This is a genomic window from Serratia sp. X10, from assembly GCF_017811775.1.
Classification (GTDB): Bacteria; Pseudomonadota; Gammaproteobacteria; order Enterobacterales; family Enterobacteriaceae; genus Serratia; species Serratia ureilytica.
Genome location: NZ_JAEIOH010000003.1, coordinates 1 through 57671, shown reverse-complemented (window position 1 = coordinate 57671; position 57671 = coordinate 1). Strand labels below are relative to the sequence as shown.

The 57671-nt window shown below is 54.0% G+C and carries 51 protein-coding genes, 2 pseudogenes and 1 other annotated feature (1 of these 54 running past the window's edge); of the genes and pseudogenes, 34 read left to right on the top strand and 19 right to left on the bottom strand.

From position 1 onward, the window contains the following. The 23 genes and pseudogenes from J9788_RS10600 to gndA form a co-directional block, all read left to right on the top strand. Nucleotides 1-1866, top strand: the 3' portion of a protein-coding gene (locus tag J9788_RS10600) for a DUF4214 domain-containing protein (RefSeq protein ID WP_182264841.1). 1128 nt of this gene lie to the left of the window's left edge; the window shows 1866 of its 2994 coding nt (coding positions 1129-2994); its start codon lies beyond the left edge, outside the window; it ends in the stop codon at nucleotides 1864-1866. 380 nt (nucleotides 1867-2246) lie between these two features. Continuing rightward, nucleotides 2247-4013, top strand: a complete 1767-nt coding sequence (locus J9788_RS10595) for a type I secretion system permease/ATPase (protein WP_033650615.1) — start codon at nucleotides 2247-2249, stop codon at nucleotides 4011-4013. Between the two features lie 54 nt (nucleotides 4014-4067). Further along, nucleotides 4068-5399: an HlyD family type I secretion periplasmic adaptor subunit gene (locus J9788_RS10590; RefSeq protein WP_042784051.1), complete on the top strand. Its 1332-nt coding sequence runs from the start codon at nucleotides 4068-4070 to the stop codon at nucleotides 5397-5399. Between the two features lie 2 nt (nucleotides 5400-5401). Continuing rightward, a complete protein-coding gene (locus tag J9788_RS10585; RefSeq protein WP_182264840.1) occupies nucleotides 5402-6781 on the top strand; it encodes a TolC family outer membrane protein in 1380 nt (459 codons plus the stop codon). A gap of 571 nt (nucleotides 6782-7352) precedes the next feature. Then, the gene (locus J9788_RS10580) at nucleotides 7353-8606 is read left to right on the top strand and encodes a flippase (RefSeq protein WP_182264839.1); all 1254 of its coding nucleotides are present in this window, start codon (nucleotides 7353-7355) and stop codon (nucleotides 8604-8606) included. Beyond that, on the top strand, nucleotides 8603-9700 hold the full coding sequence (gene glf / locus J9788_RS10575) for a UDP-galactopyranose mutase (RefSeq protein ID WP_182264838.1): 1098 nt from the start codon (nucleotides 8603-8605) through the stop codon (nucleotides 9698-9700). Before J9788_RS10580 ends, glf begins: the two co-directional genes overlap by 4 nt. A gap of 9 nt (nucleotides 9701-9709) precedes the next feature. After that, a complete protein-coding gene (locus J9788_RS10570) occupies nucleotides 9710-10723 on the top strand; it encodes a hypothetical protein (protein ID WP_182264837.1) in 1014 nt (337 codons plus the stop codon). Between the two features lie 172 nt (nucleotides 10724-10895). Continuing rightward, nucleotides 10896-11726, top strand: a pseudogene (locus tag J9788_RS25090) (phosphomannomutase CpsG); the annotation flags it as partial. A gap of 153 nt (nucleotides 11727-11879) precedes the next feature. Next, nucleotides 11880-12893, top strand: a complete 1014-nt coding sequence (gene galE / locus J9788_RS10550; RefSeq protein WP_182264835.1) for a UDP-glucose 4-epimerase GalE — start codon at nucleotides 11880-11882, stop codon at nucleotides 12891-12893. Nucleotides 12894-13196: 303 nt separating this feature from the next. Continuing rightward, nucleotides 13197-14057, top strand: a complete 861-nt coding sequence (locus J9788_RS10545; protein WP_182264834.1) for a glycosyl transferase — start codon at nucleotides 13197-13199, stop codon at nucleotides 14055-14057. Between the two features lie 14 nt (nucleotides 14058-14071). Beyond that, on the top strand, nucleotides 14072-14941 hold the full coding sequence (rfbA, locus tag J9788_RS10540; protein WP_182264833.1) for a glucose-1-phosphate thymidylyltransferase RfbA: 870 nt from the start codon (nucleotides 14072-14074) through the stop codon (nucleotides 14939-14941). A gap of 1 nt (nucleotide 14942) precedes the next feature. Further along, the gene (rfbC, locus tag J9788_RS10535) at nucleotides 14943-15476 is read left to right on the top strand and encodes a dTDP-4-dehydrorhamnose 3,5-epimerase (protein ID WP_182264832.1); all 534 of its coding nucleotides are present in this window, start codon (nucleotides 14943-14945) and stop codon (nucleotides 15474-15476) included. A 108-nt stretch (nucleotides 15477-15584) separates the two neighbouring features. Next, a pseudogene (gene galE / locus J9788_RS10530) lies at nucleotides 15585-16559 on the top strand (UDP-glucose 4-epimerase GalE). A 1229-nt stretch (nucleotides 16560-17788) separates the two neighbouring features. Beyond that, the gene (rfbC, locus tag J9788_RS10525) at nucleotides 17789-18331 is read left to right on the top strand and encodes a dTDP-4-dehydrorhamnose 3,5-epimerase (RefSeq protein ID WP_182264831.1); all 543 of its coding nucleotides are present in this window, start codon (nucleotides 17789-17791) and stop codon (nucleotides 18329-18331) included. A 64-nt stretch (nucleotides 18332-18395) separates the two neighbouring features. Continuing rightward, entirely contained in the window at nucleotides 18396-19280 is an 885-nt protein-coding gene (gene rfbD / locus J9788_RS10520) for a dTDP-4-dehydrorhamnose reductase (protein ID WP_182264830.1), read from the top strand. A gap of 54 nt (nucleotides 19281-19334) precedes the next feature. Beyond that, nucleotides 19335-20156 carry an ABC transporter permease gene (locus tag J9788_RS10515; protein WP_182264829.1) on the top strand — a complete coding sequence of 274 codons (822 nt, stop codon included), beginning with the start codon at nucleotides 19335-19337 and terminating at the stop codon, nucleotides 20154-20156. Beyond that, nucleotides 20146-21501 (top strand): ABC transporter ATP-binding protein, encoded by a 1356-nt coding sequence (locus tag J9788_RS10510; RefSeq protein WP_182264828.1) that lies wholly within the window; start codon nucleotides 20146-20148, stop codon nucleotides 21499-21501. The genes J9788_RS10515 and J9788_RS10510 overlap by 11 nt, the downstream gene beginning before the upstream one ends. A 2-nt stretch (nucleotides 21502-21503) precedes the next feature. Next, the gene (locus J9788_RS10505; RefSeq protein WP_182264827.1) at nucleotides 21504-23405 is read left to right on the top strand and encodes a bifunctional 2-polyprenyl-6-hydroxyphenol methylase/3-demethylubiquinol 3-O-methyltransferase UbiG; all 1902 of its coding nucleotides are present in this window, start codon (nucleotides 21504-21506) and stop codon (nucleotides 23403-23405) included. A gap of 1 nt (nucleotide 23406) precedes the next feature. Beyond that, nucleotides 23407-25038 (top strand): glycosyltransferase, encoded by a 1632-nt coding sequence (locus J9788_RS10500; protein ID WP_182264826.1) that lies wholly within the window; start codon nucleotides 23407-23409, stop codon nucleotides 25036-25038. Nucleotides 25039-25045: 7 nt separating this feature from the next. Continuing rightward, a complete protein-coding gene (locus J9788_RS10495; RefSeq protein WP_182264825.1) occupies nucleotides 25046-26302 on the top strand; it encodes a glycosyltransferase in 1257 nt (418 codons plus the stop codon). Nucleotides 26303-26586: 284 nt separating this feature from the next. Continuing rightward, a complete protein-coding gene (locus J9788_RS10490; protein ID WP_182264824.1) occupies nucleotides 26587-27396 on the top strand; it encodes a glycosyltransferase family 2 protein in 810 nt (269 codons plus the stop codon). Between the two features lie 122 nt (nucleotides 27397-27518). Further along, nucleotides 27519-28634 carry an acyltransferase gene (locus J9788_RS10485; RefSeq protein WP_182264823.1) on the top strand — a complete coding sequence of 372 codons (1116 nt, stop codon included), beginning with the start codon at nucleotides 27519-27521 and terminating at the stop codon, nucleotides 28632-28634. Between the two features lie 187 nt (nucleotides 28635-28821). Beyond that, on the top strand, nucleotides 28822-30228 hold the full coding sequence (gene gndA / locus J9788_RS10480) for an NADP-dependent phosphogluconate dehydrogenase (protein WP_004938815.1): 1407 nt from the start codon (nucleotides 28822-28824) through the stop codon (nucleotides 30226-30228). A gap of 74 nt (nucleotides 30229-30302) precedes the next feature. Here gndA and hisIE read toward each other — a convergent pair whose 3' ends face one another. From hisIE to hisL, 9 genes are all read right to left on the bottom strand, one after another. Further along, a complete protein-coding gene (gene hisIE / locus J9788_RS10475; RefSeq protein WP_182264822.1) occupies nucleotides 30303-30923 on the bottom strand; it encodes a bifunctional phosphoribosyl-AMP cyclohydrolase/phosphoribosyl-ATP diphosphatase HisIE in 621 nt (206 codons plus the stop codon). After that, nucleotides 30917-31693: an imidazole glycerol phosphate synthase subunit HisF gene (gene hisF, locus J9788_RS10470; RefSeq protein ID WP_046897027.1), complete on the bottom strand. Its 777-nt coding sequence runs from the start codon at nucleotides 31691-31693 to the stop codon at nucleotides 30917-30919. Before hisF ends, hisIE begins: the two co-directional genes overlap by 7 nt. Continuing rightward, on the bottom strand, nucleotides 31675-32412 hold the full coding sequence (hisA, locus tag J9788_RS10465) for a 1-(5-phosphoribosyl)-5-[(5-phosphoribosylamino)methylideneamino]imidazole-4-carboxamide isomerase (RefSeq protein ID WP_033650627.1): 738 nt from the start codon (nucleotides 32410-32412) through the stop codon (nucleotides 31675-31677). Before hisA ends, hisF begins: the two co-directional genes overlap by 19 nt. Nucleotides 32413-32417: 5 nt before the next feature. After that, nucleotides 32418-33008 carry an imidazole glycerol phosphate synthase subunit HisH gene (gene hisH / locus J9788_RS10460; protein ID WP_021504315.1) on the bottom strand — a complete coding sequence of 197 codons (591 nt, stop codon included), beginning with the start codon at nucleotides 33006-33008 and terminating at the stop codon, nucleotides 32418-32420. After that, a complete protein-coding gene (gene hisB / locus J9788_RS10455; RefSeq protein ID WP_015377254.1) occupies nucleotides 33008-34075 on the bottom strand; it encodes a bifunctional histidinol-phosphatase/imidazoleglycerol-phosphate dehydratase HisB in 1068 nt (355 codons plus the stop codon). Before hisB ends, hisH begins: the two co-directional genes overlap by 1 nt. Further along, the gene (gene hisC, locus J9788_RS10450; RefSeq protein ID WP_182264821.1) at nucleotides 34072-35160 is read right to left on the bottom strand and encodes a histidinol-phosphate transaminase; all 1089 of its coding nucleotides are present in this window, start codon (nucleotides 35158-35160) and stop codon (nucleotides 34072-34074) included. Before hisC ends, hisB begins: the two co-directional genes overlap by 4 nt. Then, nucleotides 35157-36464 (bottom strand): histidinol dehydrogenase, encoded by a 1308-nt coding sequence (hisD, locus tag J9788_RS10445; RefSeq protein WP_182264820.1) that lies wholly within the window; start codon nucleotides 36462-36464, stop codon nucleotides 35157-35159. Before hisD ends, hisC begins: the two co-directional genes overlap by 4 nt. Nucleotides 36465-36468: 4 nt before the next feature. Continuing rightward, entirely contained in the window at nucleotides 36469-37368 is a 900-nt protein-coding gene (gene hisG / locus J9788_RS10440) for an ATP phosphoribosyltransferase (RefSeq protein ID WP_015377256.1), read from the bottom strand. Between the two features lie 71 nt (nucleotides 37369-37439). Next, nucleotides 37440-37566: a sequence feature (His leader region), on the bottom strand. Continuing rightward, nucleotides 37542-37589 (bottom strand): his operon leader peptide, encoded by a 48-nt coding sequence (gene hisL / locus J9788_RS10435; protein WP_100396937.1) that lies wholly within the window; start codon nucleotides 37587-37589, stop codon nucleotides 37542-37544. It overlaps the preceding feature by 25 nt. A gap of 229 nt (nucleotides 37590-37818) precedes the next feature. On the opposite strand from hisL, the gene J9788_RS10430 reads away from it, so the two are divergent. Continuing rightward, nucleotides 37819-38643, top strand: a complete 825-nt coding sequence (locus tag J9788_RS10430; protein ID WP_033642487.1) for an SDR family oxidoreductase — start codon at nucleotides 37819-37821, stop codon at nucleotides 38641-38643. Between the two features lie 6 nt (nucleotides 38644-38649). Here J9788_RS10430 and J9788_RS10425 read toward each other — a convergent pair whose 3' ends face one another. Further along, complete coding sequence (locus J9788_RS10425) at nucleotides 38650-39564, bottom strand: LysR family transcriptional regulator (RefSeq protein ID WP_046897029.1); 915 nt, start codon at nucleotides 39562-39564, stop codon at nucleotides 38650-38652. Nucleotides 39565-39814: 250 nt separating this feature from the next. Between J9788_RS10425 and speB the strand changes: the two genes are divergently transcribed. The 3 genes from speB (at nucleotide 39815) to J9788_RS10410 (ending at nucleotide 43124) form a co-directional block, all read left to right on the top strand. Beyond that, a complete protein-coding gene (speB, locus tag J9788_RS10420; protein ID WP_182264819.1) occupies nucleotides 39815-40747 on the top strand; it encodes an agmatinase in 933 nt (310 codons plus the stop codon). Between the two features lie 77 nt (nucleotides 40748-40824). After that, on the top strand, nucleotides 40825-42210 hold the full coding sequence (locus J9788_RS10415) for a sodium:solute symporter (protein ID WP_182264818.1): 1386 nt from the start codon (nucleotides 40825-40827) through the stop codon (nucleotides 42208-42210). 104 nt (nucleotides 42211-42314) lie between these two features. Then, nucleotides 42315-43124: a nitrilase-related carbon-nitrogen hydrolase gene (locus J9788_RS10410; protein WP_182264817.1), complete on the top strand. Its 810-nt coding sequence runs from the start codon at nucleotides 42315-42317 to the stop codon at nucleotides 43122-43124. 63 nt (nucleotides 43125-43187) lie between these two features. Here the strand turns inward: J9788_RS10410 and J9788_RS10405 are convergent, their stop codons facing one another. Both J9788_RS10405 and J9788_RS10400 read right to left on the bottom strand, forming a co-directional pair. Then, nucleotides 43188-44171 carry a magnesium and cobalt transport protein CorA gene (locus J9788_RS10405; protein WP_033642493.1) on the bottom strand — a complete coding sequence of 328 codons (984 nt, stop codon included), beginning with the start codon at nucleotides 44169-44171 and terminating at the stop codon, nucleotides 43188-43190. An 11-nt stretch (nucleotides 44172-44182) separates the two neighbouring features. Continuing rightward, a complete protein-coding gene (locus tag J9788_RS10400) occupies nucleotides 44183-44602 on the bottom strand; it encodes a GNAT family N-acetyltransferase (RefSeq protein ID WP_046897033.1) in 420 nt (139 codons plus the stop codon). 131 nt (nucleotides 44603-44733) lie between these two features. On the opposite strand from J9788_RS10400, the gene J9788_RS10395 reads away from it, so the two are divergent. Then, nucleotides 44734-45834: a PQQ-dependent sugar dehydrogenase gene (locus J9788_RS10395; protein ID WP_046897034.1), complete on the top strand. Its 1101-nt coding sequence runs from the start codon at nucleotides 44734-44736 to the stop codon at nucleotides 45832-45834. A gap of 13 nt (nucleotides 45835-45847) precedes the next feature. Here the strand turns inward: J9788_RS10395 and J9788_RS10390 are convergent, their stop codons facing one another. Continuing rightward, on the bottom strand, nucleotides 45848-46468 hold the full coding sequence (locus J9788_RS10390; RefSeq protein WP_046897035.1) for a glutathione S-transferase family protein: 621 nt from the start codon (nucleotides 46466-46468) through the stop codon (nucleotides 45848-45850). Between the two features lie 91 nt (nucleotides 46469-46559). Further along, nucleotides 46560-47216, bottom strand: coding sequence for an HAD family phosphatase (locus J9788_RS10385; RefSeq protein WP_033642497.1), 657 nt, complete (start codon nucleotides 47214-47216; stop codon nucleotides 46560-46562). A gap of 107 nt (nucleotides 47217-47323) precedes the next feature. Here J9788_RS10385 and J9788_RS10380 point away from each other — a divergent pair, with 107 nt between their 5' ends. Both J9788_RS10380 and J9788_RS10375 read left to right on the top strand, forming a co-directional pair. Beyond that, nucleotides 47324-47560 (top strand): hypothetical protein, encoded by a 237-nt coding sequence (locus tag J9788_RS10380; protein ID WP_182265135.1) that lies wholly within the window; start codon nucleotides 47324-47326, stop codon nucleotides 47558-47560. Next, nucleotides 47505-48527, top strand: a complete 1023-nt coding sequence (locus J9788_RS10375) for an isopenicillin N synthase family oxygenase (RefSeq protein WP_033644235.1) — start codon at nucleotides 47505-47507, stop codon at nucleotides 48525-48527. Before J9788_RS10380 ends, J9788_RS10375 begins: the two co-directional genes overlap by 56 nt. Before the next feature lie 59 nt (nucleotides 48528-48586). Here J9788_RS10375 and J9788_RS10370 read toward each other — a convergent pair whose 3' ends face one another. Continuing rightward, nucleotides 48587-49732 (bottom strand): PLP-dependent aspartate aminotransferase family protein, encoded by a 1146-nt coding sequence (locus tag J9788_RS10370; RefSeq protein WP_033642498.1) that lies wholly within the window; start codon nucleotides 49730-49732, stop codon nucleotides 48587-48589. A gap of 12 nt (nucleotides 49733-49744) precedes the next feature. Further along, the gene (locus J9788_RS10365) at nucleotides 49745-51112 is read right to left on the bottom strand and encodes a cystathionine beta-synthase (RefSeq protein ID WP_182264816.1); all 1368 of its coding nucleotides are present in this window, start codon (nucleotides 51110-51112) and stop codon (nucleotides 49745-49747) included. Nucleotides 51113-51579: 467 nt separating this feature from the next. Here J9788_RS10365 and J9788_RS10360 point away from each other — a divergent pair, with 467 nt between their 5' ends. Then, complete coding sequence (locus J9788_RS10360; protein ID WP_033633487.1) at nucleotides 51580-52785, top strand: serine hydrolase; 1206 nt, start codon at nucleotides 51580-51582, stop codon at nucleotides 52783-52785. A 101-nt stretch (nucleotides 52786-52886) separates the two neighbouring features. On the opposite strand, the gene J9788_RS10355 is transcribed toward J9788_RS10360, so the two are convergent. The 3 genes from J9788_RS10355 to J9788_RS10345 all read right to left on the bottom strand — a co-directional run bounded on the left by J9788_RS10355 (nucleotide 52887) and on the right by J9788_RS10345 (nucleotide 54781). Beyond that, on the bottom strand, nucleotides 52887-53378 hold the full coding sequence (locus J9788_RS10355) for a fimbrial protein (RefSeq protein ID WP_226772988.1): 492 nt from the start codon (nucleotides 53376-53378) through the stop codon (nucleotides 52887-52889). A gap of 19 nt (nucleotides 53379-53397) precedes the next feature. Next, nucleotides 53398-54216 (bottom strand): fimbrial protein, encoded by an 819-nt coding sequence (locus tag J9788_RS10350; RefSeq protein ID WP_370576342.1) that lies wholly within the window; start codon nucleotides 54214-54216, stop codon nucleotides 53398-53400. A 232-nt stretch (nucleotides 54217-54448) separates the two neighbouring features. After that, complete coding sequence (locus J9788_RS10345) at nucleotides 54449-54781, bottom strand: hypothetical protein (protein ID WP_025302211.1); 333 nt, start codon at nucleotides 54779-54781, stop codon at nucleotides 54449-54451. A gap of 664 nt (nucleotides 54782-55445) precedes the next feature. On the opposite strand from J9788_RS10345, the gene J9788_RS10340 reads away from it, so the two are divergent. From J9788_RS10340 to J9788_RS10330, 3 genes are all read left to right on the top strand, one after another. After that, nucleotides 55446-55967 (top strand): fimbrial protein, encoded by a 522-nt coding sequence (locus tag J9788_RS10340; RefSeq protein ID WP_025302212.1) that lies wholly within the window; start codon nucleotides 55446-55448, stop codon nucleotides 55965-55967. Between the two features lie 78 nt (nucleotides 55968-56045). After that, nucleotides 56046-56582 carry a fimbrial protein gene (locus tag J9788_RS10335; protein ID WP_033642500.1) on the top strand — a complete coding sequence of 179 codons (537 nt, stop codon included), beginning with the start codon at nucleotides 56046-56048 and terminating at the stop codon, nucleotides 56580-56582. Between the two features lie 47 nt (nucleotides 56583-56629). Further along, the coding region (locus tag J9788_RS10330; protein ID WP_193549743.1) for a fimbria/pilus outer membrane usher protein at nucleotides 56630-57671 on the top strand (1042 nt) is incomplete at its 3' end.

Genomic DNA, 57671 nt, shown 5'->3' with positions numbered 1-57671 from the left:
GCAACCGTAACTCAACAGCATGCTTTCGAATTCGATATCGGCACCAGCTTGTTGTATAAAACTAATGCCAATCTGTCTGTTACGGCGGGGGGCGGCAACGGCACCGGCACCGTCAATACCGGCGCCAGCCATGCGTTGAGCAATGCGGAGACCGCGGTGTTGACCAACGTGGTGTTGAACGCCAACGCCGCCAGCCTGGTCAACCTGAAGTTCGCCGATCACTTGGCCAACCTGACCATCAACGGCACCAGCGCGGCAACGGTGAACCTGTCTGACAATGGCGTCAACCCAGGGGTTGCTGTCACCGTCAACAACGGCAATGTGATTCTGAACGCCAGTTCGGGTGCAGATAACGTGGTTGTTACTTCGACGGCTAATATCGCGACCGGTACCGCACAGTTTAACCTCGGCGCTGGCAACGATAGCCTGCACTGGGCGGGTAACGGTGTTTCCGGTGGGGCGAACACTGTCGCGAACACGGTTAAGGCTGACGGCGGCGCAGGGACGGACTCCATCTCCGCCAACTTCATCACCAAAACCGTCGTGACTAACCAGAACGCCCTGGGCGTGCGCACCAGTACGGTGACCAGCAACGCCAATAACTTCTCGAACTTCGAGCAGATTGATCTGACCGGTTACATCGGTAAGTCTGTCGGCACGCTGATTACGACACCGCTGATTGGCTCACCGACTACCACTACCGTCACTACGCCAACCAACACCTTCGACTTCGGCCTGACCAACGGCACGTCCACGGTGGAAGGCACCACGGGGGGCACGGTCACCCAGAACGCGGCGGCGACCAACCTGGGTACGCAAGGCTTCGTGATCTCCGGCCTGGCTAATGTCAACGTCATCAACGCCGCCGGCGGCAATGCTGCGCAGCTGGAAGTGAAAGGGGACGCGACCTCAGCCAGTACGCTGAACTTCACCTTCGTGCAGAACGCCACCGATCACTTCAACATCAACTTCGATGCGGTGAGCTCTGCCAACGTGAATGCCGGCGCCATCAGCCTGAACAGCAGCAGCAGCGCCCTGTTGGGCACTGCGCTGACAACGGTGAACGTGGCTTCCGGCGGTACGGGTTCGTTCAACAACATTCTGTCTCTGGCCGGCACCAATGCGCAGGTTCAGACTGTTAATGTGACCGGCGACCATGCGCTGAACCTGACCGTGGGCGCGGGCTACAGCAACGTGCGTGACATCAATGCCTCTACCAATACCGGCGGTTTGAACCTGGATTCAAGCCATGCGGGTACCGGTGACGGTATTATCGTGCAACTGCTGAAAGCCTTGCCGTTGAGTGCGGCTACCACGGCGCTGCTGACTCCGCTGCTGAACACGCTGGGTCTGAACGGTTACCAATTGACGGTGGAAGGAACGTCGACGACCGACAGCTTCAACGTGCTGGGTAACACCACGCTGACTGGCGGTAACGGAGCGAATACTTACGATCTGAAATCCAGTAACTCGCAGGCGGGGGTCACCATCACCGACTTCAGCACCGCGAAAGACAAGATCGTTGATGCTGCTTCCGGGCTGACCCTGTCCAATACAGGTACTGCGGTGGCGGATTACGGTACTCGCGCTGCAGATACGTTGGATGCACTGTTAGGCTCGTTGGTTGGCGGTCTGACCACCGGCGTTGTCGGCCTGTTGGGCGGTATCCTGGGCCTGAGCAATCCAAACTCGCTGACGGCGAAAGTGGGTGTGGCCTCGGTGGTGTTCAGCGGTACAGGTAACAATGCTGACTCCTATGTGATTATTGATAACAACAATAACCACACGCTGGATGCCAACGACACGGTTATTTACCTGACCGGCCAGAACCACCAGCAATTGGTGGATACTCTGCACTACGCCTAAGGGTAAAGTTGCAATAACCAATAATTCCTCATGGGACTATTGGGAATTAAATAATGCGGGGGCGTAATCCCCCGCATGTTTAATTTTGTGAGCGGCGTCATCCTCTCTAAGTTATTCCATTTCGTTATCTTCCCCTCTTATCTTTGCTCTTCTGTATCTCATTGTTTTGTCATGGTTTGTTTTATCTTTGTGACCGGCTTTTTTTTTATGGCCCACCTTGCCGGTTTTCACTTTCTCTACCTATAGTTAACGAAAGTATCTGCAGTCTCGGGCATTTCTTTGGGGTGAGCCTTCTCGGGATAATTCTTTTTTTAGGAATTTCTTTAGGGAGGGGGTCAATGCGGATTGGACTGACAGTGCACATGATGTAAGGGCAGAACGTGAATCAATTTATCCCGCGCAACGAAATTGCGGATGTTATACGTACACGCAGCAAAGTCTTCTGGACCGTTGGTATATTTACTGCGTTTATTAACCTGTTAATGCTGGTTCCTTCCATTTACATGCTCCAGGTTTACGACCGGGTGCTGCCTTCGCGCAATGAAATCACGCTGTTAATGCTGACGCTGATCATGCTGGGTATGTTCGGCATGATGTCCTTGCTGGAATACGTACGCAGCATGGTGGTGATCCGCATCGGCAGCCAGCTGGACATGCGCCTCAATACGCGCATTTATACGGCGGCTTACGAGGCGAATTTAAAGAACGGCTCGTCAGATGCCGGCCAGATGCTGAGCGATCTGACCAACGTGCGCCAATTCCTGACCGGTAGTGCGCTGTTTGCCTTCTTCGATGCGCCCTGGTTCCCGATCTATCTGCTGGTGATTTTCCTGTTTAACCCTTGGTTGGGGTTGTTCGCCCTGGTGGGCTCCTTGCTGTTGATCGCCCTGGCGGTGATCAACGAAGTGGTGTCGAAGAAGCCGCTGGCGGATGCCAGCCGGCTTTCAATCATGTCAGGCAATCTGGCCAGCACGAATTTGCGCAATGCCGAAGTGATCGAAGCACTGGGGATGCTGCCTAACCTGAAGGGACGCTGGTTCGGTTTACACCAGCGCTTCCTGAATAGTCAGCGTATCGCCAGCGAGCGGGCATCGCGGGTGACATCGATCACCAAGTTTGTGCGTTTGTCGCTCCAGTCGCTGGTTTTGGGGCTGGGGGGCTGGCTGGCGATCGATGGGCACATCACGCCGGGCATGATGATCGCCGGTTCCATCTTGATGGGGCGTACGCTGGCGCCGATTGAGCAAGTGATTAACGTATGGAAAAGCTGGAGCTCCGCCAAGCTGGCTTATCAGCGTCTGGTGCGCCTGCTGGAACAGCATCCGCCTCGCGGTACCGGCATGTCGCTGCCGCGTCCGGAAGGGGTGGTTTCCGTTGAAGGGGTGACCGCTACGCCGCCGGGCTCGAAGGGGAGCGCGGTATTGCATAACGTCAGTTTCGCCGTTCAGCCGGGAGACGTGTTGGGGATTATTGGGCCAAGCGCCTCCGGCAAATCGACGCTGGCGCGTCTATTGGTCGGCATCTGGCCGGTCAGTGAAGGCATTGTGCGACTGGACAATGCCGACATCTACCAGTGGAACAAGGACGAGTTGGGGCCCTATATCGGTTATCTGCCGCAGGATATTGAGCTGTTCGCCGGCAGCATCGCGGAGAACATCGCCCGCTTCAACGAGCTGGACTCGGAGAAAGTGATTGAGGCCGCCAAGTTGGCCGGCGTGCATGAGCTGATTCTGCGCTTTCCCAATGGCTATGATTCGGTGATCGGCAGCGGTGGCGCCGGGTTGTCCGGCGGCCAGAAACAGCGTATCGGTTTGGCACGTGCGCTGTATGGCGATCCCTCTCTTATCGTGCTGGATGAACCCAACTCCAATCTGGACGATGCCGGTGAACGGGCGTTGAACCAGGCCATTACGTTCCTTAAACAGCGCAATAAAACGGTGATCCTGATTACTCACCGCACCAATCTGCTGGCGATGACCAACAAGCTGTTGCTGCTGGTTAACGGGAATGTCAATGCGTTTGGCCCAACGCAGCAGGTATTGCAGGCCCTGGCGAATGCGCAAAAAGCGCAGGTGCCTCCGCAGGCGGTGCGTGCGGTGAACTCCGAGCCGGATGAAGGCGATATCCCTAAAACTCAAACTAATTAAGCCGTGAACTCGCCTGGCGGCGCCGTTGCGTCGCCGGCAGTCAAAGGAGTTGGTATGTCTACGCATATTGGCGAGCCGCATGACTCGTACTCAGAACAGATCCCGTTGGATGAGCGTCGTTATACCCGCCTGGGGTGGTTGGCGCTGGGGGTGGGCGTGTTCGGCTTCTTGGCCTGGGCGGCGTTTGCGCCTCTGGATAAAGGGGTGGCGTCGCCGGGCTCGGTAACCGTTTCCGGCAATCGTAAAACGGTGCAGGCTCCGGCCAGTGGCATCATCAAAAATATCGCGGTGAAAGACGGCGATAAGGTGAAAGCCGGCGAGGTGCTGGTGCAACTGAGCCAGGTGCAGGCGCAAGCGCAGGTCGATTCGCTGCGCGATCAGTACTACACCACCTTGGCTACCGAAGGGCGCCTGCTTGCTGAACGGGACGGGCTGGGCAATGTCACGTTTTCCCCGATCTTCGCCAAGATCAAGGATCAGCCGCGCGTCGCGGAGATTATTGCGCTGCAAACGCAGCTGTTCGCTTCCCGCCGCCAAGGGCTGCAAAGTGAAATAGACGGCTATAAGCAGTCGATGGACGGGATCCGCTTCCAGTTGAAAGGCCTGCAGGATTCGCGTGCCAATAAACAGATCCAGCTTTCCAGTTTGCGTGAACAGATGAACAGCATGAAGCAGTTGGCCGCGGACGGATACCTGCCGCGCAACCGCTACCTGGAAATTCAACGCCAGTTCGCCGAGGTGAACAGCAGTATCGACGAAACCGTCGGGCGGATTGGCCAATTGCAAAAGCAACTGCAGGAATCTCAGCAACGCATCGATCAGCGCTTTGCTGATTATCAGCGCGAGGTCAGAACGCAGCTGGCGCAAACCCAAATGGACGCCAGCGAGTTCCGCAACAAGCTGCAAATGGCCGATTTCGATCTGGGCAACACCGCCATCACCTCACCGGTGGACGGCACCGTGGTCGGATTGAATATCTTCACTCAGGGGGGCGTCGTGGGAGCGGGTGACCACCTGATGGACGTTGTGCCCAGCCAGGCGACTTTGGTGGTGGATTCTCGCCTCAAAGTCGACCTGATCGATAAGGTGTACAACGGGTTGCCGGTGGATCTGATGTTTACCGCCTTCAACCAAAACAAAACCCCGAAAATTCCGGGAACGGTCACGTTGGTTTCCGCCGACCGTCTGGTCGACAAAACCAATGGCGAACCCTACTACCAGATGCAGGTCACGGTCTCGCCGGAGGGCATGAAAATGCTCAGTGGCGAGGACATCAAGCCGGGGATGCCGGTGGAGGTGTTCGTGAAAACGGGGTCGCGCTCGCTGCTGAGCTATCTGTTTAAACCTATTTTGGATCGCGCTCATACTTCATTAACCGAGGAATAATTTTGATTCATTCAAAACGACAGGCTGCCGGTCTGGTTATCGGCACCCTTTTGTTTGCGATGTCTGCGCCGGTTTATTCGATAGGGATTTTAGACGCATATTCGCTGGCATTAGAAAAGGACCCGACTTTTCGGGCGGCTATAAAAGAGAAAGAAGCGGGAGATGAAAACGAAAATATCGGCAGGGCGGGGCTGCTGCCGAAGGTATCGCTGAATTACCAGAATTCGCCGCGTAACTGGCAAACCCAGAAATATCCACAAAGCGACTTCTTTGGCAACATTACGGAAGCGACGCGGCGCCAGCAGTACCGCAGCTACTCCAGCTCGGTGACGCTGACGCAGCCGCTGTTCGATTATGAGGCCTATGCACGTTATAAAGGCGGCGTGGCGCAGACGATGATGTCGGATGAGCGCTATCGCGGCAAACTGCTCGATCTGGCGGTGAGGGTGATCAGCGCGTATGTCGAAGTGGCCTATGCCAAAGATCAAATCGCCTTGGCCGAGGCGCAGAAAGCAGCTTATAAAGAACAGTTGGCGTTGAACGATCGTCTGATGAGCGCGGGTGAGGGGACCCTGACCGACGTCTCCGAAACGCAGGCGCGCTACAGCCTGGCAGAGGCGCAGGTGATAGAAGCGCGTGACGCGCTGGACGCTGCGCAGCGTGAGCTGGAGGTGATCATCGGCGTGCCGTTGAATCAATTGGATGAGCTGCAGAGCTTACGGCCAGGGCAATTCAAGGTGGCGCCGCTGATCCCGTCGAAGTTTGAAGAGTGGCAAAAGATCGCTCTGGAAAATAACCCAGTGCTGGCCGCCTCGCGCCATGGCGTCGATGCGGCGAAATACGAAGTGGAGAGAAACCGCGCCGGCTTTATGCCGAACGTGCAACTTTACGCTTCGCATTCGGAAAACGACTCCAGTAGCGATAACACGGTTAACCAGAAATATCGTACCGACAGCATCGGCGTGCAGGTGAGCCTGCCGATTTACTCCGGCGGCGGCGTGGCGGCCTCCACCCGGCAGGCCGCGGCCCGCTACGGCCAGGCGATGGCCGAAATGGACACGCAAGTCGGCACGACGCTGAACGATCTGCGCAAGCAGTTCAATCTGTGCATCAGCAGTCGTGCCAAGCTGGCGGCCTACGAGCTGGCGGTGAAGTCGGCGACCACGCAGGTGACGGCGACCCGGCAAAGCGTGTTGGCGGGGCAGCGCGTCAACGTCGATGTGCTCAACGCCGAACAGCAGCTCTACAGCGCCCAGCGCGATCTGGCCTCTGCCAAGTACACCTACATCAAGTCCTGGATTACCCTGCTGAGCGACTCCGGCACGTTGGACGAGAAGGATGTGTTGCGTGTGGCGCAGTATTTTGCCCGCAGTCGAGGTTAATAAATCATCAAGCAGCTAAGTGAAAGCTGCGTATTATTCTGAAAGAGCAGCCTGGCGCTGCTCTTTCTAGCTTCAATACGTTATGTTACTTCTGTCGTCGACTGTCATAGAATGTCCAACTGTCTATTGTGAATAAACATACTGATGTCAGCGACAACGTCTGACCATCGTCCCACGCTCTTTTTTTGTGTGGCTCGATGTCAGGTTTAGGGGGATGTTATTGATTTTTCACTTATTAAGGTGTGGTTGCGTCAGTGCAGCCTAGTGAGTTGTAACAACTGGATGAGTCCATATCAGAGTTTGGCTTCTGTAAGCCAAGGGCGGTAGCGTGCCTCACCCGCGTTAAGCCGTTGTCGGATAACCCAAATATCAGATCATTCTGGCTGCGGTGTTGTGTAAGGTATCTGGTTTTTGGTTCTTATTGGCAACATGTTGGATTTTGACCACAGGTTGAGCGGAACGCATAAACTATGACTGACTAGTCTGTATTTTCATCGATTCATAATTAAATCGTTGAAACACTATATTTATAATTACAGGGGCACTTTTGTGTTGTTGTGAGGGAAATGGATTGGACAGGAAAATATTTAAGAATATAGTTTCATTGGTTGGCATACAAGGTGTCAATTATATAATACCATTAATAACCCTTCCTTATTTAGTTAGGGTTTTACAACCTGCAGGCTATGGTAGCCTGGGTTTTGCTTTAGCGATTACGCAGTATTTCGTCATTCTTACTGACTACGGGTTTAACCTCTCCGTCACGCAGAAAATTGCGGTTAATAAGGACGATAAACGCTATGTAAGTAAAATATTTTGGAACGTTATTAGTTGCAAGTTATTACTGGGTGTTTTTGGGGGCGTTATTTTATTTGGATTGATTTCACTTAATAGTGAAATGTACAATTTACGTTGGATACTTATTGCAAGCTACATTTCTGTTTTTGGTTCGGCTTTATTCCCTGTCTGGCTTTTTCAGGGGAAAGAGACGATGGGGTGGATTGCACTTTCCAATATAACAGCCCGCCTAACGACAATTCCATTAGTATTTTCTTTAGTGCAACATGCTGATGATACTTGGCTGGCTGGTGGAATCAATGGCATCACATCCGTTTTTGCCGGCGGTATAGCATTATTCCTTATTTGGAAGAACAAATGGATTACTTGGGTAAGACCTGAGTGGAGTGAGATCAAAAGAGAGTACAAAGAAGGTTGGCATGTTTTTATATCAACGGCCGCTATCAGCCTTTATACAACCAGTACTACCGTCATTCTTGGTTTTCTTGCCGGTCCCACGGCTGTGGGGTACTTCGTTGCTGCGGATAAGCTCAGGCAGGCAGCACAGGGGCTGATCTCACCGGTATCTCAGGCATTTTTCCCTCGAGTTAACTCTTCGATGGCGAAGGATAAGAGTTTAGGTTTCGCGGTGATACGAAAACTTCTTGTTATTCTTTCCGTTATCGGTTTGTCGGCGAGCCTGTTCCTCTTCATATTCAGCTCACAGCTGGTAACGATTGTTTATGGCGCAAACTATGAGCCGACAGTTACCGTATTGAGAATTATAGCCTTCATTCCAATTGTTATCTGCATGAGTAACGTATTCGGAATTCAGACTTTACTGGTTCTCGGCAAGAAAAAAATATTCAGTAGAATACTGATAATGTCAGGTCTGCTCAATGTTTCCATATTGTTCCCGTTGGCCTACTACTTCAAGCAGGATGGTGCCGCTATTTCCGTGTTAATAACGGAGTCTTTCGTCACGCTCTCAATGCTTTTCGCGATCATTAAATTCAAAATACCTCTTTTCAGAAAGGAAAAAAAATGAAATACGATTACCTCATCGTTGGGGCTGGCCTCTTTGGCGCAACATGTGCTTATGAATTAAATAAAAGAGGAAAAAAGGTTCTTGTTCTTGAACGTCGCAATCATATTGGCGGGAATATCTACACTGAGAATCATGATGGTGTGCATGTTCATAAATATGGTGCGCACATATTCCATACCAACGATAAGAGAGTTTGGGACTTCGTTAATTCATTTGTGGAGTTCAACCGGTTTACCAATTCACCGTTGGCGAGTTACCAAGGGAAATTGTTTAATCTGCCGTTCAATATGAATACGTTTTACCAGCTTTGGGGCGTCAAAACACCGGCAGAGGCGGCGAAAAAAATTGATGAGCAGCGGCAGGAGTTAGCCGGGAAAGAACCGGAAAACCTGGAAGAGCAGGCCATCAATCTGGTTGGTAGGGATATCTATGAAATTCTGATTAAAGGCTATACGGAAAAACAATGGGGGCGTAAAGCCACTGAGCTGCCCTCATTTATTATTAGACGTCTACCGGTAAGAATGACCTATGACAATAATTATTTTTCTGATCGTTATCAAGGGATCCCTGTTGGCGGATATACTCAAATAGCAGAAAAAATGCTTGACGGGATCGAGGTGCGAATGGGAGTAAACTTCCTGGAGGATCGAGAGCACTTTACTTCTCTGGCGGATAAGGTTATTTACACCGGACCTATTGATGAATACTTTGGGCACGAATTTGGAAAGCTCGAATATCGCTCCTTGCGTTTTGAAACTGAGACGCTACATGATACAGATAATTATCAGGGAAATGCGGTCGTCAACTATACCGAAAGCTCTGTGCCGTATACCAGAATTATTGAGCATAAACATTTTGATCCCGTTGAGACGCCACATACCGTAGTAACAAAGGAATATCCTGAAGAGTGGCAGGAAGGAAGTGAGCCTTACTATCCTGTAAACGATGAAAAGAATATGGCACTCTTTAAAAAATATAGAGAGTTGGCGAAGAATGAGGCGAATGTGTACTTCGGCGGTCGCCTTGCAGAGTACAAGTACTATGATATGCATCAGGTAATCCGTTCCGCGTTTAGCTTGGTTGATGATATTTAAGGCATTATTATGAATAAGAAAGTTTATATTTGTTGCCCTGGTGGTAGCATTACTGGTGGACCTGAATTGTTGCACCAATTTTGTGATGCTCTTGGCAGAAACGGTGTTGATGCCAGTATGGTATACTACCCACTGGACACTAGTTTTCAGCTACCTCAACAATATGCTCACTATAATGTTAGAGTGACACAGCACAAAGATGTCGTTTGTGACAATGCCATTGTTATTATCCCTGAAGTTGCCACCGCATTGGCGAAAAATTTTAGTGCTGCACAGATTTGTATTTGGTGGCTTTCGGTAGATAACTATTTTAGCCATAAAAAATATAACTGGTTTATACGACGCTATGTAGGGCATTTTAAGTCAATCTTAACTGGCCATCGCTTATCTATCAGTTCAATGAAAAACTACCAGCATCTGTCGCAGAGTGAGTATGCAAGGATGTTTCTTGAGTCCAGAGGGATTCATTGTGACATGTTGACTGATTATTTGAATGAAACGCATTTGAAAGATATAGATGAAAGTATTAAACGGGAAAATATCATTGCTTACAATCCAAAGAAAGGCGAAAAATACTCTAACAAACTGATTAGTCGATATCCAGATTATAAATTCATCCCAATTAAGAATATGACGGCAATTGAAGTCAGGAAGCTTTTGGAACGAAGTAAAGTTTATATCGACTTTGGTGATCATCCTGGGAAAGATCGATTTCCTCGAGAAGCTGTTATGGCAGGGTGCTGCGTGGTAACCGGACGTAGAGGCAGCGCAGCGAATAAAGTCGACGTGCCAGTTCCATCTTGTTATAAGCTTGATGAGTCGGCCGAAAGCTTTGAGCAAGATTTTCAGAAGATAATTGAAAATATATTTCAAGATTATGAAAAATGCTACGCGGATTTTGAAAGTTATAAAAACAAAATTTCTTCTGAGTTTGATGTTTTTAAACAACAGGTGAAGCTATTCTCTGTGAAATATTGTAATGCCGGAAGTGAACTCGATATTCATTCTCGCCCTATTAATTGAGTGGCTTGTTGGGTTTCTAACAATTAGGTAGGGGTATTGATGAGTTGATATTATCTCATGATGTCCTGCACATATTAACCCTGGTGTATTTTACTATCTGAAATTACAAGTTTCTAATAGCATGCCGATAAAGGATTTTTCAAGTCTAAGTTAATTCAGATTATCATGGAAGGGGGCGCTATTGGCGTTTATCAAGGTGCATTATCAGCCTCAGCCGGACGGCACTATTTCCAACCCATCACTGCCTGAGTGTCGCGCGGATACCGCGGATGCGGTGCGTGAGCATGGCGCTGATATGGGCATTGCGTTCGACGGTGATTTCGATCGCTGCCTCTTGTTCGATGAAAAAGGCGATTTCATCGAGGGCTATTACATCGTCGGCCTGCTGGCGGAAGCTTTCCTGCAGAAACAGGCGGGGCGAAGATCATCCACGATTCGCGTCTAAGCTGGAATACCATCGATGTGGTCACCGAGGTCGGGGGCGTGCCTGTGATGTCAAAAACCGGCCATGCTTTCATTAAGGAACGTATGCGTGTGGAAGACGCCATTTATGGCGGAGAGATAAGCACTCACCACTGTTTCCGTGATTTTGCTTACTGTGACAGTGGCATGATTCCGTGGTCGCTGGTCGCTGGTCGCTGGTCGCTGGTCGCTGGTCGCTGGTCGCTGGTCGCTGGTCGCTGAGTTGGTCAGCGTGAAGGGACAAACTCTGGGGCAGCTGGTACAGGATCGCATTGCTGCCTACCCGTCCTCCGGTGATATCAATATCAAATTGGCCCAGCCGGCCGTGTCCATTGAAAGTGTTAAACAACACTATTTACCGCATGCTGATGAGGTGGACTATACCGATGGCATTAGCATGTCGTTTGCAAACTGGCGTTTCAACCTGCGTTCTTCCAATACGGAACCAGTGGTGCGTCTTAATGTCGAATCGCGTGCCGATGTTGCGCTGATGCAAGAGAAAACCGACGAGATTCTTCCGCTGCTCGCTGCAAAAATTTAACGATTAGCATGCTTGGCATATTTAAGAGTCCAAGATGAGAGCGGCTTTTGCCGCTCTCTCTTCATGGTGCGCTCAGACGGTTGTATGATGCATCCATTATCAATGGGGTGTTTTTGTCGAACCAAGAGTGTTGCCGAAGTATAAGGGGTTGATATGACAATTCTAGTTACCGGTGGTGCCGGTTACATCGGATCTCACACCGTTTTATCTCTGTTGGAACGTGGCGAAGACGTTGTGGTGTTGGACAATTTGTCCAACGCATCTGCGGAGTCATTACAGCGGGTGGAGAAACTGGCGGGGAAAGCCGCGGTATTCTATCAGGGAGATGTTCAGGATGCCGAATGCCTGCATCGCATCTTTGGTGCGCATGAGATCACTGCCGTGATCCACTTCGCTGGCCTTAAGGCTGTCGGAGAGTCAACGCGTAAACCGCTCGAGTATTATCAGAATAACGTCACCGGCACGCTGGTGCTATTGGATGCCATGCGCCGTGCCGGCGTACATGATTTTATCTTCAGTTCCTCCGCCACCGTGTATGGCGCCAATTCGCCGGTGCCCTATGTCGAGACTACGCCGATTGGCGGCACGACCAGTCCTTATGGCACGTCTAAGCTGATGGTAGAGCAGATCCTGCAGGATTTCGCCAAGGCTGAGCCGGAGTTTTCGATTATTGCGTTGCGTTATTTCAATCCGGTAGGGGCGCATGAGTCCGGCCTGATAGGCGAAGATCCGAACGGCATTCCCAATAACCTGCTGCCTTACATCTCACAGGTGGCGATCGGTAAGCTGGATAAACTGGGGATTTTCGGTGGCGATTACCCGACGAAAGACGGCACGGGAGAGCGTGACTACATTCATGTCATGGATCTGGCTGAAGGGCACCTTAAAGCGATGGATCATCTGGCGAAGATCAACGGTTTCAAGGCCTATAACCTGGGGGCTGGCGTAGGGCACTCGGTACTGGAGATGGTTCAGGCGTTTGAGAAAGCGTCAGGCGTAACGATCCCCTATCAAATCTTGCCACGCCGCGACGGCGATCTGCCTGCCTTCTGGGCGAACGCCGATCTGGCTTATCAGGAGCTGGGGTGGAAGGTTCGTCGCGGTATCGATGATATGATGCGTGATACTTGGAACTGGCAAAGTAAAAACCCACATGGCTATCGCTAATCTTGATTGATATGCCTTGATTGGGATAAATAGGTATGAACGGCTAATTAAATATAGAACGATAAGCGATGGGGGCATGTAGAATTTCCAGCCCCCATACAAATGTTTTTTCCAAGGGCTTGGAATAGCTCCCATGCTCACACACATGAAGTGTTCTCGCCAACTCATCATTTCGCAGCCTGAATGCCAAGAAAATAATATGAGATAAGCCTTTTTCACTAAGGCTATTTTTGCCTGGGTTTTTTATCGGCACTTTGCTGCATGGGGCTAACTCTATAATTTCGTGCATACGGTGGGTTTATAATGAGATATAATAACGCAATAGTGGTCGTTGTCTACAATAAAAAAATTGAGGATTCAGCCACTCTCAATACACTTGTTGAGCATGACTTTTTTAACAGTAAACTGGTTATTCATAATAATGGGCCAGAGAGTATTGCCCTGCAAGGGAAATTGGCAGAAAAAATAGAAGCCAAGTTTAAATGTGTTGAGTTGATAAATAGTCTAGACAACTTGCCACTCAGTATTCTATATAACGATTTTATTCGAGATAATGAAGAGGCCGGGCGATTTATCATATTGGACGATGATTCGACGATCACTGAGGCGTTTGCTAGGGCCGTGAATTATAACGAGGATGATATGGAGCTCCCTCGCATTATTTCTAGGGTTGATGGTGTGACGTATTACCCTATTGAAGCGAAAAAAGTTGTCACAACCGAGCGTTATCTGGACCATAGAACGTCCTATTCTATCGGTTCTGGCATGGTCATCAATAATTCTTTGGTTAAAAAATTTAAAAAACATAACGTAGATTTATTCGATGAGAACTATGCTCTATATGGGGTTGATGTAAGCGTTTTTCGCAGAATTTATCAGCTTATAGATAAAGGGGAGTGTTTTAAAATAAAGAGTTCTTCTTACATCTACCATTCTCTTTCTCGTGCGGAGGGAAAAGAGAGTCCTTTTCGTATAAGAGAGCGACTTATCGATACGGCCATAACAACAAGAAGATATCCTACGGTACGTTTGCATATTCATTTGATGAAAAAATTCATAATTAATGTCATAAAGCTTAATGGCAATAATGCGGCATCAATAATCAAAGCTTATCTCACTGGAATGCATCCTCGTTGTAAAACTATGGGCTCGCGTCAACAATAATCTAAGGAGTGTTTATGAAAGGCATTGTTCTTGCGGGGGGCTCAGGTACGCGTCTTTACCCTATCACCCGAGGCGTATCAAAACAGTTGCTGCCCATTTATGACAAACCGATGATTTATTACCCGATCTCGGTGCTGATGCTTGCTGGGATCCGCGATATTCTGATCATCTCCACGCCAGAGGATCTCCCTTCATTCCGGCGCTTGTTAGGTGATGGGCAGCGTTTTGGTATAACACTGAATTATGCAGTACAGCCAAGCCCGGATGGATTGGCGCAGGCCTTTTTGATTGGGGAAGAGTTCATCAACGGTGAACGTTGCGCGTTGGTCTTGGGTGACAATATTTACTTTGGCCAGAGCTTTGGCAAAAAACTGGAAAGTGTCGCCGAACAAACAGAGGGCGCGACGGTATTCGGTTATCAGGTCATGGATCCAGAGCGTTTTGGCGTGGTGGAGTTTGATCAAAACTTCAAGGCGCTATCGTTGGAAGAAAAACCAGCGGTGCCGAAGTCTAACTGGGCGGTTACCGGGCTCTATTTCTATGACCGCCATGTTGTTGAGCTTGCCAAACAGGTAAAACCTTCCGCACGTGGCGAGCTGGAAATCACTACGTTGAACCAAATGTATCTGGAGCGCGGGGCATTGAACGTTGAGATTCTTGGCCGCGGCTTTGCCTGGTTGGATACGGGCACGCACGATAGCCTGATTGAAGCAGCTCAGTTTATTCATACTATCGAGCATCGGCAGGGCTTTAAGGTCGCTTGCCTGGAAGAGATCGCTTATAGAAAGGGCTGGCTTACTAAAGAACAGGTGGCACAAGAAGCCAAATTATTGAGCAAAACTCAATATGGTCAATATTTAGCGCAATTGCTGGTGGAGAAATAAGATGCAAGTGAGTGATACGCGTATTCATGGCGTAAAGATCGTCCAACCTAAGGTGTTTGGCGATGCACGTGGTTTTTTCTTGGAAACGTTCGAAAAGAAACGTTACCAAGCGGCACTGGATATCGATTTTGATTTCGTTCAGGACAATCACTCGCGCTCTTCAAAAGGAGTGTTGCGCGGCCTGCATTTCCAAAAGATCAATCCTCAGGGGAAGCTGGTCCGTGTCGTTCGCGGCGAAGTCTTTGATGTTGTTGTCGATATCCGAGAGGACTCACCTACCTATGGGGCATGGGAGGGCGTCGTGCTTTCCGAAGAGAACAAGACGCAATTCTGGATCCCGCCAGGTTTGGCGCATGGCTTTGTCGTGCTCTCGGATATCGCTGATTTTGAATATAAATGTACGGACTATTATAACCCTGCTCATGAAGGGTGCCTATTGTGGAACGATCCTGATGTGGGCATTGAGTGGCCACTGAATGATCCGCTGCTATCTGAAAAAGATAAGCAGGGCAATTTTTTCAAAGCGTTGAAGTAAAGTAATCGAGAAGATTGACGTTGAGAAGTGGGTCTTACAGGGGGATCATATTTTTTATAACCACCGCAAGTTATTCTACGGAACTGGCATACATAGTAGAGAGAAAGTATGACAAATTTAGTCACCGGTGGTGCCAGCTACATTGGTCCTCACACCGTTTTATATCTGCTGGAACGTAGCGAAGACGTGGTGGTGTTGGACAAGCTATCGAACTCATCTACGGAGTCTTTGTACCGCGTGGAGAACCTGGCGGGAAAGGCCGCGCTGTTCTATCAGGAAGACGTGCAGGATGCCGAATGCTTGCGTCGCATTTTTGGCGCACATGAGATCACTGCTGTCATCCACTTCGCTGGTCTTAAAGCCGTCGGGGAGTCGACGCGCAAACCACTGGAGTAATGCCAGCGGCACGTTGGTACTGTTGGATGCTATGCGTCAGGTCGGCGTACATGATTTCATTTTCTAATTCTCAGCTACCGTATATGGGGGCCAATTCGCCGGTGCCCTATGTTGAGACTACACCGTACGGCGGGACAACCAGCCCTTATGGCACATCCAAGTTGATGGTGGAACTGATAATGCAGGATTTTGCCAAAGCAGAACCGTAATTCTCGATCATTGCTTTGCGTTACTTCAATCCGGTAGGGGCTCACGAATCCGGCCTGATTGGCAAAGATCCTAATGGTATTCCCAATAATTTGTTGCCGTACATCTCGCAGGTGGTGAACGGCAAACTGGAAAAAACTGGGCATTTTCGGTGGGGATTATCCGACTAAAGATGGGACGGGAGAGCGTGATTACATCCATGTAATGAATCTGGCTGAAGGTCATCTGAAGGCAATGGATCATCTGCCGAAGCTCAATGGATTTAAGGCCCATAACTTGGGAGTTGGCATAGGGCACTCAGTGTTAGTAATGGTTCATGCATTTGAGAAAGCATCAGGCGTAACGATTCCCTATCAAATCTTGCCGCACCGTGACGGTGATCTACCCGCGTTCTGGGCGGATGCAGAGCTGGCTTATCGAGAGCTGGGATGGAAAGTGACCCGGGGTCTCGATGAGATGATGCGCGATACATGGAACTAGCAAAGTAAAAATCCGCCTGGATATCGTTAATCTTTACTGAGATATCTTGATAGCGACAAATAGTTATGGGGGGGTAATTAGGGGCGGGACGAGAAGCAATGAGGGCATAAAGGTTCTTTGGCCTTCATGTCAAATTTGGCCTAACCTAAATATGCCCTCATGTTAAGGTGGGGCACTAAAATTGGGTTTCTCTCTATATAACCAGCAAGTTATAAAATGATGCTGACGTTCTTTTTTAAGCCAATTTCTATTTACTTTTTATTCCCATGGGCTCTTTGCTTTATGAGCCTAACTTTAGGCTCGGGCATTCGGTAGGTTGATTATGCAACCCGACGCGGGAGTGAATGACTACTGGATAACCCGCTGTTATCTAAAAAGACACCCTGGGTAAGTTTTACAGAGCGATAAAATAAGCGATATCAGAACGCCGGGCAGATCAGCGGCTTGCCGTCCGGTTCGAATAAGATGAAACGTTGGCAGCCACTAAGTTTTAGGGCGTGAGTGTCGGGGCTTGTGAAGTAAAGATATAAGTGAGATGCCACAGTGATGTCCGATGCGTTGAGCAAAGACCGTTGTCATGCTCGACGACCCCCCTGTTGGCATACCTGGTTAACCCATTCAGTATTTCTGCAAGATGTAAGCCACTTTCTGAGTTCGACGTGCTGAAACGTTCACAGGATTTCCAACGGTCGAACAATCAGCAAGTTACTAGATTATATGAATATTTATTAAACAATCACTTTAAGGTAATGGCGAGAGGGCAGATAATCCGAGGGTCTTTTCGGATAGATGGTGATATCATATGGGCCGAGTTTTTTTGCAGAATGTGCTTTGGTTGTCGCGCTTTATGTCGGGTCAAAAAGTGTGGTTTAGCATCTGTTAAGCTAGCCTTGTTTAAGCTGCAAAGATAAATCGCGAGACGGTACGGTCAGCTATTGGTTGCTGTAAGCCAAGGGCGGTAGCATGTCATAATGAAAGTGGTCTTTATAACTATTTGATATTATTTGATATTTATCCCCTTCATCAATGGGGTTTGTGACCCTTTCAGGGCTCTAACAAGCAGTCCGCTGTCTCTGCCGGCGGCATACGCGTTGTCAACGTTTTACAGGTTTAGCATCGCAATAACCTGATCGACAAGCAGGGCACTGCGGCGGTCCATTCAAGTTGTGGTTAATATTAAGATATTTTAATGATAGATTTATGTCTAGTGAGCTATTGGATTAGTAAAAATGAATGTTATTTCGAGTAAAATTGCAGGTGTCAAAACAATCCTCCCAAAAGTATTCGGCGATGCACGGGGATTCTTTTTAGAAACATTCGAGAAAAAACGTTACCAAGAGATGCTCGATATTGACCTGGATTTTGTTCAGGATAATCATTCACGCTCTTCGAAAGGGGTGTTACGAGGCTTACATTTCCAGACGCGGAACCCGCAGGGAAAACTGGTCCGTGTCGTGCGCGGCGAGGTTTTTGACGTCGCTGTAGACATTCGTCCCGACTCGCCGACATTTGGTCAGTGGGAAGGTGTCATCCTGTCTGAAGAAAACAAAACTCAGTTTTGGGTGCCGCCTGGCTTGGCGCACGGTTTTGTCGTTCTGTCAGATATCGCCGATTTTGAATACAAATGTACGGACTATTACGATCCTTCTTCAGAAGGTTGTCTGCTTTGGAATGATCCGACCGTGGGTATCGAATGGCCGATTGAGGCGCCCCTGCTGTCAGATAAAGATAAAGTGGGAAAATTCCTAATGGATCTTCAGCAGAGCAAATAATACTTTATTGCGTCGTGATTCGCGGCAATATCAATGTCACAATGGGCAAATTTATCAGGTCATAATGATGAAAATTTTGATAGTGGGTAGTGCGGGGCAGGTGGGTAAAGAACTGGTTCTGCGAGCGCCAAAAACGTGGGAGGTTTTAGCACTTGATCGCCAATCGCTTGACATCACTTGCATGGAGCAGGTAGAAAAAGTCGTTAATTCATTTTCCCCCCACGTGATTATCAATGCCGCTGCCTATACTGCCGTTGATCGTGCAGAGATGGATAGCGATCAGGCCTACATGATAAATCGTGACGGTGTTGCGAATCTGGCCCGTGCTTCTCAGGCATGTAATTCAAAGTTGTTACATATATCAACGGATTACGTTTTCCAGGGGGAGCAGCAAGCTGCCTATTGCGAACGGGATGAAACGGGGCCTACAGGTGTTTATGGTGCCAGTAAGCTTGCCGGCGAAATCGCGGCCGCAGCGGCCTGCCCGCAACATATCATTTTGCGAACTGCCTGGGTATTTGGTACACATGGTGGCAATTTTGTGAAGACGATGATTCGTCTTGCACAGGATAGAACGGAACTCAACGTTGTTGGCGATCAATTTGGTGGGCCAACCTATGCGGGCGATATTGCGGAAGCTTTATTGCTCATCGCCGGGAAAGTTTGCGATAAAAGCTTCGCTGATTGGGGGGTTTATCACTTTACTGGAACCCCTTATATCAATTGGGCGGGATTTGCTGACCAAATCATGCAACGGGCGCATGCGCGCGGCATCACTCCTCATCTGACAAAAATCAACCCGATCCCAAGCAGTGATTACCCAACACCTGCCAAAAGGCCAGCCAACTCCATGCTCAACTGCGAAAAAATTCACGAAGTCTTTGGCATTGCACCAAGCGATTGGCAGGCAGCATTAAATGACATAGTCAGTTATGCCACGAAGGGATGAGATAGTGCCTGAGTTGCGAAGCGTTACAGATAGAAAAATTAAATAGGTTTTTTGATGCAAAATTCGTTTAGCTCATCACCGCGGGAGATTGCAGCGACTTTCTTCCGGCACCATAAACTAATTTTTAACTTGACGAAACGAGAAGTTACTGGGCGCTACAAGGGGTCTCTGTTTGGCATCTTATGGTCTTTTTTCAACCCTATCTTCATGCTCGTCGTCTATACATTCGTTTTTAGCTTTATATTTAATGCACGCTGGAGTGTAGAAAGCACATCAAAAGCTGAGTTTGCGTTAGTTTTGTTCGCTGGACTTATTGTGTTTAACTTTTTCAGTGAATGTGCGATTAAAGCACCTGGAACAATATTATCTAATGTCAACTATGTTAAGAAGGTAATATTTCCGCTAGAGATATTACCGATCGTCAATGCAACCTCCGCATTATTTCATGCTTGCATCAGCATTATCGTATGGCTAATTTTTTATCTTATAGAGGTTGGTTTACCACACGCCACGGTATTGTTATTCCCAATATTTATTCTCCCCTTATTCATTTTTGTGCTCGGTGTCGGTTGGTTACTGTCTGCATTAGGTGTTTTTTTGCGGGATGTTGGGCAAATGATCTCTATTTTCGTGACTGCTTTGATGTTTTTATCTCCTATATTCTATCCAATAACAGCAATCCCAGAGAAATATAGACCGCTCTTGAATATTAACCCGCTAGCCCCAGCGATTTCTCAGTTTAGAGAAATTTTTTATTGGGGCACAGTTCCTTCATTGAGCGTGTACGTTGGCTATCTTGTTGGTTGTGCAGTATTCGCATGGTTTGGGTTCGTTGTTTTCCAAAAAACAAGAAAGGGATTTGCTGATGTCCTCTGATAACGTTGCCATAAGCATTCAGGACATAAAAAAATGTTTTTATGTCTACAATAACCCACATGACAGACTGAAACAGTTCATTTTGCCAAGAATAAATCATATGTTCGGGCGTGAACAGAATAGCTACTACAAAGAATTTTGGGCATTGAAAGGTGTCACCTTTGAGGTTAACAAAGGGGAAACCGTTGGTTTGATTGGTAAAAATGGCAGCGGGAAGTCGACATTACTACAAATCATTTGCGGTACCTTGACGCCGACTAGCGGTGCAATAAGTACGAAAGGGCGTATTGCCGCTCTATTGGAACTCGGCTCAGGCTTTAACCCGGAGTTTACCGGGCTAGAGAATATTTTTCTCAATGCGGCGATCTTGGGCCTTAGCAAAGAAGAAACCGAGCGTAAGTTAGATGCAATCGCTGCCTTTGCGGATATCGGTGAGTTTATCCATCAGCCGGTAAAAACCTATTCCAGCGGAATGATAGTGCGATTGGCCTTCGCTGTTCAGGCTCAGGTGGATCCAGATATCTTGATTGTCGATGAGGCATTGGCTGTGGGGGATGCCAAGTTTCAGGCAAAATGTTTTGATCGTCTACGCCAGTTGAAAGATAACGGAACCAGCATTCTTTTGGTGACGCATTCTGGTGAACAAATCGTCACTCACTGCGATCGCGCTGTGTTATTGAACTCCGGTGAAAAACTGTATCAGGGAACGCCGAAGATTGCAGTCAATAAATACATGGATATTCTTTTTGGCAAGAGTCAGCCAAATGCTCAGAGTGGAGTAATAACTTCCTCAGCTGGAAGCTCGGTTGAAACTCACACGGTTACGAGTGAAACGCTTAATTTAGAATGCGACAAGTTCAGCGATAAAAGCAATTATAATAAGAATGAGTATCGTTGGGGAGACGGCGCAGCGACTTGGCTTGATTACCAGGTTTGTGTTGGAGAACGATTGAATCCAACGACAATTTACTCCGCTGAAAAAGTAAAGATTAGATGCTCGATGCGTTTTGAACGGGATGTTCATAATCCCATTATTGGTTTTGCCATTAAGACGAAAGAAGGTCAAACTGTTTATAATACTAACTCCCATCTTTTGAATAATGAGAACACCTTAAAACATGGGGCCGCGGGGAGCTCTTCCGTCGTTGAATTCGAATTTTCAAATAAGTTAGGTGCAGGGGATTATTTCATTTCTCTCGGCATTGCTTCAATGATGAGTAACGAGGTCATTCCGCATGATCGAAGATATGATGTCATTCACTTTTTGGTGCCCACCGTTGATTCTTTTTCGGGTATCGCAGATTTAGAGTTGAATTTTGACATTAACCCACCTTCCGGTAGATAACTATGCTTTTAGATAAAAATATTTATGCTTTTCGTGAAAACACGGGCATTTGGGCAAAGCCAGATTATGCGGGTATCCCCTATAGTGATGGGGATACGCAGGAAAATTTATTATTGAGCATTATTCAAAATACTCAAGATCGAAGTGTATCTTCCGCTGAGCTCAAAGCTCAATGCACAGATTGGGTAACGACCTATCATTTTTCTAGCCTGCGCTCAAATTTGTTACGGCCGCTAAAATCCATCCTGCAGCCTGGTACTAAGATTTTGGAAGTCGGTGCAGGGTGCGGAGCCATTACGCGATTTTTAGGCGAAATGGGATGTGAGGTTGTCGCATTAGAGGGAAGCTTGCGACGCGCCACGATCGCCAGAACCAGGACTGCAGGCCTGGACAATGTTACCGTAGTCAGCGAAAGATTTGATGATTTCGAGAGTAATGTGCTCTTTGATGTGATCACTTTGATTGGCGTGCTCGAGTATTCTAACCTATTCAGTCAAGGTGAAGACAGTGCAGTGAGCATGCTTGAAAAAATTAAAAAGCGCCTTAAACCAGGCGGGAAGTTGATCATTGCGATTGAGAACCAGCTTGGCTTGAAATATTTCTCCGGCGCGCGAGAAGATCACCTGGGCCAGGCGATGTATGGTATTGAAGGGCGCTATACGAAAGAACAGGCAGAAACTTTCGGGCATCACATCCTGAAGCAGAAGCTCGTAAGCGTTGGTTTACAGACGATTGAAACGTTGCTGCCGTTCCCTGATTATAAACTGCCCGTTTCCGTTGTGACGTCTAACGGTGCCAGTGATCCCAATTTCGATGCTTCCGTTTTTGCTGCGCAATCTGTACGTGCTGATATGCAATTGCCGGAGCAATTAAACTTCGTTCTCGAGTTGGCTTGGCCAATTGTTTTTAAAAACAATTTAGCTTGCGAACTCAGCAACTCTTTCTTGCTGGTGGCAAGTGATGAGCCGAGTGAGCTTATTGATAAGGACTTGCTTGCTATTCATTATGGCAGCGAGCGCTATTCGCCGTTTTATAAAGAAACAGTATTCAGCAAAGATGAGAATGAGGAAATTAAGGTTAAACGCCATTTGCTGAGCCCTGGGGTGGCGATTGAAAATGATTTTGTTGATTTTAAATTAGATGGGTTTGAAAAATATATTAAAGGCGTTCCTCTGCCCATAGAGTTTATCAAGATTGTGACGACGCCTGGCTGGGATATTGAGCAAGTTGCCGGCTATTTCCGCTATTATATCGAATGTCTGGAAGTGTGTTTAAAAGGCGAAGGAATACATTTTGAAGAGTTTAGCCAGCACACTGTTCTACCGTCGACTTATTTGGATGCGATTCCTTCAAATATATTGATAGATGCCGAGAGGCAGCCACGCTACTTTGAACGAGAGTGGTTGGCGAAAAAAGGGATTACGCTGGGTAATCTGACATTCAGAGCGGCGTTATCGTTGCTTGGGAAAATATCCACTTTCGCACCGCCGGCGAATGGGCGTTCATTAACTCGTGGAGAGTTTATTAAGCAACTCTTCGAGGCTTTATCATTCTCTGCAGATAGTTCACTCTTTGATGAATATCTGGTTCTTGAATCAGAGTTGCAGGTTTTCTCATCGGGTTCGGATAAACATAAGCTTGATACCTGGTACCCTGAGCATGTGTTGCCTGGCTTACATGCATTGGATGAAGCCGAAAGTCAGGAAGCTGAGCGCGTTGAAACCGAATCTGTATTGGAAGAACAGCGCCGAGCCTACGGCGACTTGTTGAAATCCAAAGATTATGCCGAGAAATTGGCATTTGAGCGTATGGACGAGATAGAAACGTTAAAACTAGAATTAAATAATATTAAGTCTGGCATCTTTTGGCGGATCTCAAGACTATTCAGAGGCAAAAGGAATTGATATGAGCAGTGAGACGCTTCATTGGTCAATTGACTCGATGGTCAAAAGAGGGACAACGGTATTCAGCTATGGCTGGATATTTAGCAAAACCAAGAGTATTAAGCAGCTCGCATTACTCCAGATTGATGAAAGTGGTATTTTATCTAGCATTAACATTGACTATGGGAAAAGCCGAGAGGATGTAGGTTCCTATTTTTCTGAATTCGAGCAAGCGGCTCATTCGGGGTATATTGTTTATGGCTCATTCAGTGCATCCGTGGCACAGCATCGCTTAAAACTGCTTTGCACCTACGAGGACGGTACTACGGATAGCATTGATGTGCCAGAAAGCCATTATATCCACGCCGGCAATGACAATAACGAAGCGGCTATAAATAAAAAAATTGTTTTAAAGCAAATGTTTGTGCTCGTCAAACGTGCTTTGATGTTGCTTAAAGGTGGGAATGTTTCGCTACTTTATAATAAAATAAAGCGATATAAGCGCCATGAACCCACTACAGGATTAAATGTCGCGAGCGATATTTCTAAAATTTTAAATCCGAAAGAACGAGAGAAAGTTATCTTTTTCCTGGATCATGATCTGGGCGGGGGCGCTAATCATTATAGAAACAGGCTGATACAAGATAAGATCGGAGATGGATTCTCTGCATTGGTTCTTGCATTCAATATAAGAACGCTGTCTTATAAATTGATTGTCAAAAGTGAGCGCGCCGAGGGGCATTATAAAATTCCGGATGAAGGGTTTGTTTTTGAACTTTTGAATTATGTGAAAATTCAGGAGATCGTCTATAATACCGGGGTTTCATTTGTAAACCCTGAAACCATCCCGAGTTTTTTGCTCGATCTGAAGCTTAAAACCAATGCTACACTGACGACATTGGCTCACGATCTTTTCCCTATTTGTCCTTCGCATTTTCTGATCGATGACAAAGGAAAGTATTGTGATATTCCTGCTCCTCAAGTTTGCCGTTCATGCTTAAAAAACAACACATACGGATTTACAACATTATTTGAGTCCGGTGATATTAATGAGTGGCGCGATCAGTGGGGCGGATTGATTATCGCTTCAGATAAATTTATTACTTTTTCTCAAAATACGTTGGATATTTATCGGCGTGTTTACCATCAAATACAACCAGATAAAACGGTGGTCGCTCCACACGTTGTGAGCTATATGCCTAGAAAGGCTGAAGTTCAGCAAAAAGAGAGATTACGCATTGGTGTCGTAGGCCAAATTGGCTATCACAAAGGGGCTGAGTTTGTTAAAGAGTTGGCCCTCGAAATCAAAAAAACGGATTGCCCGGTGGATATTGTCATAATCGGCGCTATTGAAGCCTCGTGTCCATCAGATATCGTCACTCAGACAGGTCCTTATAAGCAGAGTGAGCTGCCAGATTTGCTCGAAGATAAAGGGGTGAATGTTATTTTATTCCCTTCGATCTGGCCTGAGACGTTTTCCTACGTTGTACAAGAAATGGTTGAGCTTGGTTATCCCGTCGCTTGTTTTAATCTGGGAGCGCCTGCTGAACGACTTAAGAATTATCCAAACGGTTTGATTTTGTCCTCAATGTCTGCTGGCAACGTCTTGCAAGAGTTGATAAAATTCCACCGAAAAATTTATACAATCCAATGAGGCAGGTATGTCTGAGATTCATGTTTTTACTAGCGCAGCGTTTAACTATATTCCGAAAGTGAGAATGCTGTTTCAGTCTATTCGTAAATATCACCCTGAATGGACAATTCACCTCGCCTTAGCCGATGAGAAACGGCCTGAAATTGATCTTAGCAATGAACCGTTTGACGAAGTCGTCTCAGTTTCTGAATTAGACATCCCGGATTGGAAAGGTTGGGCGTACTGCCACACCATCGTGGAATTGGCGACGGCGATTAAACCTTTTATGCTGGCACGGTTGCTGCAACTGCCAGGCTGTAAAAAGGTTATCTATCTTGATCCCGATACGGTGGTCTTTTCTCGCCTCGATGACATTCTGGAGGCATTGGACTCTGCGAATGTCGTGCTGACACCGCACCAGACAAAACCTGAAACGTCTCTATCCGCCGTGATGGATAACGAGATCTGCAGTCTGAAGCATGGCGTGTATAATTTGGGTTTCTGCGCGGTAGCGGCAACCGATGTCGGCCTCTCTTTTGCAAAATGGTGGGGAGAGCGCATTTATCATTTCTGCCGTGCAGATATTCCAAACGGCCTGTTCACCGACCAACGTTGGATCGATCTGGTTCCTGCCTTCTTCAACGACGTGGCGATCATGCGTTCCAGCCGCCACAACGTGGCTACCTGGAATTTAACAACCCGCAATTTTACCGTTGACGAGAAAGGAAATTACTTTGTTGATGGTGAACCGTTAGGCTTCTACCACTTCACAGGCTTCGACAGCGGCGCTCATCGAATCATGGCTTCTAAAAATGCCGGGGATAATTCTGATGTGCACAAACTGATTGATTGGTATGACGATCAGACGAAGAATCTTGCGCAGGATCCTTTAGCCAAAGTGGTGTGGGCTTACGGCCTGCATTCTGATGGCTCTGCCATTTCAAAGGCGCAACGCCTGGTTTACCGTGAGCGTATTGATTTGCAAAAAGCTTTCCCTACGCCGTTTGATGCGAATACCTATAACCAGTGGTGGCTGCAGCAAGGTCCAAAAGAATACCCTGAGTTATTCGATAATAGCAGTAAAGATGACGCATTGCGTCAGTTCAGTACGGTGCTCACCCCTGGATTCCGCGGTGGCAATGCTGAGTTTGATAAAGATCGTTTTGTTGGCATTATTAAGCGTTCGCTTTCCAATCCCCGCACTGGCGTCACAATGGGCAAGAAAGGTTGGGAAGTATTAAAGAATGAAGGCATCAAAGGTATTAAGCGTCGCTTTCTGAACTAAATTCGTCCTGTTTCTCGCTGTAAGCCCTGTACATAGTTATGTGCGGGGCTTTTTAACGTAGTTCATATCTAAAATTATCGTTGAGGTTTTAGATATGAACTTTTTAGCACGTAGGTTAGCGGTGAACGATGAAAATAATATTTTCAATGTTTAGCCTGGTGTTGAAGCGTACTGCTTTATGATGGAAAATTTGTTGGCAGATTCAACTGTGACATGGATTCATCTTAAAACTCTTCAGGAAGTTTATGTTTCCCCTGACTGTACTTTAAACCTTGGTATGTTAAGTGAAAATAATAGCATCTCTTGTATTGTACCGACATGAATATCAATCTGTTCAGAAGACATTGGCTTCTCTTCTTGCAGAGGAAAGTATTTCTAAACTGGTCATTGTTGATAATGGCAGTTATTGCGATTGGCTTCTAAATTTAAATGAGTCAAAGCTCGAGATTATTCGAACGAAAGATAATGCGGGGTTTGGTGCTGGCCATAATGCTGTTTTTGAAAGGTTTAAAAATCTTGCTGATTATTTTTTAATTTGCAATCCAGATATTGCCTTTGAGAAGGGGGAGGTAGATAAGCTCTACCGATTCAGTCAATTGGAAGCGTTGGGGTTGGCTATCCCTAAAATCGTTTATCCAGATGGACGGTTACAGCATGGTTGTAAATTGTTACCCTCGCCTTATCAACTTTTTGCTCGTCGATTTGTTTCTCGTTTCTCGCGATCTTTGAATCAGCGGTATGAATTGCATTGTGCAGACTACACTAAGTCTTTCTTTGCGCCGTCTCTTTCCGGTTGTTTTATGTTAGTGAGTAATCAGGCTATTCAGGATGTTGGGTATTTTGATACTCGCTTCTTTTTGTATCTCGAAGATGTCGATCTTTCTCGTAGAATTTGCTTGAAACATAAGACACGTTATTTCCCTGAATCCCTGGTGGTTCATGAGTCTCAGCGTCGTTCTTATCAAGACAAGCGTTTTCTTGTATACCATATAGTTTCAGCAATAAAATATTTTAATAAATGGGGATGGTTTTTCGACCCGGATAAAGAATTCCTTAACCAGAGTTGCCTGAGCCAATTGCCAAAACAAAAATAGCTTAATAATCAGGGAATGGGAATAAAATAAGTCAAAATTTAACCATGACTTTCCAAGATCAAGTCGTTAACGATTTTTGAGCTTGTATTTAAATGAATTGTCTTATTAAGGACAAGATAGCGATGCAACCAATACAGCAAAAAGAAAGAACTCAGAGCGTGAAGTATCACTTTGATTCAATTGATATCCTTAGAGGCTTTGCCGCGATATCTGTCGTTGTTTACCATGTCATAGAGCATTTTAACTGGAGCTCTTTCCCTACCAATTGGCCGTGGCTGTGGTTCCGCTTTGGTTGGATGGGGGTCGATATGTTTTTCGTTATTTCCGGTTTTGTTATTGCTATGTCAGCCTTCAATCAACTGGATAGAAGTGGAAAAGATAAATTTTTTGTCCCTTTTATGAAGCGTCGTCTCAATAGAATTGTACCGCTTCATTATTTGACGTTGGCTGTTTTTGTCATTTTTGTTTCTCCCTATCTTCTCTTTAATCATTTTTCAATAAACCTGGTCTCTCATTTACTATTTATACATAACCTTAGTTATGATTTGCACGGCGCGATTAATGGAAGTAACTGGTCGCTTGGTGTAGAGATGCAATTTTATATACTTATTGCACTCACCGCACATTGGCTAAAACATGTTAAATGGTGGGTGCTGCTACTCTGCTCGTTGGGCATTTCCTATGCCTGGCGCTTGGCTGCAGTGTATCTCGTCGATTTACAACAACCACTTGGCGTTTTCAAATTATTTGTCAGCGCCACTCAGCTTCCGGGCATGTTAGATGAGTTCGCCGTGGGGATTTTACTTGCCCGTTTGCTCACTTCTGAACTTGGTCAGAAGCTGGTTTCCAACAGAAAATATTCTACAATTTCCTTAATGATTTTGGCCGTTGCACTTACCACAGGCGTAATGTGTATATACCTGAAGTATTCATCTTTCTGGAATTATCCTGCGATGGTTATCTTCTTCCGGACCCTGCTGGCGGCGGCATTTGGCATGATCGTGTTGACCCTCTGTTCGCTTAAAATTACACCATTCCTGAAAAGAGTATTGTATCCACTTTACTATTGCGGAACGATTTCTTATGGCATCTATCTATGGCATTTACCGATCTTGCTTTCTATCAAGAAATTAGATTGGTTAACTCATGGTCAATCACTCGCACTGGTATTGGCGCTAACGTTGGTAATGGCATCATTATCGTGGCACTTCTTTGAAAAACATTTTATCAAGAAGTAACTTTTTCCGTCATTCCCTCTTTTTCATTGGCGATAGCGCATATAACCATCTTACGAGAAGACAATTATGTGACCTATCGCACCAATCACTACCCACCCGGCTCAATCCTGAGTTAACATGTGTGCCACATCACAAAACCTGCTGGCCGACGTTGCCGGCAGGGTCATCCTCAGACAGGAGTTCCTAAATGTCCAAGCAACAAATCGGCGTTGTCGGCATGGCGGTAATGGGCCGCAACCTCGCGCTGAACATCGAGAGCCGTGGTTACACCGTTTCCATTTTCAACCGTTCTGGCGACAAGACTGACGAAGTGATCGCTGAGAACCCGGGCAAAAACCTGGCGCCGTATTACACCGTTGAAGAGTTTGTTGAATCGCTGGAAAAACCGCGCCGCATCCTGCTGATGGTGAAAGCGGGCGAAGCGACGGATAAAACCATTGCCTCGCTGACTCCGCACCTGGACAAGGGCGATATCCTGATCGATGGCGGCAACACCTACTATCAGGACACCATCCGTCGTAACCGCGAACTGTCCGACCAGGGCTTCAATTTCATCGGCACCGGCGTTTCCGGCGGTGAAGAGGGGGCGCTGAAAGGGCCTTCCATCATGCCTGGCGGCCAGAAAGAAGCGTACGAGCTGGTGGCGCCAATCCTGGAGAAAATCGCGGCGGTCGCGGAAGGCGAGCCTTGCGTGACTTATATCGGTGCTGACGGTGCCGGCCACTATGTGAAGATGGTGCACAACGGCATCGAATACGGCGACATGCAGCTGATTGCCGAGGCCTATTCTCTGCTGAAGCAGGCGCTGAACCTGAGCAACGAACAGCTGGCCGAAACCTTCGCCGAGTGGAACAAGGGTGAGCTGAACAGCTATCTGATCGATATCACCAAAGACATCTTCACCAAGAAAGACGAAGAGGGTAAATACCTGGTCGATGTGATCCTTGACGAAGCTGCTAACAAAGGCACCGGCAAGTGGACCAGTCAGAGCTCGCTGGATCTGGGCGAACCGCTGTCGCTGATCACCGAATCGGTGTTCGCGCGCTACCTGTCCTCGTTGAAAGATCAGCGCGTTGCTGCCTCTAAAGTGCTGACCGGCCCGAAAGTGGCGCCGTTCACCGGCGACAAGGCCGAGTTCATCGAGAAAGTGCGTCGCGCGCTGTATCTGGGCAAGATCGTGTCCTACGCGCAGGGCTTCTCTCAGCTGAAAGCCGCGTCTAAAGAAAACAACTGGGATCTGCACTACGGCGAAATCGCCAAGATCTTCCGCGCCGGCTGCATCATTCGCGCCCAGTTCCTGCAGAAGATCACCGACGCCTATGCGGCGGACGCCGATATCGCCAACCTGCTGCTGGCGCCATACTTCAAGCAAATCGCCGACGAGTACCAGCAGGCGCTGCGTGACGTGGTGGCCTACGCCGTACAGAACGGTATCCCTACGCCGACCTTCTCCGCTGCGATCGCCTACTACGACAGCTACCGTTCCGCAGTGCTGCCGGCGAACCTGATCCAGGCGCAGCGCGACTACTTCGGTGCGCACACCTACAAACGCATCGACAAGGAAGGCGTGTTCCATACCGAATGGATGGAATAAGCCCGCTCGTTGAGCGATAAAAAAAGCCGCCGAGGTTAACGCCCGGCGGCTTTTTTATTGCGCGTGGTTTAACGTCACGCTTTTTTCTGATGCCGCTCGCGCAGCCGGCCGATCACCGCGCTCAGATCCAAATCCTGGTCCTGCAACAGCACCAGCAGGTGATAGATCAGATCCGAGGCCTCGTTGGTCAGCTCTTCGCGATCGTTGACCGTGGCGGCCAGCGCGGTTTCCACGCCTTCTTCCCCGACCTTCTGCGCGATGCGTTTGGTGCCGCTGGCGTACAGGCTGGCGGTGTATGAGCTGTCCGGGCTGGCGTGCTTGCGCTCCGCCAACAGCTGTTCCAGCTGATAGAGGAACGTCCAGTCGCTGGCGGCCGGATGGAAGCAGCTGCTGTTGCCCAGGTGGCAGGTCGGGCCGATCGGGTTGGCCAATACCAGCAGCGTGTCGTTATCGCAGTCCGGCGTGATGCTGACCACCTTGAGAAAGTGGCCGGAACTTTCGCCTTTGGTCCACAGGCGCTGCTTGGTGCGCGAAAAGAAGGTGACATTGCCGCTCTGCTCGGTGGTCGCCAGCGCTTCCAGCGTCATGTAACCCAGCATCAGCACTTCGCCGGAAACGGCGTGTTGCACGATGGCCGGCATCAGGCCGTCGGTTTTCTCCCAGTCCAGCTGGTTTCTCTGTTGTTCTGTCAGCACACGCGAATCTCCACGCCTTGTTCGACCAGGAACCTTTTCAGTTCGCCGATATTGATGATTTGTTTGTGGAACACCGATGCCGCCAGGGCGCCGTCGACGTCCGCATCGCGGAACGCTTCCAGGAAGTGCTCCATGGTGCCCGCGCCGCCGGAGGCGATCAGCGGCACTTTGCAGACCTCGCGCACCCGGCGTAGCTGCTGCAGATCGTAACCGTTGCGCACGCCGTCCTGGTTCATCATGTTCAGCACGATCTCACCGGCGCCGCGGCGCTGCACTTCCTGCACCCAGTCGAGGGTTTCCCACTGGGTGACGCGGGTGCGGCTCTCGTCGCCGGTATATTGATTGACGTGATACTTGCCGGTTTCACTGTCGAACCAGGTATCAATGCCCACCACGATGCACTGCACGCCAAAGCGATCCGCCAGGCGGCTAATCAGCTCGGGATCGGCCAGCGCCGGTGAGTTGATGGAGATTTTGTCGGCGCCGAAAGACAGGATCTGGCTGGCGTCCTCGGCGCTTTTAATGCCGCCGGCGACGCAGAACGGAATATCAATCACCTCCGCCACGCGCGACACCCAGCTTTTGTCCACTACCCGGCCGTCGCTTGAGGCGGTGATATCGTAAAACACCAGCTCGTCCGCACCTTCTTGCGCATAGCGCTGCGCCAGCGGCACGATGTCGCCGATGATTTCGTGGTTGCGGAACTGCACGCCTTTCACCACTTGCCCGTCTTTAACATCCAGACACGGGATTATCCGTTTTGCCAGCATGCAATCGCCTCCTCAACGCTAAATTTACCTTCCAGCAGGGCGCGCCCGACGATCACGCCGGCAACGCCGCTGCCGCGCAGCTGGGCGATGTCGTCCAGATTGCCGATGCCGCCTGAGGCCTGGAAGGCCACTTGCGGATAGCGGCGGCTGATCTCCTGATACAGCGCCACGTTGGAACCGGCCAGCGTGCCGTCGCGCGAAATGTCGGTGCACAGCACGTGCTTCAGCCCGTAGGGCAGGAACTGCTCTACCACCTGTTCAAGCGTGGCGTCGGAGTCTTCCTGCCAGCCGCTGATGGCCACGCGCTTCACGCCCTGCGCGTCGATGCGCACATCCAACGCCAGCACCAGCGCGTCGGCGCCATAGCGTTCGAACCAGCTTTGCACCAACTGCGGCTGTTTCACCGCGGTGGAGCCGATCACTACGCGCGTGGCGCCGGCCTCCAGCAGGGCGCTGACGTCTTGTTCGTTGCGGATGCCGCCGCCGACCTGCACCGGTACGTTAACTCCCGCCAACAGCTTGCGCAGCAGCGGGATCTGGCGCGCGGCCGGATCCTTGGCGCCGGTCAGGTCGACCAGGTGCAGCACCTGGGCGCCCTGTTGTTGATAGTCCTGCAGGCGCAGCAGCGGATCGTTGCCGTAGTCGCGCTGTTGGCCGTAATCGCCCTGATGCAAACGCACCACGTTGCCGTCGATCAAATCCAAAGCCGGAATAATCATGCTGCCTACATCTCCAGAAAGTTTTTCAACAGTTGCGCGCCGGCCGCTCCAGATCGTTCTGGATGAAACTGCACGCCGAAGAAGTTGTCTTTTTGCACGGCGGCGGTGAAGGGCTCGCCGTAATTCGCCTGAGCGATGGTGCTGGGGCATATCGGCATCGCATAGCTGTGAACGAAATAGAAGTAGGCGCCGTCATCGATGCCGCGGAACAGATGGTGGCCCGCCTGCGCGGATACCTGGTTCCAACCCATATGCGGCAGCGGCAGGCCGAAGTCGGTCATCTGCTTGACCGGCGTATCGATGAGGCCGAGCGTCGTTATGCCGCCGTTCTCTTCGCTGCTGGCCGCCAGCAGCTGCATGCCGAGGCAGATGCCCAGCACCGGCTGAGTGCAGGCCCTGATCAGTTCGATCAGATCGCGTTCGCGCAGCTGATCCATCGCCGCCTGCGCGGTGCCGACGCCCGGCAGGAACAGCTTGTCGGCGCGCAGCACGATCTCCGGATCGCGGCTCACTTCCGGCTGATAGCCCAGGCGCCGCACCGCATAGGTGACGGAGGCCAGGTTGGCGCAGCCGGTATCCAAAATCACCACGTTCATCACAGCACTCCTTTCGAGCTCGGCAGGGTATTGCCCTCGACGCGGATCGCCTGGCGCAGCGTGCGGCCAAACACTTTGAACAGGCTTTCGACCCGGTGGTGGTCGTTTTTGCCTTTGGTCTTCAGGTGCAGCGTGCAACCCATGGTGTAGGAGAGCGAGCGGAAGAAGTGCTCGACCATTTCAGTGCTGAGATCGCCGACGCGCTGATAGTTGAACTCGGCCTTATACTCCAGGTGCGGGCGGCCGGAGATATCCAGCGCGCAGCGCGCCAGACACTCGTCCATCGGCAGCACGAAGCCGAAGCGGGCAATGCCGCGCTTGTCGCCCAGCGCCTTGTTCAACGCTTCGCCCAGCGCCAGGCCGGTGTCCTCTACGGTGTGGTGATCGTCGATATACAGGTCGCCTTTGACGTCGATCTCCATGCGGAAGCCGCCGTGGGTGGCGATCTGATCCAGCATGTGGTCGAAGAAGCCGACGCCGGTTTTGATTTTGCTGCCGCCTTCGCGATCCAGCCAGACGTTGACATCGATCTGCGTCTCTTTGGTCACGCGGTTAACCCGCGCATGACGGTCGCGCAGGGTCAGCTGGCGCACGATCTCTTTCCAGCCCAGCACGCCGCGTTGGTAGCGCAGCCCCTGAATGCCCATGTTTTCCGCCAGCTGCACGTCGGTCGGCCGATCGCCGATCACGTAGCTGTGGGCGGTATCGAGCACGCCGGGTTCGAGGTAACCCTTCACCAGCGCGGTCTTCGGCTTGCGGCAGTCGCAGTTGTCCGCCGGCAGGTGCGGGCAGATCAACACATCGGCGAACTGAATGCCCTGCGAGCTGAGGATCTGCATCATCAGGTTGTGCGGCGGATCGAAGGTTTCCTGCGGGAAACTGGCGGTGCCGAGCCCATCCTGATTGGTGATCATCACCAGCTGATATCCCGCCTGTTGCAGCGCCAGCAGGGAAGGGATCACGTCCGGCTCGAGCGCCAGCTTGTCCAGGCGATCGACCTGGAAATCTTCCGGTGGCTCGGCGATCAGCGTGCCGTCACGATCGATAAAGAGGATTTTTTGGCTCACATTGGCTCCTGGCGAGTCTGGTTGGCGCCGGGCAGGTCGGACAAGGCGTCCACCACGCGTTGACATTCGTCGCGGGTGCCTATGGTGATGCGCAGGCAGCCGGACAACCCGGGCTGTTTGTTTTGGTCTCGTAAGATAATGCCCTGATCCCACAAGCTTTTAAACACATTACTTGAGGCGGTGAAGCGGGCCAGCAGGTAATTGCTGTCGCTGGCGAAAACCTGCTCGACGCAGGCGCATTTTTCCAGCTGTTGCTGCAGCCAGCTGCGGGTGGCTGCGATGTCGGTGACGCGCTGGCGCATGGTGCGAATACCTTCTTCGCTCAGCGCCTGCGCGGCGATATCCGCCACCGGCGTCGAGAGCGGGTAAGGCGCGATCACCTTCAGCAGCAGGGCAATCAGATCTTCATTGGCGAGCGTAAAGCCGCAGCGCAGGCCGGCCAGCGCAAAGGCCTTCGACAGCGTGCGCAGGATAGCCAGGTGCGGATAGTCGCTCAGCCACCCGGCCACCGAGGCCTGCGGGCAAAACTCGATATAGGCTTCGTCCACCGCGACGATCGCTTTGCCTTTGGCCATCTCCAGCAGGCTGCGCAGAGAGTCCGGGTCAATCAGGTTACCGGTCGGGTTGTTCGGGCTGCAGACGTAGATCAGTTTCACGTTGTCCAGGCTGTCCGCGATGGCCGGCAGATCCAGCTGCCAGTCCTCTTTGGCGGCTACGGTGCGGCGCTCCACGCCAAAGGTTTCGGCGCTGACGGCGTACATGCCGTAGGTCGGCGGGCAGAACAGAATGGCGTCTTTGCCCGGCTCGCAGAAGGCGCGGATCAGCAGCTCGATGCCTTCATCAGCGCCGCGGCTGACCAGCACCTGCTCTTTCTTCACCCCGGCATAGGCGGCGTAGCGTTCGATCACCTGCGCCGGCTGGCACTCCGGATAGCGGTTGAAGGTTTGCGCGGTCAACTGGAATTCCGGGGCGATCGGGTATTCGTTGGCGTTCAGCCACACGTCGCCCTTGCCGCCGAGGCGGCGCGCCGATTGATAAGGGGTCAGCTCGCGAACGTTGGCGCGCGCCAGTTTTTCGATGCTCATGCTTGCTCCTTCAGGGCGGCGACGCGCAGGGTCACGGCGTTCTTGTGGGCGATCAGCTGCTCGGCGGCAGCCAGCGTCTCGATGGTGGCGGCCAGGTTGCTAAAGCCCTGCGGCGTCAGCTCCTGCACCGTCATGCGTTTTTGGAAATCGGCCAGCCCAAGGCTTGAGCAGGTGGCGGTGTAGCCGTAGGTCGGCAGCACGTGGTTGGTGCCGGAGGCGTAATCGCCGGCGGACTCCGGCGACCAGTCGCCGAGGAACACCGAACCGGCGCTGGTGATGCCGTCCACCAGATCGCGCGCATTGCGGGTCTGAATGATCAGGTGCTCCGGGCCGTAACGGTTGCTGATGGCCACGCACTCCGGCAGATCGCGCGCCACGATCAGGCGGCTGCTCGCCAGCGCCTGGCGGGCGGTCTCGGCGCGCGGCAGCTCGGCCAGCTGGCTTTCCACCGCGTCGGCCACCGCCTGCGCCATCGCCGCGTCCGGCGTCAGCAGGATCACCTGCGAATCCGGGCCGTGCTCGGCCTGCGACAGCAGATCGGAAGCGACAAACGCCGGGGTGGCGCCGGCGTCGGCGATCACCAGCACTTCCGAAGGACCGGCCGGCATGTCGATGGCCGCGCCGTCAAGGCGCTGGCTGACCTGCCGCTTGGCTTCGGTCACGAAGGCGTTGCCCGGCCCGAAGATCTTCGCCACGCGCGGCACGCTTTCGGTGCCGAACGCCAGGGCGGCGATCGCTTGCGCGCCCCCGACCTGAAACACTTCCTGCACGCCGCACAGCTGCGCCGCATACAGGATCTCATCGGCGATCGGCGGCGGCGAGCACAGCACTACCCGGCGGCAGCCGGCGATGCGTGCCGGCGTCGCCAGCATCAGCACGGTGGAGAACAGCGGCGCCGATCCGCCGGGAATATACAGGCCCACCGAGTCGATTGGGCGGGTCACCTGCTGGCAGCGCACGCCCGGTTGCGTTTCGACGTCCACCGGCGGCAGTCGCTGCGCGTTGTGGAAGGTTTCCACGTTGGCGACGGCCACCGCCATCGCCTGTTTGATGTCGTCGCCCAACCGCGCGGCGGCGGCGGCGATCTGCTCGGCGCTAACGCGCAGCGCCGAGACTGCCGCCTTGTCGAAACGGGCGCTGTAGTCGCGCAACGCCCGATCGCCGTTGGCCTTCACGTTGTCGAGGATCTCGTTCACCGTGCGGGTGATGCTGTCGGAAGCGGCGATCGCCGGACGCATCAGCAGCTCGGCCTGGCGTTCGGCGCTGCACGTCGCCCAATCGATCGGCGTGTTGAAGGTCGACATGGCGTTACTCCATCATCTTTTCAATCGGCAGCACCAGAATCGAGCTGGCGCCGAGCGCTTTCAGTTTTTCCATGGTTTCCCAGAACAGGGTTTCGCTGCTGACCATGTGCATCGCCACGCGGTTCTGCGCGCCGGCCAGCGGCAGAATGGTCGGGCGTTCGGCGCCCGGCAGCAGCGCGACGATCTCGTCCAGCTTCTCGCTCGGCGCGTGCAGCATGATGTATTTGGATTCGCGCGCCTGGATCACGCCCTGAATGCGGGTCATCAGGCGGTCAATCAGCTGCTGTTTGGCTTCCGGCATTTCGCCGTCGCGCTGGATCAGGCAAGCTTTGGAGCGGTAGATCACCTCCACTTCGCGCAGGCCGTTGGCCTCCAGCGTGGCGCCGGTAGAGACCAGATCGCAGATGGCGTCGGCCAGGCCGGCGCGCGGCGCCACTTCCACCGAGCCGTTCAGCAGGCAAGATTTGAAGCGCACGCCCTGTTTGTCGAGGTATTGCTTCAGCAGGTGCGGGTAAGAGGTGGCGATGCGGGCGTCCTGCAGGCTTTGCGGGCCGGCGTATTCGGCGTCGAGCGGGGTGGCCAGCGACAGGCGGCAGCCGCCGAAATCGAGGCGGCGCAGGGTGAAGTAGCGCGGGTCCTCACCCTGGGCGCGGCGGCTGAGCAGCTCTTCTTCCAGCACGTTCTCGCCGATGATGCCGAGATCGACCACGCCGTCCATTACCAGACCCGGAATGTCGTCGTCGCGCACGCGCAGGATATCGATCGGCATGTTTTCGGCGAAGGCGATCAGACGCTGCTGCTGCAGGTTAATCTTGATGCCGCAGCGCGCCAGCAGTTCCTGGGATTCATCGCTCAGGCGGCCCGACTTCTGCATTGCGATCCGTAAACGTGTCTTGTCCAGCATGGTAACCTCTGTTTAATCTGTAATTTTATGAATTTATTGTAAAAACTATTCTTTTCTGTCTGTCCGGAGCCAAAAAAAAACCCTCGGAAGAAATCTTCCGAGGGCTCTCTCTTGCGTTCTGCGCGCCACTGGAAGATTAACAAACCGTCTTCCAGCACTCATCGCCTGAAAGACTAGTCAGGGTGATGGTGATGATGGTGGTTGAACTGAACGCGTGTCATGGTGTTTTCTCTCAGCAAAAGTCGGTAAAAAACCGTATGCCATTTAAGCTAAACTATCCGCTGTCCGCCGCGCAACTCTTTTTTATCGTCATAAATTTAATTTATTGAAACAGGTTGAGTTATTAGTCACACACGGCTTTACCTAACCTTAAGCCGGTCAGATTGTATCGCCGCGCGCAGTGGCGTAGCCTTAAGGGCAGGGCGCTGCGATCTTCAGGAGAGGAAGAGGATGAAAAAGGTAGCCATTATTGGTCTGGGTTGGTTGGGCATGCCGCTGGCGTTGTCGCTGATGGGCCGCGGGTACGACGTGGTCGGCAGCAAAACCACGCCGGACGGCGTCGAGGCCGCGCGGATGAGCGGCATCGAATGTTATCAGTTGGAGCTGACGCCGGAATTGATCTGCGATCCGGACGATCTGGCGTCGCTGCTGCGCGTGGATGCGCTGGTGGTCACTCTGCCCGCGCGCCGCACCGTCGAAGGCAGCGAGAACTATTTCAATGCGGTGCGCATGCTGGTGGACAGCGCAATGGCTTTCGGCGTGCCGCGGGTGATCTTCACCAGTTCCACCTCGGTGTATGGCGAAACCGCCGGCACGCTGCGTGAAGAGTCGCCGCTGCGGCCGGTCTCGCCGTCCGGCCGGGTATTGGCCGAGCTGGAGCGCTGGCTGCACGAGCTGCCGAATACCTCGGTGGACATTCTGCGCCTGGCGGGGCTGGTGGGCGCCGATCGTCACCCCGGCCGCTTCCTGGCGGGAAAACTCGACGTGAAGGGGGGCTCGCAGGGGGTGAATCTGGTGCATCAGGACGACGTCATCGCCGCCATCCAACTGCTGCTCAAGCTGCCGAAGGGCGGCCACGTGTACAACCTGTGCGCACCGCGTCATCCGGCCAAGCGCGATTTCTATCCGGCCCTGGCCGAGCAGCTGCACCTGGAGCCGCCGCAGTTTGCCGACGAAGCGGAACAGGATGAGCGGCTGGTGGACGGCAACCGCATCTGCAACGAGCTGGGTTTTGAATACCAGTATCCCGATCCGGCGCGCATGCCGGTCAGTTAACGTCCGTCAGGCCCCGCGCATGCGGGGCTTTTTTCCGCCGGCGCGCGCCAAATCTTCCAGCAGCGCGTTCAACGCCTCGTCGGGCTCTACGGGGCGGCTGACCAGGCTGAGCGTGGCGCGGTAAGAGAGCGCTGCGCCGCCCAACTGCCGCAGCCGCCCTTGCTCCACCCAGCGCGCCGCGTAGTGGGTGGGCAGATAACCGAGACAGGTGCCGCTCAGCACCAGATGGGCGACGCTCTCCATGTGGTGAGCCACCGCCGCCAGATGGGGCGGGGCGATCGGGCACAGCTGCTGCGCGAGCAGGTAGCCGCGCTTGACCCAGCGCGCGTTTTCAATCTGCTCGCGCTCGGGTTCTTCCACCGCGAACAGCGGGTGATCCTCACTGCAATAGATCGCCTGCGTCTCCTCCAGCCACGGTTGATAACGCAACGCCTCCAACTGCTGGCCAAAGTAGCCGATGCCCAGATCGAGCTGCCGGTGCAGCAGCCCTTGTTCAATCTCGTTCGGTGAACAGATGCGGCACTGCAACTGCACGTCCTGGTGGCGCCGCTGAAAGTGCTTGATGGCCTGACTGAACGGGTTGCCCGGCAGTGAAACCAGGTTATCCACCAGACCGATTTGCAGATCGCCGGTCAGCAGGCCGTTCAGCGACTGGCTGACCCGGGTGAAGTCGCGGGCGGCGTTGAACAACGAGCGGCAGGCGATCAGCATGCGTTCCCCCTTGGGCGTCAGCCGGAAGCCGGAGCGGCCGCGCTGGCACAGGCGAAAACCCAGCCGTGTTTCCAGCGAGGCCAGATGGGTGCTGATGGTGGATTGGTTCATCAGCAGCGTTTCCTGTGCGGCGCTGACGCCCTGGGCTTCCGCCACCGCGACGAACACCCGCAACAGCTTCAGATCGATATCGCTTAGGTTAGTGAGCATCGCCCCCTCCGCAGAACGTCGGCCGCTTAACCCATTTTTAACATCGAAGAAATAGGCGCGGCGCTGAAGATATGGCCTTTCTTATGGCATGAGATTGAAATAAAAATCAACGCTTCAATGGGTTAGTTACATCGTGTTTTTCGATGTTTACATGCAAAAGCGGGAATGGTAGCCGGTGTGGTCAACGGGGTAGTCTGCGAATGTTGCTTAAATGTTTCAATTTATCGCAAGCCCAAGACAAGGAAACGCCATGCTGAACCAACCCCAAAGCGGCAACGACATGCCGCGCTTTGCCGGTCTCCCCACCATGATGCGCCTGCCCGCCGTCGATCAGGCGCGTGGTCTGGACGCCGCCTTTGTCGGCATTCCTCTGGATATCGGCACCTCCAATCGCAGCGGCACCCGCTATGGCCCGCGCCAGATCCGCCAGGAGTCGGTGATGATCCGCCCCTACAACATGGGTACCGGCTCCGCCCCATTCGAACGGCTGCAGGTGGCCGATCTGGGGGACGTCGCCATTAACCCCTACAGCCTGGCGGACAGCGTACGGCGCATCGAGGCGGCTTACCACGAGATCCTGGCGTACGGCTGCACGCCGTTGACGCTCGGCGGCGACCACACCCTGACGCTGCCGGTGCTGCGCGCCATCGCCCATCGACATGGCCCGGTGGGGCTGATCCACGTCGATGCGCATTCCGACACCAACGAGGAGATGTTTGGCGAACAGCTGGCGCACGGCACCACCTTCCGCCGCGCGTTTGAGGAAGGACTATTGGCGCCGGAAAAGGTGGTGCAGATTGGCCTGCGCGGCAGCGGCTATGCGGCGGATGACTTCGATTGGTCACGGCGCCAGGGCTTCCGCGTGGTGCCGGCCGAAGCCTGCTGGCATCGGTCGCTGACGCCGCTGATGGCGGTGATCCGCGAGCAGATGGGCGATGCGCCGGTTTATCTCAGTTTCGATATCGACGGGCTGGATCCGGCCTTCGCGCCGGGCACCGGCACGCCGGAGGTCGGCGGACTGTCGGTTTGGCAAGGGCTGGAGATCGTGCGCGGCTGCCGTGGGCTGAACCTGATTGGCGGCGACGTGGTGGAGGTGTCGCCGCCTTACGATCGTTCCGGCAATACGGCACTGCTGGCGGCCAACCTGCTGTTTGAAATGCTGTGCGTGCTGCCGGCCCGCTGAGGCCGGCGTACTGACCCTGCCGGCGGAGCGGTTGCGTCGGGCCCCCTGATAACAATAACAACGGAGTGGAGGTACCCATGAATCTCGATCTGCTGGTTGTGGTGATTTACTTTCTGGTGATAGGCGCGGTGGGGTGGATGGGCATTCGCCGCGCCAACTCCAAAGAGGCCTATCTGGTGGCCGGGCGCAACCTGGGGCCGGGGCTGTATCTGGGCACTCTGTCGGCGGTGGTGCTTGGCGGCGCGTCGACCATCGGCAGCGTCAAGCTCGGCTACACCTACGGCATCTCCGGCGTCTGGCTGTGCGGCGCGCTCGGGCTGGGCATTGTGGTGCTGAGTCTGGTGCTGGCCAAACCGCTGCTCAAACTGAAGCTGTATACCGTCAGCCAGGTGCTGTCGCGGCGGTATCACCCGGCGGCGCGGGTTACCAGCGGCGCGATCATGCTGGCGTATGACCTGATGGTGGCGGTGACCTCGATCATCGCCATCGGCAGCGTGATGCAGGTGATGTTCGGCCTGTCGTTCAGCGCGTCTATCCTGCTCGGCGGCGGGCTGGTGGTGCTGTATTCGACGCTGGGGGGCATGTGGTCGCTGACGCTGACCGACATCATTCAGTTCATCATCATGACCATCGGCATGATGCTGGTGCTGATGCCGATGAGCATCGTGAAGGCCGGCGGCTGGGAGGCGTTCACCAGCCTACTGCCCGCCGGTTACTACCAGCTGTCGTCGATCGGGCTGGATACCATTCTGGTGTTCTTCCTGATCTACTTTTTCGGCATTTTGATCGGTCAGGACATCTGGCAGCGGGTGTTCACCGCCCGCAGCGCCAACGTGGCGCGCTTCGCCGGGCTGGGGGCGGGCGTCTATTGCGTGCTGTACGGCGTGACCGGCGCGCTGATCGGCATGGCCGGCAAGATCGTGCTGCCGTTGCTCAGTAATACCGACGGCGCCTTCGCCGCCATCGCGCAAGCGGTGTTGCCGGTCGGCGTCAGCGGGCTGGTGGCCGCGGCGGCGCTGGCGGCGCTGATGTCCACCGCCAGCGCCTGTCTGTTGGCGTCTTCGACCATCGCGCTGGAGGACGTGCTGCCGGCCATCCGGCGCAAACCTTCCGGCGGGCTGGCCGCCGGGCGCTTCACCACGCTTTTCATGGGCGCGGTCATGCTGGGGCTGGCGTTTGTGGTGCGCGACGTGTTGGCGGCGCTAACGCTGGCTTACAACCTGTTGGTGGGCGGCATGCTGATCCCGTTGGTGGGGGCTATCTTCTGGCCGCGCGCCACCAGCGCCGGCGCCATCGCCAGCATGCTGACCGGCAGCCTGTGTGTGATGGGGCTGATGATTTGGCACGGCATCGACGCCAACAGCCCGATCTACGGCGGTCTGCTGGGCGGCGGCATCGCCTTCGTGCTGGGCAGCCTGCTGAGCCGCCCGGCGCCGCAGCTAGAGACTCAAACTGAACGCTGAGGGGCGAGCCGGGCTTTTATCACGGCGCCTTTACTGATTTACTGAGGAGCAGGGCGCATCGCCGCCCTGTCGGTTTAACGGTGAAGGTAAGGAGAAGGTGAGTCATGGGTACGATCAGCGTCGCATGCTGCCAGTTGGCGCTGCGGGTAGGGGAAGCGGAACATAATCGGGCGCTGTCCGCCCAGGCTATTCGCCGGGCGGCGCAGCGCGGCGCCAACGTCATCGTGTTGCCGGAGTTGGTGAACAGCGGCTATGTGCTGCGCGACAAGGCGGAGGCGCGGGCGTTGGCCGAGGCCGAAGATGGGCCTAGCCTCAGCCTGTGGTGTGCCCTGGCGAGTGAGCTGGATGTGGCGATCGTCGCCGGTTTTTGCGAGCGCCTGCCCGAGGGTGAGGTGGCCAACAGCGCGGCGTTGATCGATGCGCAGGGGGTGAGGGCGATTTATCGCAAAGCGCACCTGTGGCATGAAGAGAGTTCGATCTTTACCGCCGGCGATCGGCCGCCGCCGGTCGTCGAGACGCGCTTTGGCCGGTTGGCGGTGATGATCTGTTACGACCTCGAGTTTCCGGAGTGGGTGCGCTTGCCTGCGTTGGCCGGCGCTCAGCTGCTGTGCGCGCCGGTCAACTGGCCGTTGGCGCCGCGCCCGCAGGGCGAACGGCCGGCGGAGATGGTGAAGGCGCAGGCCAACGCGGCCGTCAATCGGCTGTTCATCGCGGTGTGCGATCGTTGCGAAACGGAGCGCGGCGTTGCGTGGATCGGCGGTTCGGTGATCGTCGACGCCGACGGCTATCCGTTGACGCAGAGCCTGACAGGCGAAGGTATGGTGCTGGCATCGATGGATATCGGCGCGGCCGATGACAAGCACATCGGCCGCCACAATCACGTGCATCGCGATCGGCGGCCGCTGCTGTATTGAAGCGGCGGGGCGGGCTGCCCCGCCGAGGTTTTTTGCCGACGGGAACAGCCGCCGTTCTGGCGCTTATAGCCAGCCCGATTTCTTCAGTTTCTGATACAGGAAAATGCAGCCGACGGCGGTCACTCCCAGCGTGGCGTGATAGGCCCACGGGAACTTCAACTCCGGCATGTCGGCGAAGTTCATCCCGTACAGGCTGAAGACCACCGTCGGGATAGCCAAAATCGCCCCCCAGCCCGCCAGCCGTTTCACCACTTCGTTCTGTTTGACCGTCACCAGCGCCAGATTGACGTGCATGGCGTTGGTCAGCATTTCGCGCATGTCGTCGATGTTGCTGACCACCTGATGGGCGTGATCCTGCACGTCGCGCACGTAGGCGCGTAGCTCTTTCGGGATCACCTCTTCGTGCAGACGGATCAGTTGGTTGCAGATTTCATCCATCGGCAGCGCGGCGTTGCGCAGCGCCAGCAGGTGGCGGCGCAGGGTATAGACGTTCTCGATCGCCGCCTGATCGAATTCTGACTGAAACATGTTGGCTTCAATGTTCTCGATGGTGCTCTCGAAGCGCGCCACCACGCTGCGGTAGTTATCCACCACGAAGTCCAACACCGAATAGAGGGCGAAGCCCGGCCCGCGGCACATCTGCTTGTGGTTCTCTTCCGCCTTGGCGCGGATCGGCGCGTAACTGGGCGAAGCGCCGTGGCGCACCGTCACCAGAAAGTTTTTGCCGACGAAGAAGTGCGTCTCGCCATATTCGATTTCGTCGTGCTCGCCCCACTGCGCGGTTTTCACCACGATGAACAGCGAGTCGCCGTAGGTCTCCAGCTTCGGCCGCTGGTGCGCGCACAGCGCGTCTTCGATCGCCAGGTCATGCAGCCCGAACTCTTCCTGCACCTTGCGCATAAACGCCGGCTCCGGCTGCCGGAGCCCCAGCCAGATGAAGGTGTCGGGCTGTTTGACCACCTCGCTGATATCGTCGATGGTCACTTCGCCCAGCCGTTGGCCGGCTTTGTACGCCACGCAGTTCACCACCATGCTTTTGCTGTCCATCCGTCCATCCATTAATCAGTCAGGGTTTTGGTGAGAAAATAGCACTCATGTTCCACCGGATACGCTTTCAGCGTCATTTGCAGTTGATAGCCGAGCTTTTCGTAAAACGGCCGCGCCTGGAAGCTGAAGGTGTCCAGACGGGCGTAGCGGCAGCCGCGCGCCTGCGCCTCTTGTTCGGCGGCGCGCATCAATCGGCCGCCGAGGCCGCTGCCGCGCTGGGTATCCGCCACCCACAGCCACTCGACGCTCAGCCAGTTGCCCCAGGTTTCGGCGGTCAGCCCGCCGATCACCGCGCCGGCTTCGTCGCGCGCATAGACGCTGAGCGGCTTGCGGTGGCTGGCGTCGATATGCGGCAGGTTGTAAGCGCGCAGGCCTTGCCTGATCGCATCGAGGGTTTGTTCGTCGATCGCGTCGGTAACGGTAATGTCCATTTTTCCTCCTGGGTAATGGATTAACTTAAGCACATGGCGGCGAAAAGGCAACCCGTTGAAATGTAATACAAACGACCGCTTCTGCTGAGTGGGCTACACTAAACGGGTCATTTTATCTTCAGGAGGACGCCATGCCCCGATTGACTCTGCTGGCCGGTTTGCTGCTATGCAGCGGCCTGGCGCACGCCGCGCCGACGGTCAGCCAATTGCAGGACGGCCTGGAACACCCTTGGTCGCTGGCCTTCTTGCCGGCGGAACAAGGCCTGCTTATCACTGAACGGCCCGGCCGGCTGCGGCTGTGGCAGCAGGATAAAGGGCTGTCGCCGCCGATCGCCGGTGTGCCGCAGGTCTACGCTGAAGGGCAGGGCGGCCTGCTGGAGGTGCTGCCGGCGCCCGATTTCGCCGCCAGCCGCCGGGTGTATCTCAGCTTCGCCGAACCGGGCGAGGGCGGCAAAGCCGGCACGGCGGTCGGCTATGGCCGCCTGAGCGACGATGACGCGCGGTTGGAAAACTTTAAGGTGATCTTCCGTCAGCAGCCCAAGCTGTCGGTCGGCAATCACTTCGGCGGCAAATTGGCGTTTGATCGGCAAGGCTACCTGTTTATCACGCTGGGCGAAAACAATCAGCGGCCGACGGCGCAAGAGACCGACAAACTGCAGGGCAAGCTGGTGCGGCTGACCGCCGAGGGCGCCGTGCCGCCGGACAACCCCTGGGTCGGCCAGGCAGGTAAACGCCCGGAGGTTTGGTCTTATGGCCATCGCAATCCGCAAGGGCTGGCGTTGAACCCGTGGAGCGGCGCAATCTGGGAGCATGAGCACGGTCCGCGCGGCGGCGATGAGCTCAACATCCCGATGCCGGGTAAAAACTACGGCTGGCCGCTGGCCACCTACGGTATCAACTATTCCGGCCAGCCGATCCCCGAGGCGAAAGGGGAGCGGGTGCCCGGCACCGAACAACCGCTCCACTATTGGCGGGTTTCGCCCGGCCTCAGCGGCATGGCGTTCTATGATGGGCAGCGCTTCCCCGCCTGGCGGCACTCGCTGTTCATCGGCGCGCTGGCGCAAAAGGCACTGATTCGCCTGACGCTGGAGGGGGACAAGGTGGTGGCGGAAGAGCGGCTGCTGGGCGATCGCGGCGAACGCATCCGCGAGGTGCGCAGCGGGCCGGATGGCTACCTGTATCTGCTGACGGACGAACGGGACGGCAAGCTGCTGAAGGTCGGGGCGTCCTAACGCCCCGCACGCGTCAGGTGAGTGCGCTCATCACGCCGCGCTGGTAGGCCGGGCGTGCGCGCAGTTGCTGATACCAGCGCTCCATGTTCGGCCGCGGGCGGCGGGCGATCGGCATTTCGAACCAGGCGTAGGCGAAGCTGCCGAGCGGGATATCGCCGAAACCGAACGCGCCGCCGGAGAGGTAAGGCTGGTGCGCCAGCGTCTGTTCGATGACGTCGAAGTGTTTTTCCAGCGTGGCGATCGCCGTTTCGATTTTCGCCATGTCGCGCAGCTCCGGCGCGGTGCGTATCAGGCCCCAAAAGACGATGGTGAAGGCCGGGACAATCGTCGAGGTGGTCCAGTCCATCCATTTCTCGGCGGCGGCGCGCGCCTGCAGATCTTGCGGATAGAACGTCGCGTCGCCGAATTTCGCCCCCAGGTAGCGCACGATGGTGTTGGACTCCCACAGCACGAAGTCATCGTCCTGCAGCAGCGGCACCAGGCCGTTCGGGTTCAACGCGCGGTAACTCTCTTCGTTGACTTTGCCGAACGCCCCGCCGGCGTTGATGTGGGTGTAGTTGAGCCCCAATTCGGCGGCGCACCACAGCACCTTCCTGACGTTGTTCGAATTCTCACGACCCCAAATGGTCAGCATGGGATAACTCCGTTAGCGGATAATAAGGACCCTCTATACCTACGCCACAACGCGCTTTTTGTCACACCGCAGGGCACTTTTTGTCTGCCGATCAGCGTTCCCAGCGGCACACTTCCCAGCCGCGCTCCGCCGCCAGCGCGCTCAGTTCGCTGTCGGGGTTGATCACCGTGGCGCTGTCGACGAATTGCAGCATCGCCTTGTCATTGAGAGAGTCGCTGTAGCCGTGGCTGTGCTCGAACTTCAGGTGCGGGTGCTGCGCCAGCCAGTGCTGCAGGCGGATCACCTTGCCCTGTTGATAGGTCATGGTGCCGTAGGTGTTGCCGGTGAAGCGGCCATCGCTGATTTCCACGCCGATCGCCAGCGCATCGTCGGCGCCGAGCTGTTCGGCGATCGGCGCCACCAGATGCTCGCCGGTGGCGGAGATCACCAGGATGCAGTCGCCGCGTTCGCGGTGCCACTGCAGGCGTTCGCGGGCGGCGGGGTAGACGCGCGGCAGGATGTCGCGGCGGATGTAACGCTGCACCCAGCCGGCCACGGTTTGCACGCTCAGGCCGGCCAGCGGCGCCAGCGTGGCCTGCATGTAGTCCTCCATCGACAGCTTGCCCTGATAATAGAGCTGCATCAGCTGCTGCTCCTGCAGTTCCAGCTCCGCCGGCGCGAACCCCTGGCCGACCAGCCAGCGGATCCACAGGCTGGCGCTGTCATCGTCAATCAGGGTTTCATCCAGGTCGAATAAAGCTAAATCCATCAGTATTTCTCCGGCAGGCAGGGTATGAGGTCGTTTACAGGATAGCGGATAGCGCACGTCGCCAGCCAGCGGCGTCGGCGAAATTGCGCAGAGCATAAGAAACATTGATGACGGTTTTGCGACAGTTTGTTGAACGTTTGCATAACTTAGAACGCAACAATATTGGCCGCTTCGGCGAGCGCGGTGATAACTATGAAGCAAATGCAGCTACCCGCTGGGGAGTGACCATGTTGATTATTCGCCTGTATGGCAGCCCGATCGCGATCGGGGAAGAAGAGGAACCGCATGATGACGCATCTGACGACGCAGAAGACGCTGCCGCTGCTGGATCTTTCGCAGCTTGATGGTGATGCGCGCCAACGGCGCGCCTTTCTCGACGATCTGCGCGCGGCGGCCCGCGACGTCGGTTTTTTCTATCTGCGTGGGCACGGCGTAGACGGCGCGTTGAATGCGCGGCTGCAGCACGCCGCGCGGCAATTTTTCGCCCTGCCGGAAGCCGACAAGCTGGCGGTGCAGATGGTGCATTCGCCGCACTTTCGCGGTTACAACCGGGCGGCGGCGGAACTCACGCGCGGGCAGCCTGACTGGCGCGAGCAGTTCGATATCGGCGCCGAACGCCCGGCGCTGACGCTGTCTGATGACACGCCGCGCTGGGCGCGCCTGCAGGGGCCAAACCAGTGGCCGGCGGCGCTGCCGACGCTGAAACCGCTGCTGCTGCAGTGGCAACAGGCCATGACCGCCATGTCGCTGCGGCTGCTGCGCGCTTTCGCTTTGGCGCTGTCGCTGCCGGAGCAGGCGTTCGATCGTTTGTACGGCGAGAAGCCCAACGAGCACATCAAACTTATCCGCTATCCGGGGCGGGATGCCACCGGCAGCGCACAGGGCGTCGGCGCGCACAAGGACTCCGGGTTTCTCAGCTTTTTGCTGCAGGACGCGCAAAAAGGGCTGCAGGTAGAGGTGAGCGAAGGGCAATGGATAGACGCGCAGCCGCGTGAAGACACCTTCGTGGTGAACATCGGCGAGCTGCTGGAACTCGCGACCAACGGCTATCTGCGCGCCACGGTGCACCGGGTGGAAACGCCGCCGGCGGGGCGCGACAGGTTGTCGATCGCTTTCTTCCTCGGCGCGCGGCTGGACGCGGTGGTGCCGCTGTATCAACTGCCGCCGCAGCTGGCGGCACAGGCGCGCGGCCCGGCCAGCGATCCGCTCAACCCGCTGTTTCGCGACGTGGGCGACAATTACCTGAAAGGGCGCATCCGCTCTCACCCCGATGTGGCGCACCGTTTTTATCAGGATGTCATCGGCGTCTGAACGCCGGGCGTAAAAAAGCCCGGCGCGTCGGCCGGGCTGATGGTGCGCTGATGCGGCGATTATTCCGCCAGCGCCTGCTGCAGATCGGCGATCAGATCTTCCACATCCTCAATCCCTACCGACAGGCGCACCAGCTGCGGCGTGATGCCGGTTTCCAGGCGCTGTTCCAGCGGAATGGAGGCGTGCGTCATGCTGAACGGTTGGCTGATCAGGCTTTCCACGCCGCCCAGGCTTTCCGCCAGGGTGAACAGGCGCGAACGCTGGATGACCCGACGCGCATAGGCGTCGTCGCCTTTCAGCCGTACCGAGATCATGCCGCCGAAGCGCGTCATCTGGCGCGCCGCCAGCTCATGCTGCGGATGGCTCGGCAGGCCGGGGTAATAGACGTTTTCCACCTGCGGCTGGCTCTCCAGCCACTGGGCGATGCGCAGCGCGCTGTCGCTGTGGCGCTGCATGCGCAGCGCCAGAGTGCGAATGCCGCGCAGCGTCAGGAAGCTGCTGAACGGATCGAGAATGCCGCCGACCGCGTTTTGCAGGAAACCGAGCTGTTCCGCCAGCGCCGGGTTATTCCCCACCGCCGCGACGCCCGCCACCACATCGGAGTGGCCGTTAAGGTATTTGGTGGCGGAGTGCACCACCACGTCAAAGCCCAGATCCAGCGGACGTTGCAGATACGGCGAGGCGAAGGTGTTGTCCGCCACGCTGATGAGCTGATGCTTTTTGGCGATTGCGGCGATGGCGCTCAGATCCGCCAGCTTGAGCAGCGGGTTGGTCGGCGTTTCGACCCAGATCATTTTGGTATCCGGTTCGATCGCCTGTTCCAGCCCGGCGAGATCCGCCGGCGACACGTAAGTCACGCGCAGGCCGGCGGTGCGGCTGCGCACTTTTTCCAGCAGGCGATAGGTGCCGCCGTACAGGTCGTCTACCGCGATCAGGTGGCTGTCTTTATCGAGCAGCTCCAGCACCGTGGAGCAGGCCGCCAGACCGGAGGCGAAGGCGTAGCCGCGGCTGCCGCCTTCCAGTTCGGCGATGGCGCTTTCCAGCGCGGTGCGCGTCGGGTTGGCGCTGCGGGAGTATTCGTAGCCGGTATGTTCGCCCGGCGCCGGTTGGGCGTAGGTGGAGGTGGCGTAAATCGCCGGCATCACTGCGCCGGTCGCGTCCGGGGTGTAACCGGCGTGAACGGTCAACGTATCAAACTTGGCCATAATGGATCCTTATTAACGTAATTTTTGGCGCCAGGCGTTAAGCACGTCTGTGCGGGTAATCAGGCCGAGGAAGCGCTCGCCGTCGAGCACCACCGCGACGTGGCCATGGTTGAAGGTGGCCTGTAATTCCTCGTAGCCGGCTTCCTTTTGCAGCGTCTGGACCTGCTTGGTCATCGCGCTGCCGGCCGGCAGGCTGAAGTGGGCGGCGTCGGCCTGGACGGCGTTCAGCAGATCCCACTCATCGATCAATCCGACCACCCGATCGCCTTCCAGCACCGGTAGCTGCGAGATGTCGTACAGCCGCATGCGGGCGTGCACGATCGCCAGCGTGTCGTCCGGCGCGGCGGAAACGGCGGCGCCTTCGTCGTGGCGATAAGCGATCAGATCGCGCAGATCGCCGTGCTGCGGTTTGCTCAGCAGGCCCTGCTCCAGCATCCAGTGGTCGTTATACATTTTAGACAGGTATTTGTTGCCGCTGTCGCAAACGAAGGTCACGACCCGCTTGGGTTCGGTTTGCGCGCGGCAGTAACGCAGAGCGGTGGCCAGCAGGGTGCCGGTGGAGGAGCCCGCCAGCACGCCTTCCTTGCGCAGCAGATCGCGCGCGGTGGTGAAGGCTTCTTCATCGCCGATGCGGTAAGCGTGGCGCACCTGGTCAAAGTCGCTGAGCGGCGGGACGAAGTCTTCGCCGATGCCTTCCACCAGCCAACTGCCCGCTTCGCCGACTTGGCCGTGGTCGAGATAGTCCGCCAGGATAGAGCCGGCAGGGTCGGCCAGCACGAATTCCGTCTGCGGCGAAACCTCGGCGAAATAGCGGCTCAACCCGCCCAGCGTGCCGCCGGAACCGACGCCGACCACGATGGCGTCCACCTCATGATCCATCTGCCGCCACAGTTCAGGCGCGGTGGTGGTGGTATGGGCCGCCGGGTTGGCCGGGTTGTTGAACTGATCGATATAAAAGGCACCGGGGATCTCCCCGGCCAGGCGTTTAGCGTAATCCTGATAATAAGCCGGGTGCCCCTTGCCGACGTCCGAACGGGTCAGCAGCACCTCTACCCCCAGCGCGCGCAGGTGGAAGATCTTTTCGCGGCTCATCTTGTCCGGCACCACCAGCAGCAGCTTATAGCCTTTCAGCGCCGCCACCAGCGCCAACCCCAGGCCGGTATTGCCGGCGGTGGCTTCGATGATGGTGCCGCCCGGCTGCAGTTTGCCGTCGCGCTCGGCCTGCTCGATCATCGACAGTGCCACGCGGTCTTTGATCGAACCACCGGGGTTTTGGTTCTCCAGCTTGACGAACAGCCGGCATGGGCCGGTATCAAACTGGGTCAGTTCCAACATCGGGGTATTGCCAATCATCTCGATGACGGAATGGGGGATCGCCATGACTCATCTCCAGGATTATTCGGTATAAAAGTCGTTGTGCGGATGATAGCGCTGAGGATAAGCGCTTTAAAAAGAACAAATAACGGTTCTATATGCCATTATGGAATATATTAATCTTTTTTAGACGTATGGAAGCGCAGATGTTTAGCGGTGCAGATGCTTGGCCGTTTAGCCGTGGATAGGGGCGAAAGTGCGCGTCTCGATGCTTTTTTGAACGATAAGTGCGCGCCTGCGTACAGTTATGTAAAAATGCTGAAAATTCACGCTAAACCCTGCAAAAATAAGATAAATCACATAAACTCACAGCAAGGGCATTTTCGGTGTGTTGTGTTACCCGCTACGGGCGCCGCAGGGGGTTGCGGCCGGCACGCGCGCACCGGGCCACTCTCGCTGGTTGGCTTAAAACGTGAACATGTTTGAAAGTTAACGCTATTTCAATGGTTTTGAATGGACACTCTGGCGACGTCATGATGAAAAAAAACTTATCCACTTCCCTGAAAAAACTGACCTTCAGCGTAGGTATCCTGTTGCTGGCCGCCCCGGCCGTACACGCGGCCGAGCCGCCGGCGCCGCCGCAGGTAGACGCCAAGGCCTTCATTCTGATGGATTACAACAGCGGCAAAGTGCTGACCGAAGGCAATGCCGATACGCGTCTCGATCCCGCCAGCCTGACCAAGATCATGTCCAGCTACGTGATCGGCCAGGCGATCAAGGCCGGCAAGATCAAGCCGGAAGACATGGTCACCGTCGGCAAAGACGCCTGGGCGCCCGGTAACCCGGCGCTGCGCGGCTCTTCGCTGATGTTCATCAAGCCGGGCGATCAGGTGCCGGTACTGGAGCTGAATAAAGGCATCGTGATCCAGTCCGGCAACGACGCCAGCATCGCGCTGGCGGACTACGTGGCGGGCAGCCAGGATTCGTTCGTCGGCCTGATGAACAACTACGCCAAATCCCTGGGCCTGCAGAATACCCACTTCCTGACGGTGCACGGCCTGGATGCGGAAGGGCAGTACAGCACCGCGCGCGACATGGCGCTGCTGAGCCAGGCGCTGATCCGCGACGTGCCGGACGAATACGCGCTGCATAAAGAGAAAGAGTTCACCTTCAACAAGATCCGCCAGATTAACCGCAACCGTCTGCTGTGGAGCAGTAACCTGAACGTCGACGGCATCAAGACCGGCTACACCAGCGGCGCCGGTCACAACCTGGTGGCGTCCGCCACCGACGGCCCGATGCGCCTGATCTCGGTGGTGCTGGGCGCGCCGAGCGATCGCGTGCGCTTTAGCGAAAGCGAAAAGCTGTTGACCTGGGGCTTCCGCTTCTATGAAACCGCGACGCCGATCAAGGCCGATAAACCGTTCGTCACTCAGAAAGTGTGGTTCGGCGACGTCAGCGAAGTGCCGCTCGGCGTGGCGAAAGACGCCTCGGTCACCATTCCGAAAGGGCAGATGAAAAACCTGAAGGCCAGCTACAAGCTGACCCAACCGACGCTGGAAGCGCCGCTGGCGAAAAACCAGGTGGTCGGCACCATCGATTTCCAGCTGGACGGCAAAACCATCGAACAGCACCCGCTGGTGGTGATGCAAGAGGTGAAAGAGGGCAACTTCTTCAGCCGCATCTGGGATATGGTGATGATGAAGCTGAGCCAGTGGTTCGGCGGGATCTTCGGCTGAATAGCCTGATGTGAGGAGCGTGCCTCAGGCGCACGATCCTTGACCAAGCCGCAACGGAGACGTTGCGGCTTTTTTTTCGCGAGTTTCTGAGATGCGGGTGTTTAAAAGTAGTCCACCAGCATGGTGGCGCCGCTGGAGAAGTCGCCTTCCGCCAGGGTGACGGCGCTGTTTTTCACCGGCACCGCATCAAGCGTCGGTGGATTGGCGTAGTCGATGTTCAGCGGCGTATTGATGGCGAAGGCCTTACCGTTGGCCAACAGCTTGATGCCCAATCCAGTGACGCTGCTGGTCAACACGCTGTTGTCAAAGGCCGCCGCGCTGCCCATGATCTTCATTTTCAACTGGCGGCTGTTATCCAGAAACTCGCATTTGATGCTGTAATCGATGCGTTGCATATAGCGGCTGCCGTCGATGCGTTTGATGCCGACCTTGCCGAAGTCGATATCGATGGTGCGCCCGTCGTTGATCACGCAAGGCGGAGGCGCCACCACGGTGGCGGTGATGTTGACTTTGGTACCCTGATCGGCGGCCTGAGCGGCCGAGCTAATCAATTCCAGCGCCAACAGCAGGGCGCAGCCCGTTTTTATCGTCATGTTCATTCTGGCTCCCGTCTCAAGGTGCGCTGAAGATCAGCGTGGCCGAGCCTGACAGCGGACCGGTGGCGATGCTGGTGTAAGGCACATTGTTCTTCACCGGCACAAAGGTGACGGTGTCGTTGCCCTGCCCGTTGACGATGCGCGTTCTGAACGTATTGTTGGGTTTCACCACCGCGCCATTGTGCACCATGGCTACGCCGACGTTAGGGTTGGTGGTCTTGATAAAATCGCTGGAGAAGCCGCTGGCGTCGCTGACCATCCGGATCAGAATATCCTGCGTCGCACTCTGATCGTCGCATTGGTAGCTGAGCGCTTTGTCCTGTTTGATCTGGGCGTCGTTGGCGCTCTGGGTCAGGAAGTCCTGGCGGATCTGACCAAAATCGACATTAATTTGCTGGCCGTTGTTGATGGTGCAACTGGTGGTGACGAAGTAGGCGTCGTTGTCGGCGATCAGGCGCCAGCGATAAACGCCGCACTGTGGGCAGCCCGGTTGATCGTTGGTCTGAATAAAGTTGATTTGGCCGATGACGTCACCCTTATTCACCTTGATGTCCGGCGTTGGGAAACGGTTCAACACGATATAGACCCGGATGGCGACAGACTGGGTCTGCAAGCCGGTGAGGCTGAGTACGCTGATGCCGGCAGGCACCGGGGAGTTATAGTCGCTGCCGTTGATGGTCGTGCCGCTGCCGATCGAGCCAAAAATCGCGCCGTTCATCGACAGCGCCGGGCTATCGGTTTTGAGATAGTCGTACCAGCTCGCGACGTCGTTTTTACAGGTGACCTGGCTGACGTTGACGATTTCGTTTTTGCCATAAGAAAGCTGCGGTCCGATGCGAACCCGGACGTCAACCGGCGTGGCCGATCCCCCCGGGGGAATAAGTCCGCCATCGGACGTGCGGCAAGTAAATGCGTTGGCATTGCCAAACAGCAGGAAGAAAGAGAGTGCCAGGCAGCAACGTAAAAATAGCAGGGCTGTTTTTCTCACGATAATATCCCGATATATATAAATGGTGTGCGGCGTTACTCCGCAATGAAATATTGCCAATCAGGCCGGCTGGCCATATTTATTCCGTTAAAGGAGAGTGAGATGCATCTTTGTTGGGTATGCCGTTGTTATCGCCACCGTCCAGCAACGCGGTGGGATACCACCTCAACGAGTTGTTGATTGAGCCGTCCGTCACAATCACTTCTTGTCGGGCGACAAGATCCAATAACAGCCGTCGAGCCCGGTAAACACCGACGTTGACGGCATTGGCCAGTTGCCGTGTCGAGAGCCACTGCTGCTGTGGCGGCGGCCCGGCGACGGGACATTGACGGGGCGATTGCGCGAATAATGTTTGCAGCAGATCGTGCTGCAATTGCCGTATTTCCTTTTGTTTCGGAGATAACGCTTCCATAGCACTTCCTCTGTATTCCGATTGCCGTATTCCTAAGAAAAAACAAACATTCGCCGTCTACCAATAACGAGGTAAAACGCGAACAAAGAAAATTCCTATCTATTTATCAGGATTGAAAAAAAAGGCGTTGCCCGCCCCGTTTTTACCTATGTTCAGGTAGGGGGGGCGTCACGCAGAAACCTAAAATTTTGGTTTATTATATTCACAAAGAGTCACTTTGCGATCTGATTACTTGTGAATCTCGCAAAAACAGGATATTGCTCTATAAAAGTATTTTTTACGATCTATGAGCCTAAAAATAACAGTAAATTAACTTTAATTAGGAAATAAATTGCGAATGTTCGCCTTGATCAAAAAAAGCCTTTTTTTGCTGAGAGGTATTTGCCAGAATATTCATCGCCGGACAAGAAGGGCGGATTAGAAAGTATTGGCCCCTGCTTGTTGTGATTTCGTTTATTTTTATAGGGCGAATTCATTAATGGGTGGGCCGCTGCAGACTTACCGTTATCGACTTTTTATTGTCGGTGCCTTTGGGTTTTGGCAGTTAACCAACTAGCAAGATGCTAAAGAATCAGGGCTGCGCACATATAAGCGCGAGCAGGTTTCCTGTTGCTCTTTTTCTTGATTGGAATATGCATTTTTTCTTATAAGGAATATAGGTTCTATGAAACTTAACAAAATCATGATGGCTGCAGTGATTGCATTTGGCGCAAGTTCTTTTGCACAGGCAGCCGATCAGGGACACGGTAAGGTCACCTTCACGGGCTCTATTATTGATGCGCCATGCTCTATTGCGCCTGAGTCGATCGATCAGACCGTAGATCTGGGCCAGGTGTCCAACGTGGCGTTGAAAAACGGCGGCAAATCCAACCCGCGTCCGTTTGAAATCAAGCTGGAGCAGTGCGACATCACCACCCTGAAAACCGTTAAAACCACCTTCAGCGGCGTAGCATCGTCTACCGATAAGGATCTGCTGGGCATCGCGGGCACCGCCAGCGGCGCCGGCGTAGCCATCTCTTACAACGGCCAGCCGATCAAACTGGGGGAAGCGACTACCGCGCAGACTCTGAACACCGGCAACAACACCCTGCATTTCGCCGCCTATCTGCAGGGCGAAGGCGCTTCCGCCGCCATCGTTCCGGGCGACTTCACCGCCGTAGCCGATTTCACCCTGGCTTATCAGTAAGTGAGTCCGAAGGCTTAATCAACCAGGCATGGGGTTCGCCGCATGCCTGGTGAATCTCCCTGTCAAAGGAATGTCGCGATGTTTTTACCAAGGAATCGAGCGGGTGCCGTTCTTTTGGCGTCGTTGGCGTTTGCGCCCGGCTATGCAACTTCCGCCGCGCAGGGGTGGGGCAAGGTCAGCATGCACGGCGCCATTATCGACACCGCCTGCGCCATTGCCGCCGGCAGCCGCGATCAGACGATCGATATGGACACTCTTCCTCTCGGGCAGATCATTCGTGACGGCCAGGGGATGACCAAACCTTTCAGTATTGAATTGGTCAACTGCATTTTGGAACGACCGGAAAACAAACCTGATTGGAAATTCTTTCAGGTCACGTTTGATGGTTATGCGGAAGGCGCTCTGTTTGGCGTACAGGGCGAGGCGCGCGGCGTCGCATTGAAGATAAAAGACAGCAACGGCACGCCGGTTATTCCAGGGAAACCCTTACCGATGGAAGGAATAATACCGGGAAATAGAGTGCTGAATTATTCCATGACGTTGATGCCGAATCATCAGCCGTTGAAGGCGGGAGCGTATTTTTCCACAGTGCGTTTTAAGCTGGATTATTTTTGATTTTTTCTCGTACTGACGGTTAATTCGTTATTGAAAGGACTTTTATTATGCTTTCACCGGCAGGGAAGTTATTTCGTCTTCAAGCTTTGGGGCTCTGTGTTGCCCTTTCTCTGGGAAATCCGATTGCGTTGGTCTATGCCGCCGACGTTATTCAATTCAATACTGACGTATTAGACATCAACGATCGTAAAAATATCGATCTGAGCCAATTTACGCGCAGCGGCTACATCATGCCGGGCGTTTATACCATGGTGGTGCACGTCAATAAGAACGACCTGCCGGAACAGCCAGTGACGTTTTTGGCGCCTGAGAACGATCCTAAAGGCAGTGAAGCCTGTCTTTCACCGGCATTGGTCAACCAACTGGGGCTGAAAGAAAAACTGTTAAGCACGCTGAACTGGACACACGGTGGCCGCTGCCTTGACGCCTCCAGTCTGGCGGGGATGGAAGCGCGCGGCGATCTCGCCAGTTCCGCGCTGTATCTCAACATCCCACAGGCCTATCTGGAGTACAGCTCGGAAAACTGGGATCCGCCTTCGCGCTGGGATGACGGTATTCCCGGGCTGCTGTTTGACTATAACGTCAACGCCCAAACGCAAAAGCACCAGAAAGGCGGCAGCAGCTACAGCCTGAGCGGCAACGGCACCGGCGGCGCCAACCTGGGCGCCTGGCGCCTGCGCGCCGACTGGCAGGCCAACCTCAACCACCAGACCGGATCTTCTCAGCCGACTGATAAACAGTTCGACTGGAGCCGCTATTACGCCTATCGGGCGATCCCGGCGCTGCGTTCGCGGCTGACGATGGGGGAGGATTACCTGAACTCCGACATTTTCGACAGCCTGCGCTTTACCGGCGTCAGTCTTCGATCCGACGACAGCATGTTGCCGCCCAACCTGCGCGGCTATGCGCCGGAAGTGACCGGCGTGGCGAAAACCAACGCCAAGGTGGTGGTCAGCCAGCAAGGGCGCGTGCTGTATGAAACGCAAGTGGCGGCGGGGCCGTTCCGCATTCAGGACATCAACGACGCCGTTTCCGGCGAGCTGGACGTGCGCGTCGAAGAGCAGGACGGCAGCGTGCAGGAGTTCAAGA

Bases quoted from the DNA above. Each gene is read 5' to 3' on its own strand.
- J9788_RS10590 (WP_042784051.1), top strand. From the start codon at position 4,068: ATGTCTACGCATATTGGCGAGCCGCATGACTCGTACTCAGAACAGATC.
- glf (WP_182264838.1), top strand. From the start codon at position 8,603: ATGAAATACGATTACCTCATCGTTGGGGCTGGCCTCTTTGGCGCAACA.
- J9788_RS10570 (WP_182264837.1), top strand. From the start codon at position 9,710: ATGAATAAGAAAGTTTATATTTGTTGCCCTGGTGGTAGCATTACTGGT.
- galE (WP_182264835.1), top strand. From the start codon at position 11,880: ATGACAATTCTAGTTACCGGTGGTGCCGGTTACATCGGATCTCACACC.
- J9788_RS10545 (WP_182264834.1), top strand. From the start codon at position 13,197: ATGAGATATAATAACGCAATAGTGGTCGTTGTCTACAATAAAAAAATT.
- rfbA (WP_182264833.1), top strand. From the start codon at position 14,072: ATGAAAGGCATTGTTCTTGCGGGGGGCTCAGGTACGCGTCTTTACCCT.
- rfbC (WP_182264832.1), top strand. From the start codon at position 14,943: ATGCAAGTGAGTGATACGCGTATTCATGGCGTAAAGATCGTCCAACCT.
- rfbC (WP_182264831.1), top strand. From the start codon at position 17,789: ATGAATGTTATTTCGAGTAAAATTGCAGGTGTCAAAACAATCCTCCCA.
- rfbD (WP_182264830.1), top strand. From the start codon at position 18,396: ATGATGAAAATTTTGATAGTGGGTAGTGCGGGGCAGGTGGGTAAAGAA.
- J9788_RS10515 (WP_182264829.1), top strand. From the start codon at position 19,335: ATGCAAAATTCGTTTAGCTCATCACCGCGGGAGATTGCAGCGACTTTC.
- J9788_RS10510 (WP_182264828.1), top strand. From the start codon at position 20,146: ATGTCCTCTGATAACGTTGCCATAAGCATTCAGGACATAAAAAAATGT.
- J9788_RS10505 (WP_182264827.1), top strand. From the start codon at position 21,504: ATGCTTTTAGATAAAAATATTTATGCTTTTCGTGAAAACACGGGCATT.
- J9788_RS10500 (WP_182264826.1), top strand. From the start codon at position 23,407: ATGAGCAGTGAGACGCTTCATTGGTCAATTGACTCGATGGTCAAAAGA.
- J9788_RS10495 (WP_182264825.1), top strand. From the start codon at position 25,046: ATGTCTGAGATTCATGTTTTTACTAGCGCAGCGTTTAACTATATTCCG.
- J9788_RS10485 (WP_182264823.1), top strand. From the start codon at position 27,519: ATGCAACCAATACAGCAAAAAGAAAGAACTCAGAGCGTGAAGTATCAC.
- gndA (WP_004938815.1), top strand. From the start codon at position 28,822: ATGTCCAAGCAACAAATCGGCGTTGTCGGCATGGCGGTAATGGGCCGC.
- hisF (WP_046897027.1), bottom strand. From the start codon at position 31,693: ATGCTGGCAAAACGGATAATCCCGTGTCTGGATGTTAAAGACGGGCAA.
- hisA (WP_033650627.1), bottom strand. From the start codon at position 32,412: ATGATTATTCCGGCTTTGGATTTGATCGACGGCAACGTGGTGCGTTTG.
- hisH (WP_021504315.1), bottom strand. From the start codon at position 33,008: ATGAACGTGGTGATTTTGGATACCGGCTGCGCCAACCTGGCCTCCGTC.
- hisC (WP_182264821.1), bottom strand. From the start codon at position 35,160: ATGAGCATCGAAAAACTGGCGCGCGCCAACGTTCGCGAGCTGACCCCT.
- hisD (WP_182264820.1), bottom strand. From the start codon at position 36,464: ATGTCGACCTTCAACACGCCGATCGATTGGGCGACGTGCAGCGCCGAA.
- hisG (WP_015377256.1), bottom strand. From the start codon at position 37,368: ATGCTGGACAAGACACGTTTACGGATCGCAATGCAGAAGTCGGGCCGC.
- J9788_RS10430 (WP_033642487.1), top strand. From the start codon at position 37,819: ATGAAAAAGGTAGCCATTATTGGTCTGGGTTGGTTGGGCATGCCGCTG.
- J9788_RS10425 (WP_046897029.1), bottom strand. From the start codon at position 39,564: ATGCTCACTAACCTAAGCGATATCGATCTGAAGCTGTTGCGGGTGTTC.
- speB (WP_182264819.1), top strand. From the start codon at position 39,815: ATGCTGAACCAACCCCAAAGCGGCAACGACATGCCGCGCTTTGCCGGT.
- J9788_RS10415 (WP_182264818.1), top strand. From the start codon at position 40,825: ATGAATCTCGATCTGCTGGTTGTGGTGATTTACTTTCTGGTGATAGGC.
- J9788_RS10410 (WP_182264817.1), top strand. From the start codon at position 42,315: ATGGGTACGATCAGCGTCGCATGCTGCCAGTTGGCGCTGCGGGTAGGG.
- J9788_RS10405 (WP_033642493.1), bottom strand. From the start codon at position 44,171: ATGGACAGCAAAAGCATGGTGGTGAACTGCGTGGCGTACAAAGCCGGC.
- J9788_RS10400 (WP_046897033.1), bottom strand. From the start codon at position 44,602: ATGGACATTACCGTTACCGACGCGATCGACGAACAAACCCTCGATGCG.
- J9788_RS10395 (WP_046897034.1), top strand. From the start codon at position 44,734: ATGCCCCGATTGACTCTGCTGGCCGGTTTGCTGCTATGCAGCGGCCTG.
- J9788_RS10390 (WP_046897035.1), bottom strand. From the start codon at position 46,468: ATGCTGACCATTTGGGGTCGTGAGAATTCGAACAACGTCAGGAAGGTG.
- J9788_RS10385 (WP_033642497.1), bottom strand. From the start codon at position 47,216: ATGGATTTAGCTTTATTCGACCTGGATGAAACCCTGATTGACGATGAC.
- J9788_RS10380 (WP_182265135.1), top strand. From the start codon at position 47,324: ATGACGGTTTTGCGACAGTTTGTTGAACGTTTGCATAACTTAGAACGC.
- J9788_RS10375 (WP_033644235.1), top strand. From the start codon at position 47,505: ATGACGCATCTGACGACGCAGAAGACGCTGCCGCTGCTGGATCTTTCG.
- J9788_RS10370 (WP_033642498.1), bottom strand. From the start codon at position 49,732: ATGGCCAAGTTTGATACGTTGACCGTTCACGCCGGTTACACCCCGGAC.
- J9788_RS10365 (WP_182264816.1), bottom strand. From the start codon at position 51,112: ATGGCGATCCCCCATTCCGTCATCGAGATGATTGGCAATACCCCGATG.
- J9788_RS10360 (WP_033633487.1), top strand. From the start codon at position 51,580: ATGATGAAAAAAAACTTATCCACTTCCCTGAAAAAACTGACCTTCAGC.
- J9788_RS10355 (WP_226772988.1), bottom strand. From the start codon at position 53,378: ATGACGATAAAAACGGGCTGCGCCCTGCTGTTGGCGCTGGAATTGATT.
- J9788_RS10345 (WP_025302211.1), bottom strand. From the start codon at position 54,781: ATGGAAGCGTTATCTCCGAAACAAAAGGAAATACGGCAATTGCAGCAC.
- J9788_RS10340 (WP_025302212.1), top strand. From the start codon at position 55,446: ATGAAACTTAACAAAATCATGATGGCTGCAGTGATTGCATTTGGCGCA.
- J9788_RS10335 (WP_033642500.1), top strand. From the start codon at position 56,046: ATGTTTTTACCAAGGAATCGAGCGGGTGCCGTTCTTTTGGCGTCGTTG.